This window comes from Pseudomonas sp. SJZ077 (assembly GCF_007993905.1).
GTDB lineage: Bacteria > Pseudomonadota > Gammaproteobacteria > Pseudomonadales > Pseudomonadaceae > Aquipseudomonas > Aquipseudomonas mandelii.
Genome location: NZ_VIUJ01000003.1, coordinates 173015 through 229925 on the forward strand (window position 1 = coordinate 173015; position 56911 = coordinate 229925).

General features: G+C 57.7%; 52 protein-coding genes and 3 pseudogenes (2 of these 55 cut by a window edge). 27 read left to right on the forward strand and 28 right to left on the reverse strand.

Annotation, left to right across the window (positions count from 1 at the left end; genetic code table 11):
- Together FBY01_RS07730 and FBY01_RS07735 are read left to right on the forward strand one after the other, a co-directional pair.
- Window positions 1-740: the 3' portion of a D-glycerate dehydrogenase gene (locus FBY01_RS07730; RefSeq protein ID WP_145306917.1), read on the forward strand. Its footprint begins 235 nt before the window's first position; the window shows 740 of its 975 coding nt (coding positions 236-975); the start codon falls outside the window, past its left edge; the stop codon is at window positions 738-740.
- Between the two features lie 142 nt (window positions 741-882).
- A complete protein-coding gene (locus tag FBY01_RS07735) occupies window positions 883-1392 on the forward strand; it encodes a DUF2165 family protein (protein ID WP_010463155.1) in 510 nt (169 codons plus the stop codon).
- Window positions 1393-1413: 21 nt separating this feature from the next.
- Here FBY01_RS07735 and FBY01_RS07740 read toward each other — a convergent pair whose 3' ends face one another.
- Window positions 1414-2316, reverse strand: a complete 903-nt coding sequence (locus tag FBY01_RS07740; RefSeq protein ID WP_010463157.1) for a DMT family transporter — start codon at window positions 2314-2316, stop codon at window positions 1414-1416.
- Between the two features lie 138 nt (window positions 2317-2454).
- Here FBY01_RS07740 and FBY01_RS07745 point away from each other — a divergent pair, with 138 nt between their 5' ends.
- A complete protein-coding gene (locus FBY01_RS07745; RefSeq protein ID WP_010463159.1) occupies window positions 2455-3330 on the forward strand; it encodes an AraC family transcriptional regulator in 876 nt (291 codons plus the stop codon).
- Window positions 3331-3448: 118 nt separating this feature from the next.
- Here the strand turns inward: FBY01_RS07745 and FBY01_RS07750 are convergent, their stop codons facing one another.
- The 8 genes from FBY01_RS07750 to FBY01_RS07785 form a co-directional block, all read right to left on the reverse strand.
- Window positions 3449-5878, reverse strand: coding sequence for a TonB-dependent receptor (locus FBY01_RS07750; protein ID WP_145306919.1), 2430 nt, complete (start codon window positions 5876-5878; stop codon window positions 3449-3451).
- 219 nt (window positions 5879-6097) lie between these two features.
- Complete coding sequence (locus FBY01_RS07755; RefSeq protein ID WP_145306921.1) at window positions 6098-7087, reverse strand: FecR family protein; 990 nt, start codon at window positions 7085-7087, stop codon at window positions 6098-6100.
- Entirely contained in the window at window positions 7084-7647 is a 564-nt protein-coding gene (locus FBY01_RS07760; RefSeq protein ID WP_010463165.1) for an RNA polymerase sigma factor, read from the reverse strand. The genes FBY01_RS07755 and FBY01_RS07760 overlap by 4 nt, the downstream gene beginning before the upstream one ends.
- Window positions 7647-7970 carry a DUF3325 domain-containing protein gene (locus FBY01_RS07765; protein ID WP_010463167.1) on the reverse strand — a complete coding sequence of 108 codons (324 nt, stop codon included), beginning with the start codon at window positions 7968-7970 and terminating at the stop codon, window positions 7647-7649. Before FBY01_RS07765 ends, FBY01_RS07760 begins: the two co-directional genes overlap by 1 nt.
- On the reverse strand, window positions 7971-9551 hold the full coding sequence (locus FBY01_RS07770; protein WP_145306923.1) for a PepSY domain-containing protein: 1581 nt from the start codon (window positions 9549-9551) through the stop codon (window positions 7971-7973).
- The gene (locus tag FBY01_RS07775; protein ID WP_010463172.1) at window positions 9548-9853 is read right to left on the reverse strand and encodes a DUF3649 domain-containing protein; all 306 of its coding nucleotides are present in this window, start codon (window positions 9851-9853) and stop codon (window positions 9548-9550) included. The genes FBY01_RS07770 and FBY01_RS07775 overlap by 4 nt, the downstream gene beginning before the upstream one ends.
- Window positions 9854-10118: 265 nt before the next feature.
- Entirely contained in the window at window positions 10119-10526 is a 408-nt protein-coding gene (locus FBY01_RS07780; RefSeq protein ID WP_010463173.1) for an HPF/RaiA family ribosome-associated protein, read from the reverse strand.
- Window positions 10527-10739: 213 nt separating this feature from the next.
- Window positions 10740-11687, reverse strand: a complete 948-nt coding sequence (locus FBY01_RS07785) for a LysR substrate-binding domain-containing protein (RefSeq protein ID WP_010463175.1) — start codon at window positions 11685-11687, stop codon at window positions 10740-10742.
- 135 nt (window positions 11688-11822) lie between these two features.
- Here FBY01_RS07785 and FBY01_RS07790 point away from each other — a divergent pair, with 135 nt between their 5' ends.
- From FBY01_RS07790 to FBY01_RS07800, 3 genes are all read left to right on the forward strand, one after another.
- Entirely contained in the window at window positions 11823-13199 is a 1377-nt protein-coding gene (locus FBY01_RS07790; RefSeq protein ID WP_077750196.1) for an L-serine ammonia-lyase, read from the forward strand.
- A 62-nt stretch (window positions 13200-13261) separates the two neighbouring features.
- Complete coding sequence (locus FBY01_RS07795) at window positions 13262-14563, forward strand: HAAAP family serine/threonine permease (RefSeq protein ID WP_010463179.1); 1302 nt, start codon at window positions 13262-13264, stop codon at window positions 14561-14563.
- Between the two features lie 216 nt (window positions 14564-14779).
- Window positions 14780-15097 carry a DUF3509 domain-containing protein gene (locus tag FBY01_RS07800; protein WP_010463182.1) on the forward strand — a complete coding sequence of 106 codons (318 nt, stop codon included), beginning with the start codon at window positions 14780-14782 and terminating at the stop codon, window positions 15095-15097.
- Here FBY01_RS07800 and FBY01_RS07805 read toward each other — a convergent pair.
- Window positions 15094-15357: pseudogene (locus FBY01_RS07805) on the reverse strand (phosphate-starvation-inducible PsiE family protein); the annotation flags it as partial. The gene FBY01_RS07800 and the pseudogene FBY01_RS07805 overlap by 4 nt on opposite strands.
- Before the next feature lie 177 nt (window positions 15358-15534).
- Here FBY01_RS07805 and FBY01_RS07810 point away from each other — a divergent pair.
- The gene (locus FBY01_RS07810) at window positions 15535-16653 is read left to right on the forward strand and encodes a hypothetical protein (protein WP_145306925.1); all 1119 of its coding nucleotides are present in this window, start codon (window positions 15535-15537) and stop codon (window positions 16651-16653) included.
- A gap of 239 nt (window positions 16654-16892) precedes the next feature.
- Here the strand turns inward: FBY01_RS07810 and FBY01_RS07815 are convergent, their stop codons facing one another.
- From FBY01_RS07815 to FBY01_RS07825, 3 genes and pseudogenes are all read right to left on the reverse strand, one after another.
- The gene (locus FBY01_RS07815) at window positions 16893-18617 is read right to left on the reverse strand and encodes a trypsin-like peptidase domain-containing protein (protein ID WP_145306927.1); all 1725 of its coding nucleotides are present in this window, start codon (window positions 18615-18617) and stop codon (window positions 16893-16895) included.
- A gap of 178 nt (window positions 18618-18795) precedes the next feature.
- Window positions 18796-19263 carry a phosphate-starvation-inducible protein PsiE gene (locus FBY01_RS07820; RefSeq protein ID WP_145306929.1) on the reverse strand — a complete coding sequence of 156 codons (468 nt, stop codon included), beginning with the start codon at window positions 19261-19263 and terminating at the stop codon, window positions 18796-18798.
- 88 nt (window positions 19264-19351) lie between these two features.
- Window positions 19352-19597: pseudogene (locus tag FBY01_RS07825) on the reverse strand (phosphate-starvation-inducible PsiE family protein); the annotation flags it as partial.
- 355 nt (window positions 19598-19952) lie between these two features.
- Here FBY01_RS07825 and FBY01_RS07830 point away from each other — a divergent pair.
- Window positions 19953-20192: pseudogene (locus tag FBY01_RS07830) on the forward strand (YebG family protein); the annotation flags it as partial.
- Window positions 20193-20367: 175 nt separating this feature from the next.
- Here the strand turns inward: FBY01_RS07830 and FBY01_RS07835 are convergent.
- Entirely contained in the window at window positions 20368-21387 is a 1020-nt protein-coding gene (locus FBY01_RS07835; RefSeq protein ID WP_010463187.1) for a Glu/Leu/Phe/Val dehydrogenase dimerization domain-containing protein, read from the reverse strand.
- 183 nt (window positions 21388-21570) lie between these two features.
- Here FBY01_RS07835 and FBY01_RS07840 point away from each other — a divergent pair, with 183 nt between their 5' ends.
- Window positions 21571-22374 (forward strand): SirB1 family protein, encoded by an 804-nt coding sequence (locus tag FBY01_RS07840; protein ID WP_010463189.1) that lies wholly within the window; start codon window positions 21571-21573, stop codon window positions 22372-22374.
- 56 nt (window positions 22375-22430) lie between these two features.
- Entirely contained in the window at window positions 22431-23255 is an 825-nt protein-coding gene (locus tag FBY01_RS07845; RefSeq protein WP_145306933.1) for a class I SAM-dependent methyltransferase, read from the forward strand.
- 22 nt (window positions 23256-23277) lie between these two features.
- On the opposite strand, the gene maiA is transcribed toward FBY01_RS07845, so the two are convergent.
- Genes maiA through hmgA form a run of 3 tightly spaced genes read right to left on the reverse strand, consistent with a single transcriptional unit; the run spans window position 23278 to window position 26538 of the window.
- Window positions 23278-23913: a maleylacetoacetate isomerase gene (gene maiA / locus FBY01_RS07850; RefSeq protein WP_145306935.1), complete on the reverse strand. Its 636-nt coding sequence runs from the start codon at window positions 23911-23913 to the stop codon at window positions 23278-23280.
- Window positions 23914-23925: 12 nt separating this feature from the next.
- Complete coding sequence (gene fahA, locus FBY01_RS07855) at window positions 23926-25230, reverse strand: fumarylacetoacetase (protein WP_010463193.1); 1305 nt, start codon at window positions 25228-25230, stop codon at window positions 23926-23928.
- 3 nt (window positions 25231-25233) lie between these two features.
- On the reverse strand, window positions 25234-26538 hold the full coding sequence (gene hmgA / locus FBY01_RS07860; protein WP_010463195.1) for a homogentisate 1,2-dioxygenase: 1305 nt from the start codon (window positions 26536-26538) through the stop codon (window positions 25234-25236).
- Between the two features lie 165 nt (window positions 26539-26703).
- Here hmgA and FBY01_RS07865 point away from each other — a divergent pair, with 165 nt between their 5' ends.
- Window positions 26704-27507 carry an IclR family transcriptional regulator gene (locus FBY01_RS07865; protein WP_010463197.1) on the forward strand — a complete coding sequence of 268 codons (804 nt, stop codon included), beginning with the start codon at window positions 26704-26706 and terminating at the stop codon, window positions 27505-27507.
- A gap of 52 nt (window positions 27508-27559) precedes the next feature.
- On the opposite strand, the gene FBY01_RS07870 is transcribed toward FBY01_RS07865, so the two are convergent.
- The 4 genes from FBY01_RS07870 to FBY01_RS07885 all read right to left on the reverse strand — a co-directional run bounded on the left by FBY01_RS07870 (window position 27560) and on the right by FBY01_RS07885 (window position 37327).
- Window positions 27560-31057 (reverse strand): dermonecrotic toxin domain-containing protein, encoded by a 3498-nt coding sequence (locus FBY01_RS07870; RefSeq protein WP_145306937.1) that lies wholly within the window; start codon window positions 31055-31057, stop codon window positions 27560-27562.
- 389 nt (window positions 31058-31446) lie between these two features.
- Window positions 31447-34002, reverse strand: a complete 2556-nt coding sequence (locus FBY01_RS07875) for a LuxR C-terminal-related transcriptional regulator (protein ID WP_145306939.1) — start codon at window positions 34000-34002, stop codon at window positions 31447-31449.
- A 140-nt stretch (window positions 34003-34142) separates the two neighbouring features.
- Window positions 34143-35510, reverse strand: a complete 1368-nt coding sequence (locus FBY01_RS07880; protein ID WP_102594599.1) for a DUF1329 domain-containing protein — start codon at window positions 35508-35510, stop codon at window positions 34143-34145.
- 23 nt (window positions 35511-35533) lie between these two features.
- Window positions 35534-37327, reverse strand: coding sequence for a DUF1302 domain-containing protein (locus FBY01_RS07885; protein WP_145306941.1), 1794 nt, complete (start codon window positions 37325-37327; stop codon window positions 35534-35536).
- A 716-nt stretch (window positions 37328-38043) separates the two neighbouring features.
- Between FBY01_RS07885 and FBY01_RS07890 the strand changes: the two genes are divergently transcribed.
- Entirely contained in the window at window positions 38044-40257 is a 2214-nt protein-coding gene (locus FBY01_RS07890) for an S-type pyocin domain-containing protein (protein ID WP_256664400.1), read from the forward strand.
- 1 nt (window position 40258) lies between these two features.
- Window positions 40259-40522 (forward strand): bacteriocin immunity protein, encoded by a 264-nt coding sequence (locus FBY01_RS07895; RefSeq protein WP_145306943.1) that lies wholly within the window; start codon window positions 40259-40261, stop codon window positions 40520-40522.
- Between the two features lie 41 nt (window positions 40523-40563).
- Here FBY01_RS07895 and FBY01_RS07900 read toward each other — a convergent pair whose 3' ends face one another.
- From FBY01_RS07900 to FBY01_RS07920, 5 genes are all read right to left on the reverse strand, one after another.
- Window positions 40564-41475: an SDR family oxidoreductase gene (locus FBY01_RS07900; protein WP_010463212.1), complete on the reverse strand. Its 912-nt coding sequence runs from the start codon at window positions 41473-41475 to the stop codon at window positions 40564-40566.
- 111 nt (window positions 41476-41586) lie between these two features.
- Window positions 41587-42489, reverse strand: coding sequence for an alpha/beta fold hydrolase (locus FBY01_RS07905; RefSeq protein WP_010463214.1), 903 nt, complete (start codon window positions 42487-42489; stop codon window positions 41587-41589).
- Window positions 42489-43271: a class II aldolase/adducin family protein gene (locus tag FBY01_RS07910; RefSeq protein ID WP_010463216.1), complete on the reverse strand. Its 783-nt coding sequence runs from the start codon at window positions 43269-43271 to the stop codon at window positions 42489-42491. The genes FBY01_RS07905 and FBY01_RS07910 overlap by 1 nt, the downstream gene beginning before the upstream one ends.
- Window positions 43272-43402: 131 nt before the next feature.
- A complete protein-coding gene (locus tag FBY01_RS07915; protein ID WP_010463218.1) occupies window positions 43403-44089 on the reverse strand; it encodes an LrgB family protein in 687 nt (228 codons plus the stop codon).
- Window positions 44079-44465: a CidA/LrgA family protein gene (locus FBY01_RS07920; RefSeq protein WP_145306945.1), complete on the reverse strand. Its 387-nt coding sequence runs from the start codon at window positions 44463-44465 to the stop codon at window positions 44079-44081. The genes FBY01_RS07915 and FBY01_RS07920 overlap by 11 nt, the downstream gene beginning before the upstream one ends.
- Before the next feature lie 96 nt (window positions 44466-44561).
- Between FBY01_RS07920 and FBY01_RS07925 the strand changes: the two genes are divergently transcribed.
- Window positions 44562-45458: a LysR family transcriptional regulator gene (locus FBY01_RS07925; protein ID WP_010463222.1), complete on the forward strand. Its 897-nt coding sequence runs from the start codon at window positions 44562-44564 to the stop codon at window positions 45456-45458.
- Here FBY01_RS07925 and FBY01_RS07930 read toward each other — a convergent pair.
- Window positions 45439-45894 carry a flavodoxin gene (locus tag FBY01_RS07930; RefSeq protein ID WP_083375008.1) on the reverse strand — a complete coding sequence of 152 codons (456 nt, stop codon included), beginning with the start codon at window positions 45892-45894 and terminating at the stop codon, window positions 45439-45441. The two genes, FBY01_RS07925 and FBY01_RS07930, sit on opposite strands and share 20 nt — an antisense overlap.
- Window positions 45895-45993: 99 nt before the next feature.
- Between FBY01_RS07930 and FBY01_RS07935 the strand changes: the two genes are divergently transcribed.
- Together FBY01_RS07935 and FBY01_RS07940 are read left to right on the forward strand one after the other, a co-directional pair.
- Window positions 45994-46473, forward strand: coding sequence for a PAS domain-containing protein (locus tag FBY01_RS07935; RefSeq protein WP_010463226.1), 480 nt, complete (start codon window positions 45994-45996; stop codon window positions 46471-46473).
- Window positions 46474-46527: 54 nt separating this feature from the next.
- Window positions 46528-47133, forward strand: a complete 606-nt coding sequence (locus tag FBY01_RS07940; RefSeq protein ID WP_010463228.1) for a hypothetical protein — start codon at window positions 46528-46530, stop codon at window positions 47131-47133.
- Between the two features lie 2 nt (window positions 47134-47135).
- Here the strand turns inward: FBY01_RS07940 and FBY01_RS07945 are convergent, their stop codons facing one another.
- Window positions 47136-48095, reverse strand: a complete 960-nt coding sequence (locus tag FBY01_RS07945; protein WP_102594611.1) for a MerR family transcriptional regulator — start codon at window positions 48093-48095, stop codon at window positions 47136-47138.
- 210 nt (window positions 48096-48305) lie between these two features.
- On the opposite strand from FBY01_RS07945, the gene FBY01_RS07950 reads away from it, so the two are divergent.
- From FBY01_RS07950 to FBY01_RS08005, 11 genes are all read left to right on the forward strand, one after another.
- On the forward strand, window positions 48306-48875 hold the full coding sequence (locus FBY01_RS07950) for an antibiotic biosynthesis monooxygenase (RefSeq protein WP_010463233.1): 570 nt from the start codon (window positions 48306-48308) through the stop codon (window positions 48873-48875).
- Window positions 48876-48956: 81 nt separating this feature from the next.
- On the forward strand, window positions 48957-49667 hold the full coding sequence (gene folM, locus FBY01_RS07955) for a dihydromonapterin reductase (RefSeq protein ID WP_010463235.1): 711 nt from the start codon (window positions 48957-48959) through the stop codon (window positions 49665-49667).
- Between the two features lie 22 nt (window positions 49668-49689).
- Window positions 49690-50265 (forward strand): GTP cyclohydrolase I FolE, encoded by a 576-nt coding sequence (folE, locus tag FBY01_RS07960; RefSeq protein ID WP_010463237.1) that lies wholly within the window; start codon window positions 49690-49692, stop codon window positions 50263-50265.
- A 2-nt stretch (window positions 50266-50267) separates the two neighbouring features.
- A complete protein-coding gene (folX, locus tag FBY01_RS07965; protein WP_007970304.1) occupies window positions 50268-50639 on the forward strand; it encodes a dihydroneopterin triphosphate 2'-epimerase in 372 nt (123 codons plus the stop codon).
- Window positions 50640-50736: 97 nt separating this feature from the next.
- Window positions 50737-51033 (forward strand): DUF1244 domain-containing protein, encoded by a 297-nt coding sequence (locus tag FBY01_RS07970; RefSeq protein ID WP_008150700.1) that lies wholly within the window; start codon window positions 50737-50739, stop codon window positions 51031-51033.
- A complete protein-coding gene (locus FBY01_RS07975; protein WP_077750181.1) occupies window positions 51026-51364 on the forward strand; it encodes a HopJ type III effector protein in 339 nt (112 codons plus the stop codon). The genes FBY01_RS07970 and FBY01_RS07975 overlap by 8 nt, the downstream gene beginning before the upstream one ends.
- Before the next feature lie 272 nt (window positions 51365-51636).
- Window positions 51637-52887, forward strand: coding sequence for an aspartate aminotransferase family protein (locus FBY01_RS07985; protein ID WP_145306947.1), 1251 nt, complete (start codon window positions 51637-51639; stop codon window positions 52885-52887).
- 128 nt (window positions 52888-53015) lie between these two features.
- Window positions 53016-53990 (forward strand): amino acid ABC transporter permease, encoded by a 975-nt coding sequence (locus FBY01_RS07990; RefSeq protein ID WP_077747437.1) that lies wholly within the window; start codon window positions 53016-53018, stop codon window positions 53988-53990.
- Between the two features lie 69 nt (window positions 53991-54059).
- Window positions 54060-54788 carry an amino acid ABC transporter ATP-binding protein gene (locus FBY01_RS07995; protein WP_145307016.1) on the forward strand — a complete coding sequence of 243 codons (729 nt, stop codon included), beginning with the start codon at window positions 54060-54062 and terminating at the stop codon, window positions 54786-54788.
- 46 nt (window positions 54789-54834) lie between these two features.
- Window positions 54835-55668 carry a transporter substrate-binding domain-containing protein gene (locus FBY01_RS08000; RefSeq protein WP_077747458.1) on the forward strand — a complete coding sequence of 278 codons (834 nt, stop codon included), beginning with the start codon at window positions 54835-54837 and terminating at the stop codon, window positions 55666-55668.
- Window positions 55669-55818: 150 nt separating this feature from the next.
- On the forward strand, window positions 55819-56911 hold the 5' portion of the coding sequence (locus FBY01_RS08005; protein WP_145306949.1) for an FAD-binding oxidoreductase. 191 nt of this gene lie beyond the right edge of the window; only the first 1093 of its 1284 coding nucleotides appear in the window; the start codon lies at window positions 55819-55821; its stop codon lies off the right edge, out of view.

Below are 56911 nucleotides of genomic sequence, written 5' to 3' on the forward strand. Positions count from 1 at the left end.
ACTACGACGTCGCCTACTTCAACGAACGCGGGATCATGCTGACCAACACGCCGGATGTCCTCACCGAAAGCACCGCCGACCTGGCCTTCGCCCTGCTCATGAGCAGCGCCCGCCGCGTCGCCGAGCTCGATGCCTGGACCAAGGCCGGACAATGGCAAGCCACCGTCGGCGCACCGCTGTTTGGCTGCGATGTACACGGCAAAACCCTGGGCATCGTCGGCATGGGCAACATCGGTGCGGCCATTGCCCGTCGCGGGCGACTGGGCTTCAACATGCCGATCCTCTACAGCGGCAACAGCCGCAAGACTCAGCTGGAGCAAGAACTCGGCGCGCAATTTCGCAGCCTTGACGAACTGCTGGCCGAAGCCGATTTCGTTTGCCTGGTGGTACCGCTCAGCGAGAAAACCCGGCACTTGATCAGCCACCGCGAACTGGCCCTGATGAAGCCGAGCGCCATCCTGGTCAACATCGCGCGCGGTCCGGTCGTGGATGAGCCCGCCCTGATCGAAGCGCTGCAAAACAACCGCATTCGCGGCGCCGGGCTGGACGTCTACGAGAAAGAACCATTGGCCGAGTCGCCGTTGTTCCAGCTGAAAAACGCGGTGACGTTGCCGCACATCGGCTCCGCCACCCATGAAACCCGCGAGGCCATGGCCAACCGTGCGTTGGCTAACCTGCGCAGCGCACTGCTGGGCGAGCGCCCGCAAGATCTGGTCAACCCGCAAGTGTGGAAAGGCTAACTAAAACGGGCAGAGACTTATAAAGTCTCTGCCCGCTCCTTACATAACTTGCAATTCAGTCAGCCCACTAAAATAGTTCAAGCGCTATACACTCACCATCACTTATCCGACCCACGGAAAACAGTGATGGAGCACTCTAGCCTTGAACAGTATTACTACCGACAAGATCATCAGATACAGCAAGCTGGCACTAATGACTTATATAAGCTTTTTTGGCCTGCTGGTGATGTACAGCAACTTCACCGACTACGCATCCAACTATGAGTACGTCAGTCATATTCTGAGCATGGACACCACCCGGGAAAACATCAACCTGAACTACCGGGCAATCACCTCACCCATGCTCCACCACCGGATCTATTGGTTCATCATTACACTTGAAGTGATCTATACGGCCTTCTGCCTGATTGGTGCCTATTATCTTTTCCATTACAGGAATGCGCCGGCCGAGGAATTCCATGAGGCCAAAAAGTTTTCAATCATCGGATTATTGATCGCCATATTTGTCTACTACGTTTGCCTGCAAGTGATCGGCGTTGAATGGTTCAACATGGACGAATCACAAACCTGGAATGCCAAGGACTGGGCCCGGCATATTGTCGACTTCATACTTCCGCTGCTGATATTCGTCGCACTCCGGACCGAGCGCTAAGCGCACTCGGCCCCGACGTATTCAGGCGAGTTTGCCATTGCCTTGCGCTATCGGCGCCTTGGGTTTGCGGAACACCAGTACGTTGCCAAGCATCACCAACACTAGCCCCACCAATGCCGGCGCGGTCCATTGATAGCCTTCAGCAAACGCCGAGACATTCAGCGCCACGACCGGGAACAGCACGGTGCAATAGGCCGCTCGCTCCGGGCCCATGCGCCCGACCAGCGTCAAGTACGCGGTGAAGCCGATGACCGAACCCGGAATCACCAGGTACAGCAGCGAGCCGATATAACGCGCGTTCCATTCCATGTCGAACGGAATGCCCCTGACCAGACACCACACCGACAACATCGCGGCGCCATACGCCATGCCCCAGGCGTTAGTGGTCAACGGCTTCAAACCGGCCTTCTGTTGCAGGCTCGAGAGCATGTTACCGGCCGAGAAACACAAAGTTCCGAGCAGTGCCAGGCCCAGGCCGAGCAAGGTTTCCGGGCTGGCGGTGTGGCCGGCCAACTCAGGCCAGAACAACAGGCCAAGCCCGGACAAGCCCAGCGCACCGCCCATCAAAACGTTGCGGGCGATTTTCTGGCCGAAGAACACCCGTGCATTGAGCGCGTTCCACAACGTGGCCGTGGAAAACACCACGGCGACCAGCCCGCTGGGAATCCACTGACTGGCCGTCAGGAAACACATGAAATTGATGCAGAACAGGCACAAGCCCTGTGCCAGACAGATCAAATGCCCGCGACGGTTCATCACTTGCAGGCGCCGGCTGAGCAGCAACAGGACGAACAGCACCAGTGCCGCGAGGCCGAAGCGATAAACGATCGACACGGGAATGGCCACCACACCCAACTGCCATTTCAAGGCAATCCAGGTGGTGCCCCAGATCAGCACGGTCAATAAATACAGCGAAAGGTTCATGACTAAGGCTCCTCAATAGGAACTCAGTGTCCTGCGCCCAGCGTGGGCGCACTTGCATAAACTTGCGCTTTTGTCGTGGCAGAGGCTGGCAGCGCATGGTCTACGGAGTAGGATGCAAGGCGTTGGAGAGAAGCCATCATGCCCACACTGGAAACCCTGCAAGTCTTTCAAGCCCTCAACCGCTCGCCCAATGCTCGTCTGGAGCAAAGCGCCGAGCTTGGTGACGGCATGGCTGCAGCCCTGTGGAGCAACCATCACGATGCCCAGGATTACGAAGCCCCAAGCCACCACACACTGTCGTGCTACATCGCTGGCGGCACCGGCACGTTCCGCCGCGATCAGCCCGGCACCAAGGGCGGCCCGGACAAGCTGTGCATCCTGCCGGCCGAGCATCAGTCGGGCTGGGTGATCAACGGCGACATTCGCCTCGCCCATGTGTATTTCAGCCCCGAACAATTTGCCCTCGGCTGCGTCACGCTGCTGGACCGCGAGCCTCGCGAACTGCAATTGCGCGAAGCCACTTTCCTTGACGATCCAGCGCAGGCCCGACGCTTTCGGCAGATGCTCACCCTCAGCTGGGACGAACCCGGCGAGCGCCTGCTCACCAGCAGCCTGGCTCACGAAATGCTCAGCCACGTGTTGCTCGGCCAAGTCGGGATGCGTGAGGGCTTGCGGTTAAAAGGCGGATTGGCGGCGCACCAGCGGCGGCAGTTGGTGGAGTTCATCGACAATCAATTGGCCGAGGCGATCAGCCTAGGGCAATTGGCGGCGTTGTGTACGCTGTCGGAATATCACTTTGCGAGGATGTTTCGGGAGAGCTTTGGCTTGCCGCCGCATCAGTATGTGTTGGCGCGCAGACTGGGCCGGGCGCGGGAGTTGTTGCGTTCGACATCGCAGCCTTTGGGAGAGATTGCATTGGCGTGCGGCTTTGCCAGTGCGAGCCATTTCACCAATCGGTTTCGGCAGGTTTTGGGTGGAACGCCCGGCGAGTATCGGCAGGCGTTTTTGCGTTAGTCCCGACATTTGCAGCGCCCGTCATGCCGTCTTCGCGGGCAAGCCTCGCTCCTACACGGACAACGTAAAACGTGTAGGAGCGAGGCTTGCCCGCGAAGAACGATTACGCGGTCTGCGATCAGAATTCCAGTGTGCTGGACAACGACACCTGCCGCGAATCCCCCATCGACACAAAGAACCGGCTCGCCGCCGAGGTGTAGTAGGTGCGGTCAAACAGGTTCTTCACGTTGAGCTGAAACTTGACCTTCTGCCCTTCGACTTTGGTGTCGTAGGTCGCGAACGCATCGGCCACGGTGTAGCTCGGCAGGTCGAAATCGTTGACCGCGTTACCCGCCCGCTCGCCAACATACCGCGCGCCCGCGCCGACCCGCAGTTGATCGCCGCCCACAATGGTGCCGAAGTCGTAGACCGCCGACAGCGAGCCGCTGTTCTTCGCGACGTTTTGCAGTTTTTTGCCCTTGTAGGTCGGGTCTTCGGTGACCTCGGCATCGGTGTAGGCATAGCTGCCGATCAGGCTCCAGCGGTCGCTGAGCTGGCCGCTCAAATCCACTTCAAGACCCCGGGAGCGTACCTCACCGGCGGCGCTGTAAATCGTCACCGGGCCTTCGGAGTTGGCCACCAGCACGTTGCGTTTCTTGATGTCGAACAGCGCGACGTTGCCGGTCACGCGCCCTGGCATGTCGAGCTTGGCGCCGATTTCCCACGACTTGGCTTCTTCCGGCGCGACGCTGCCGTCGAGCACGGTGCTGCTGCCGCTCAACGGCGCGATGGTTGAGTTGGGTTTGAACGATTCGGTGTAGCTGCCGTAGAACGACAGTTCATCGGTGAACCGATAGACCAGACCGGCGCGCGGCACCCATTTCTGACCGTTGCTGTCGGTGTTGGCCTGGAACGGCACGCCTTTGCCGGCGTATTGGTCGTATTCCTGGAAGCGTGCGCCTGCGACGAAAATCCATTGATCGGTGAGGTGGATCGAGTCCTGCAGGAAGATCGAATCGCTGCGCAGTTCATCGGTCTGCGCACTGTCCGCCGGGCTGACCGTGGTGCCGGCGACTTCGCGGCCATAGACCGGGTTGACGTAGCTGAAGGTGCTCAGGCTTTTCTGGCGGATCAGGTCTTCGCGGTAGATCTTGCGGTATTCGTCATCGATGCCGAACACCAGGTCGTGTTGCATACCCAACACGTTCACCTTGCCTTCGAGGCTGGCGGTGGTGAAACGGTCGGTGCTGATCGCGTTTTGAGTGCCGTCCATGCTACGGGTCAGCGTTCCGCGTCGGGTGTCGATGGCGGTGACGCGCACCTGGCTGGCGTCGTAGGTTTCACGGTTCCAGCTGTAGCCGAAATGAGCGTTCCAATTGTCGTTGAGCTCGTGATCGGCCTCGAAGTGGTACAGGTCCGAGCGGCCTTCCATGTTGTTGAAGGGCTCGTCCAGGCGTTCATTGCGCGAGATGTCCAACGGATGGTTGGTGCGCGGATCGATGACCGTGCCGCGGTCGAACGGGGTCAGGAACTCGCGGTGTTCGTAGGAAAACAACAGCGTGGTGCTTTCGCCGAACCACGCCAGCGACGGCGCCACCAACGTCTCGCGGTGGGTGCCGAAGTTGCGCCAGTAATCTTCGTCTTCGTGGTCCAGCACCATACGGTAAGCAAAGCCGGAATCACCCAGTGCGCCGGTGCTGTCGAGGCCACCGCCGCTGCCGTTTTTACCGTCGCCGTAGGTCGAACCGCGCAGTGTCAGGGCGTTGTATTGCTCAAGCTCGGGTTTCTTGCTGACCATGTTGACCACGCCGCCCGGGTCCTGGATGCCGTATAGCAGCGAGGCCGGTCCCTTGAGGACTTCGACCCGGTCCACGGTCGCATTCATGCCGCGGCCCTGCACGATCGGCATGCCGTCGCGCATGATCGAGCCGTTGCGGTTGTCGCCGAAACCGCGGGTCATCACCGAGTCCTGGGTGCTCGCCAGCGTGTTGCCCTGAGTGATGCCGCTGACGTTGGCCAGCGCATCATCCAGATTGCGCGGCGCCTGATCGCGAATGACCTGGGCCGGAATGACGTTGACGGTCTGCGGGATGTCCTGGAGCAAGGCCGACGAGCGCATCACCGAACTGGTGGGCGGCGGCTGATAGCTCATGGACTGATCGGCCACCGAGTTGATGGTGGTGGTGCCCAGATTCAACGTGCCGGCGCTGGGCAGCGGTTCAAGCACCAGGGTGTGAGCATCGCTACGGCGGAAGGTGAGGCCCGAACCGCTGAGTAAACGCTGCAGGGCCTGCTCGGCGCTCAACGGGCCATTGACCGCCGGGGCGGTGAGCCCGTAAGGCGCTTCATCGGTGTAGACCACGCTGATTCCGGTGACGCGGCTGAAGTCGCTCAAGGCCTGGGGCAGCGGTTTGGCAGCGATGGCGAAGCTGAACGGCGTAAGCGGCTGCGTATTGCCCGCCTCAGCGGCCGATGCGACGCTCGAAGGCAGCAAGGCCAACGCCGACATACTCAGTGCAGAAGCACCCAACCACTGTTTGACCGAACCCGGTTTTGCCCTGGACTTCATTGCTCATTGACCTGTGTAGAACCTACGGGATGCGAATGACTCGCAGTTTCAGTCACTACACGGATGGGGGTTGGGTTTACCTCATCATAATTTTGAAAAATAATTTTTTTGCGGGGTGATGTGGCGTTAAGCCTGACGCCTTCGCGGGCAAGCCTCGCTCCTACAAGGATCGCGCGAACCTGTAGGGGGGCGGGCTTGCCCGCGATGGGGCCGGCAGCCTCACCGCAAAATAATCAGATGCCCCATCACCTTGGTCTGCTCAAACCCCAAAACGCCCTGCAACGAACCCAACACCGCCTGCGGATCCTTGCTCGGAAAACTGCCACTGACCCGCCGCGCGGCCAGTTCATCGTTGAGCAGCACAATCCGCCCCGGGTAATAACGCCCCAGATCCTGCACCACATCGGCCAGGGTGACCTTGTAGTAATTGAGCCAACCCTGACGCCAGGCCAGTTGCGCTTCACTGTCAACCACACGCAGCTTTTGCGCCGAACCTTCGCCATACGCCACTTGCTGGCCAGCGGTCAGAATCTGCTGCTCGGCGTGCCTGTCCGCTGTCACGCCGACCCGTCCTGACAGGACCGTGACCTGCGCACCATGGGGCTGCAAACGTACTTCGAACTGAGTGCCGAGCACCCGGGCCTGGCCCTTTTCAGCGTCGACCACAAACGGATCGCCCGTGTGGGTCACGCTGAAGAATCCGGCACCGCGACGCAGCTGAACGTGGCGCTCGCCGCCACTGAAATCCACGGCAATGGCGCTGTCGGCGTCCAGCGTCACTTGCGACTGATCGGCCAGCGTCACGGTGCGAATTTCACCTGGCGCAGACACATAGTCCGCCCCCAGATCATCGACCCAGCGCATCGGCTGCCAACCCGCGCCGATGCCGATCATCAGCACCAGGCACGCGGCCATGGCCAGCGCGCCAGACCAGCGCCGCACGCCGGTGCGTCGGGATCGGTTCATCGCATTGAGGTAACCCCGCAAGGCGAAAGCGTCTTCATCGGCCAGGGTTCGTGCGGGCATTTCGCTCAACTCCCACAGCACTTGCGCCTGGGCGTAAGCCTCGGCGTGGGCGGGATCGGCCTGGAGCCAGCGGCTGAAAGTGAGTTGATCGCCGCTGCTCGGTTGGTCATGCAACAGGCTCAGCCAGGCGAGTGCAGCCTGCTCTTGAGCGGGCGTCGGGGTGACGCGGTCGAGTTGATTCACGGTGCTTTCCCTGGCGTGCGCGTTGGCGGTTCCCGCAAACTGGCCTTGCAGGCATCGAGGGCGCGCATCATGTGTTTTTCTACGGCGCTTTGGGACAGGCCCATGGCCTTGGCGATCTCCGCGTATTTGCGGCCATGGATGCGGTTGAGCAGAAAGATTTGCCGGGTACGTTCCGGCAATGCGCGCAACGCCGCTTCGACGTGACGCAGGTCGTTGCCCGCTTCCAGCGCCGCTTGTGGTTCGCTGCCCTGGCTGTCCGGTTGATCCGGCATCCAGCCTTCGTTGACCCGCACCCGCGTGCCTTCGCTGCGCAAATGGTCGATGGCGATGTTTCCGGCGCAACGCAGCAGGTAAGTGCTGAGTTCCTCGACCTGCACCAGCGGACGCCGCCAGAAACGCAGAAACAAGTCCTGCACCAGATCGGCGGCGGTAGCGCGGCAGCCGACACGCCGGCTCACCAGCGCTTCCATCTGCGAACGCTGGGAAAGGAACACCTGAAGGAAATGCGCACGGGCGCCGCGATATTCGTCGTCGCGGGATTCCGGGGGATCGCTGGTCATCACTGCGCCAACACGGCGACGGGACTGGCAAGCAGGCTCAACCCAGCCAACGCCAGGGCCAGTCGCGGGCGATAAGGCATCAACAACACCAGCAGCAAGGCGCTGAGCATCAACACCGCAAACCACTCCACCAACCCGAGCCCCCAACCGGTTTTCGCCACCGCCGCCCATAACGAAACTGCCAGCAGCAACCAGCCGCCCAGCTTGAACGTTTTGCGTCGCCGGGCAGACGGCTGGCGCCCCAGCAGTTCGCCGTGATGCCGATCCATTGATAAACACAGCGCGGTGAAACCGCCGTAGCAGAGCAGCAGGGCCAACAGCATTCAGTTCACCTTTTGCTCAAGCATGATCAATCGGGCGCGTTCTTTGGCGACGCGAACGGTCTGCCCGGTGTGCTGCATTTTCCAGGCAGCCCAGGCCAGGAACAGGCCACTGCCCAGGCAGGTCAGATCGAACCCGGCGAGCGTCCAGTCACCTTGAGCCAGCGTCACGCCCAAGTGATACGGCGTGGTCAGCGCGTTCAACAGCGGCACCCCGCAGAACAGCATCGCGGCCAACGCCAATTGCTCGATCCATGCCGCGCGACCACAACGGAACACTGCGTGAACCACGCTCAAGCCCCAGACGATGAAGAAGCTGTTCACTTCCCACTCCGCCCGGGTGGCCATCTCCACCGGCAGCAACCGATTGGCCCAGAAAAATGCCGCCACCGCGACCACCAGCCCGGACATGCTGGCAATGTTCAGCACTTCCACCAGCCGCAGTTCGAAGGGCATTACGCCGCTTTTCACATGTTTGAGCTGACGCTTGCCGAGCCAGATCACCAGACCGGTTCCGATCATCGCCGTGCTCGCCAACCCGCAGATGAAGTACAGCCAGCGCAGCACGGGGCTCGCGAAATGGCCCATGTGCAAGCCATAGAAACTGCCGGCGATGGCCATCGGCACCGGTTGCTGTGGCGTGGCGCTGAGTTGCTGGCCGGTCACGCCGTGGAAGGTCACCGCGCTGCTGGCGTCATAAATCACGCGGTCTGCATCATCCCTTGAGACGACAATCGAGGCATACGCATCCCCCGGATTGTTCACCGTCAGCCGTTCCGCCCGGCCGCCCGACCACTGCGCGCGCGCCCGCTCCAGCAACGGCGCCATCGGTGCCAGTTCCGCCGGTTTGCCGGCCAGTTCGGGCGTGCCGGAGGCCGGGAATACCTCCGCGTAAAACGCGCGGGGATCGCCTTTGTACGAAGCCAGGATGCTCGCCGGCATCACCATCGCCATGAAAATCACCAGGCTGCTGTAGGTGATCATCAGGTGAAACGGCAACACGAGAACGCCCACCGCGTTGTGCCCGTCCAGCCAGGAACGCTGGCCTTTGCGCGGGCGGAAGGTGAAGAAGTCCTTGAAGATTTTCTTGTGGGTGATGATCCCGGTGATCAGGCCGATGAACATCACCATGGCCGCGATGGTCGACAACCAGCGGCCCCACGGATAGGGCATTTGCAGCTGGAAGTGGAAGCGATAGAAGAAATCGCCGCCCATCGATTCGCGGCCCTGCACTTCGCTGCCGGTTTGCGCGTCGAGCAGTTTCTCGGTGAATTGCCCGCGCTCGCCGGGCTTGGCAGGGGTCTGTTGCCAGCGCACTGACAGACCCGGTTCCCGGGCACTCGGCAGGTCGATCAACCAGCGCGAGGCGCCGGCCGCGTGTTGCTGGAGGTAGTTTTGCGCCAGCGTCAGACTGGCTTCGGAGGTCACCGCACGCGCCGGTATCTCGGGCTGCATCCAGTGACTGATCTCGTCCTTGAAATAGGCGAGCGTGCCGGTCAGGAAAATCGCGAACAACAACCAGCCGAAGGTCAACCCGGCCCAGGTGTGCAACCAGGCCATCGCCTGACGAAATCCCTCTTTCATGCGTGGCCCATCCAATTAGCCAACCCCGACACCGCCGCCAGCAGCAGGCTCGCCACAATCAATCCGAACCAGGCTCGCCAGGCACTGCGACAGGCAAAACACCAGAGCACCGCGATCAGGTAGGCCAGAAAAGAGCTCATCATCCCGGTCACCACCGCTTCGGCCCGGGCCATCGGCAACCATGAACTCAAGCTGACACTGGCCAGCGCTGCGACGATATAGCCGCCCAACACCGCGGCCAGCACTCGAGAAGTGACGGCCAATCGATAAGGAACGGGGAGCGTGCGGGTTTTGCCTTTCATGGTTCGACCTTGAAACCAGGTGAGGCCGCATGAAAGTCATGGGGCCAACAAGACCGCAATATTAATGATAAATATTCTCATACGCAAAAGAGTTCCGATGAGATCGGTTGTTCCGGACAGTTCGATTGCGATGCGAGGGGTGCCGAGCCGCTGATCCGCGGGCTCGGGAACGATCAGTTGATTGATCGGCAAAACGAAAACGGGCCTGCATGTGCAGGCCCGTTTTTAAGGGTGGAGAGCGGAAAGGTTAAATGTGGATCAGGCTTCAGCCGTTTTGCGCAGCCTGTTCGTTCTCGAGAAATTCATCTTCCAGCAGCGCATCGGCAGTGGGTCTTTCGAACGGCACCAAAGCGGCACGTGGTTTGCCCCGCAGTTTGCCGAACAGATGCTCAAGCGCATGTTCGAGTTTTTCCGCCGCACCGTCGATTGCTTGCTCCAGGGTGTCGGCTTTATGAGTGACAGAAATCGGTTGGTGGCCTTTTGGCCGCGCTTCCAGTTGGCAGCGCATGTCATGGGGACCTGGCTTGTCGCCATTCTCGTCCCGCAGATGAACCTCGACGCGTGTCAGGTCCTCTTCATAACGTTCGAGCGTGCTCTCAATGGTAGTACGTACCCACTCCTCCAGTCGGATGCTGCTTTGAATATGGTTATCACTGTTGACTTGGATTTGCATAGTTCATCCCTTATTTCAGCTAGCTCGCGAGAGGCGCATCGGCTGGCCCTTGGGCGTCATCACCGTGACCTCTTACTTACACAATCGGTCTGCGCGAAGAACATTTCAACCCCTAAAAAAAGATAAATATGGATTCGCAAAAAAAGTCGGACAACCACCAAAAGCGCTGTTAAGGTCGGGAGTTGGGTCGCCTCTCTCCTCAGTCACAATTGCTCACATCTGTCGCTCCGCCAGGGGGTGCAGACTGCGGAAAATCCCCGCCTCTTCTACCAGCCAGTCATGCACCGCACGCACGCCCGGATGGCTCAGCGCCCCTGGCGCATAGAGCAGCACGTAGCGTTTGTGATTGGGCACCGCCAGCCCGAACGGCACAATCAACGTCCCCCGCTCCAGTTCATCGTTAAGCAACGTGCGCCGCGCAATTGCCACGCCCATGCCGGCAATCGCCGCTTCGATGGTCAGGTGATTGCGGTTGAAGGTATGCCCGCGCCGCACGTCCGCGCCTTCGAAGCCGATGGCATTGAGGTAGAACTCCCATTCCGCGTACTCGTAACTGCCGCGCCAGGCGGTGATGTCGTGCAGCAACGGAAAGTGCACCAGGCCCGCCGGACCGTGCAGCGGCGGTCGGCCACGTAGCAGGCTCGGGGCGCAGACCGGGAAGATCTGCTCGTCGAGCAGGGTTGTGGATAACAACCCGGGATAACTGCCGTCATTCAGGTCGATCGCCAGGTCGAAGTCCCCTTCATGCAACGGCACGCTGCTGTCCTCGGCCACCAGGCGCAATTGAATGTCCGGAAAGCGCTGCTGCAAGCGTGGCAGGCGCGGGGTCAGCCACTTGCTCAGGAACGATGGAATCGAACGCACCCGCAGAATTCCGCTGATCATTCCGGCGTCCAGTCGTCGCAATTCCGCATCGATGCTGCCGTAAGCCTCGTTGACGGTGATGGCCAGTCGCTGGCCCTCGGCGCTCAATTCCACGCCGCGCGCACGACGGTGAAACAAGCGAAAGCCCAGCCGCTCTTCCAGTTGGCGGATTTGCTGACTGACCGCACCCGGCGTGATGTGCAGCTCTTCGGCGCAGCGGGTGAACGACAAGTGCCGCGCGGCACAGGAAAACACGTGCAGCCAGACGTAAGTCTGGGCGTGCAATTGGCGACTCATTGTTTAGTCCTGATAAAGGCTGTCTTAGGAAGTTTCGTTGGTCATGTAGGACCGAGGTCGGCAGTATCGCCGACATTGCGCTTGTCCTACAAAAATGGCAGCGATTTCTCTTCCATTGCTTGTATAGGCTTTAGCATGGCTATCAGTGTTTTCGATCTCTTCAAAGTCGGCATCGGTCCGTCCAGTTCCCACACCGTCGGCCCGATGCGCGCCGCCGCGACCTTCGCCCAGGCACTGATTGACCAGAATTTGCTCGACGCCGTCCGTCGGGTAGAAATCCGCCTTTACGGCTCCCTTTCCGCCACCGGCGTCGGCCACGCGACCGACCGCGCCTGCGTGATGGGCCTGATGGGCGAATGGCCGGACAGCATCGATCCGACCACCATCGACAGCCGAATCCAGACCTTGCGCGAAACCGGCGAACTGACTCTGGCCGGCAACAAGACCATTGCCTTCAACTGGCAACGCGATCTCCTGTTGCTCGATGAGAGTCTGCCCTACCACCCCAACGCCATGTCGCTGACAGCCTTCGGCGAAACCGGTGAGCTGTCGGAGCAAACGTACTACTCGATCGGCGGCGGTTTCATCATCGAAGCGGCGGAAGCCGAGTCCGGCATTGCGCCGGCCAGCGATGTGGTGCTGCCCTACGATTTCTCCAGCGCCGCCGAATTGCTCAAGCTCTGCAACCAGCACGGCTTGCGGGTTTCCGAGTTGATGATGGCCAACGAACTGGCCTGGCGCAGCGAAGCCGAGATCCGTCAGGGCTTGCTGCACATCTGGTCGGTGATGCGTGAGTGCGTCGAGCAAGGCATGCGTCACGAAGGCATCCTGCCCGGTGGTCTGAATGTTCCGCGCCGCGCGGCGAAACTGCACCGCAGCCTGCTGGAAATCGGCAAACCGAATGTCATCACCTCCACGCTGTCGGCCATGGAGTGGGTGAACCTGTTCGCCCTCGCCGTGAACGAAGAAAACGCGGCGGGCGGGCGCATGGTCACGGCACCGACCAACGGCGCAGCAGGGATCATTCCGGCAGTGTTGCACTACTACATGAAATTCAACCCGGACGCGTCGGACGATGACGTGGTCGCCTTCTTTTTGGCCGCGGCGGCCGTAGGCATTCTCTGCAAGAAAAACGCGTCGATCTCCGGTGCCGAAGTCGGCTGCCAGGGTGAAGTCGGTTCCGCCTGCGCCATGGCCGCCGCCGGCCTGGCCGACGTGCTCGGCGCCACGCCCGAGCAACTGGAAAATGCCGCCGAAATCGGCCTGGAACACAACCTCGGCCTGACCTGCGATCCGGTCGGCGGCCTGGTGCAAGTGCCGTGCATCGAGCGCAACGCCATCGCGGCGGTGAAGGCCATCAATGCCACGCAAATGGCCCTGCGCGGCGACGGCAAACACTTCATTTCCCTGGACCGGGTGATCCGCACCATGCGCGATACCGGCGCCGACATGCATGACAAATACAAAGAGACTTCACGGGGCGGCCTGGCAGTGAGCTGGGTGGAGTGCTGAGGAGCATTCCCTGACCGCCTGCAACACGTGAGCCCGAGCAAGAACAATAACGAGGCCAAACGATGACCGATGTACGTACACCTGCTGCCGAAAATCCCGCTGTAGACCTGACACGCAATAGCGAAATAACCCACAAGGGCTGGAGCAAACACGACACCACCTGGATGCTCGGCCTCTATGGCACGGCGATTGGTGCCGGAACGCTGTTCCTGCCGATCAACGCCGGCGTGGGTGGCTTCTGGCCGCTGCTGATCCTGGCAGTGCTGGCATTCCCGATGACCTACTTCGCTCACCGGGGCCTGACCCGCTTCGTGCTGTCCGGCCGTTCCGGGGACATCACCGAAGTCGTTGAAGAACACTTCGGCATCGGTGCAGGCAAGCTGATCACGCTGCTGTATTTCTTCGCGATCTTCCCGATTCTGCTGGTGTACAGCGTGGCGCTGACCAACACCTTGAGCAGCTTCATGGAGCATCAGTTGCACATCGCCCCCCCACCACGAGCGATTCTGTCGCTGGTGTTGATTCTCGGTCTGATGGCGATCGTGCGCTGCGGCCAGGGCGTCATCGTCAAATGCATGAGCGTGTTGGTTTACCCGTTCGTCGCGGCGTTGCTGCTGCTCGGCGTCAGCCTGATCCCGAACTGGAACGGCGCGTTCTTCGCCACTGCCAGCGAAGGCATGCCGTTGCCGCTGTTCTTCAAAACCCTGTGGCTGGCGATTCCGGTGATGGTGTTCTCGTTCAACCATTCGCCGATCATTTCTGCGTTCGCCGTTGACCAGAAACAGCGTTACGGCGAACAGGCCGAACGCAAGAGCAGCGGCATCCTCGCCATCGCCCACGCGATGATGGTGGTGACGGTGATGTTCTTCTGCTTCAGCTGCGTGCTGGCACTGTCCCCGGCTGACCTGGCGGCGGCGAAGGCGCAGAACATCTCGATCCTGTCGTACCTGGCCAACCACTTCCAGACCCCGGTCATCGCTTATGCCGCGCCGCTGATTGCGCTGGTGGCGATCACCAAATCCTTTCTCGGCCACTACATCGGCGCCAGCGAAGGCTTTCAGGGCCTGATCGTAAAAAGCCTGCGCGGCCGTGGCCGGGTGATGTCGGCGAGCTGGCTGAACCGCATCACGGCGCTGTTCATGATCCTCAGTTGCTGGGCCGTGGCGACCTTCAATCCGAGCATCCTCGGCATGATCGAAACCCTCGGCGGGCCGATCATTGCGTGCCTGTTGTTCCTGATGCCGATGTACGCCATCCGCCGCGTGCCGGCCTTGCGCCAGTACTCCGGGCAAGTGTCGAACGTGTTCGTGGTGTTGATCGGTTTGATTGCACTGTCTGCGATCATCTACTCGTTCATGCCCTGAAACGGGCAGGCAAAAAGAAGGCGGGCCAAGGTGCCCGCCTTTTTTTGGCCGCGATCATTGTTCGACAATTTTTCCGGCATGGCCCTTGCTACATCACCTGCGAGGCAAAAGGACTTTTGAAAACCTCAGCGAGCGGCTTGCCGATGGTCCGGTAACGCAAACCAACCCGATCATGGCCGGTCAACAACTGCACGTTCAATCAGGCGGTGACGCATCATGGACAACCCTTTTCAGCTCATTACCGATGCCTTTGCAGCGGATTATCAGATCAACCTGAGCATTCAAGGTCTGGACGGCAGCATCATGCTGACCCTCTCCAACAGCGGCCATGTGGTTGCCAAGCGGATGATCAGCGCCGAACAGCGCAATGACCCCAAGCGCCTCAAGCGCCTGGTGCAAAGCATTCAGTTCGGCATCGCCATTGAACAGGGCCACAGCGCCGTGGCCATCCTCGAAGCCATGACCGATGGCGACAATCGCAACCTGCCGCCACCCTTGGCCAAAGCCCGGCCTCGCCCGACCATGGGCCTTTAAATCTCGCCCTTCTCGACGTCTGGATGCTCACCGGAACCCGTACCGATCTTGCGTTGCGGGTGCTCGATCTTCACAGAAGGGAATTGCGACGAAGCGTAACGCACCACTAGGATCGCGAACGCCAACAGCAGAATCCCGCCGCACAGGTAGATGATGCCGATGTCCGGCGGATTGTGGTGCGAGACGTTGGAGATCAGCAGCCGCGTCAGCGCCGTGATCGCCACGTAGATCAGGAAACGTACCGGCATGTGGTTGGTCTTGACCACGCGGTCTGACATTCGCCTTTATCTATGGCACAGCTGGAGGCCTTGGATGCTAATATTTTTGCCTCACAAAGCAGAGCGTCGACATTCCTACCGGTTGACAGAGAAAACTCTGACCCTATGATAGCAATTGGCCAAAAACTACAACCGCCAATATACTACATAAGGAAATACATGAAAGCTTTTGGGGTAGGATGTTTTCACTTTTCATTGAAAGACAACATAGACAAAGAAATCTCCGTACAAGAATATATCGATGAAATAACCAAAACCCTTAAAAATCTTACAAACGCATCAGACGTAACTATATCTTTCGATGAAGATATTAAAGATGAGAAAATAGACACATCACCCCCCAACCCTAAAATTAGAGAGGGGGACCATGGCTATCCACTTATTACATTCTTAAATTTAACTTTTAAAATCTATATACCATCTCGAATTCAAGCAGAGTTAATTAATCTACCAGAAAAATATTTAGATACGGGCACCGAGAACTTTAAAATCACTGTGCGACATGAGTGGCATGGCCCAGTGAGCTATATCGAGTGTCTATCCGCCACAGAAGACACCCTACCCTCTACAGCGGTTCAAGTAGTCAGGGAGTTCTTAACTAAAGAACTACAAAAGATCGAAACATTCCTAGAGTATGATTTTCTAGGCCCGTCGCCCTTTCACGCAAATTTCTACCTAAACGAAAGCGACACAACCATTGAAAGTTCGTCATTTACACTCAATGAAATAAAGAGCCGAGGATACAACACTCTTAAATTTAATTACAACCCACATAAATTTAAAAACGAGGACAAAGCTCTTGAAGAACTACAAGAAACCCTCGCGGACGAATTGTCATTTTTCTACCAATTAAACAAAGATGCACAATTCAGTTTGAAAAAATGGGGAGAGATTCAGGACACAACACATTCGATCCTTGAGCTTCAAGAAAAAACAAACAAGAAAAACATCATAAAAAGGACAATAGAAAAGCCAAAGCTCTTCCAAAAAGCATTCAAGGATATCGGCTTACTTAAGGGACATTTAATATTCAGAAAAGGGCAGATCGCTAGCAACTACGCGGCGATGTATAAAAGCGGAGAATCAGAGACATACCTGCAAGAATACATCGACCAAGAAATATCCGAGCACCCTCAATACCCCCTCAACGAAACAAGCGAACTTATAAAATACTTCGATCAAAAAAACAGCAAAGCAATCGAGCTTTTGACTATTCTTTCGGCAGGTATTCTCGGGGGAATAGTAGGATCTACAATCACAACAGCTTTTGGCAGTTAACAACCTCCCTAAAGCAATGGCACGTTAATACGTGCCAAAACTGCATGTTCAACTCGCACTATTAAAAATCCTGCCACAAAGACCCTTAATGCATTGAGGCCATAATTATGGAAAAAGAGAAAATATCGGTATCCGACGTTTCCAGCACAAAGAATCAGTGCCTAATACTTTGGGTCATTTTTACAGGCAGCATTATCACTGACCACAAGACACACTCAGCACGAATTCACTTAAAAATTCTAAGCAGTCTCAAGCTTAGAACCCTCAACTGAAGCAGTCTTAAATGCATCAAGAACCTTCACCAACTCAGAAACACAAATAAATCGGCTGTGGTCACAATACTCACCATCGTTACCAATACCAACAACACCTACTACTCGACTATCCTGATTAAGCACTGGCCCGCCGCTATTTCCGGCATACAACTCTTTATCTACCTCAACAAAACCAACCCCACTTATGGGGAATTTATTTCGAACAAGGGCAGTTTGATTCCCTGCACTCTGAGCACCGAGCTTGTCTTGCGGGAAGCCCAAGATAGAAACTTCATCACCGACATCAGCCAACACTGAAGCTTCCAAATCAAAATAGTCAAACTCAGACTTATCAACTAAAATCTTAAGCAAAGCTATATCTCTATGGTCGTCACGATAAAGCAAATTAGCTTTATAACTTCTTGACCTAGAGGATGCTTGATAAACTGTTGCTTCATCCAGCTTAACGCCTTTTAAATCCAACACATGGGAGCATGTCACAAGCACCTGATCAGAAATCATGAAACCAGAACCCTGACCACACTCAAACTCCCCGCGTATCTCACCCTCAACTTCCACAACCCAGCACTTAGAGTCGTACCACTTGGTGAATCTCCTAAAATCCTCGCTAAATTTATTTTTTGAAACCCCTAGAGGCACTCTGTACTTCAATCCAAGAAGGTTAAAACGTAACGCCAGCCTTCTGTAAACCTGCGACTCAAGCCCGACAACCTGCTTCAAAAACAACAGTCGCCCCTGTATATGAGCCTCAACCGGTGGAACCTTGATCTCTTCTTCCTTACGGCCTCCACTCGTTTTTTTTTGCTTAATAATTTTTTCCGAGTATATCCTCCTCGCTTCCTCCAGCCCCTTTGTTTCAATCGAGTGAATCATCGCACCCGTTTTTCTGACGTATTGCCGATTTACATTTGGCTTTTTGTTTACTACGAGACCAGTAACTATTTGTCTCTCGTTTCGCCCCTGCAACCTAACCTTTAAATAATTTACCTTGAAACCAGCGTCAACAATTAGCCTCTCCAAGCTCTGCCCACACTTTGCAAAGTAGTGATTAGGGAGCTCGTCGCCTTTCAACACCTCAACTATATCGCTCTCAATATAATCAAGATCATCATAGAAAGAAAAGGTTATATCATCAGCGTATCTTGTGTATTCAGCTCTATTTTTCGCCGCAAGAGTTTTTAGTTTCCTATCCAGCGAAGAGCAAATCATATTTGAAATTACAGGAGAACTGGGACCGCCTTGTGGCAATTTCCCATTCACCGTTACAAGGTGGGCTATCACAGTTGCTACAGATGAATCTAGAGAATAGGGTTTAGAAATTAATAAGCCGCGAATACGAGCAAATGTTATTGAAGGAAAGAAATCTTGCAAATCCAGATTAAAAACAAATTTCTTTCTGGTGTGAGGCTTTGCATTTGCGACAATAGATTTGCCATTAACAAAACCTGTCACATACTTTTTAGGCTCGTAAATCTCACTGAGCAAAACTTTCAATCGACCCTGAAGAGTTTTTAACTTATCAGAGGGAGCCGAGATCTCTCGCACACCACCACTTTTCTTCTTTATCTCAAATGTGGAGTAGCTTTCTGATGTGGGGTGCAAATAATAGAAATACCTGATTTTCCCATATGTAGTCCCAAGCAGAGCAGCCAGATCGTCGACAGATTTACATAACTTAAGCTTGCTCAAAAAACCCCCACCCGCATTTCACTCTATAGACTTAACGGTAGCCAAACGTTAACCATTGGGATTAGCGTAGAGCAGTTGGTTATAGCATTTTTGAATCAGGTCGCATTTGAACAACCTATTTAATTGGGGGTGGAGGTAACGGGTTTTTATCAAAAAATTACTGCCGCGTCAATTTTTTTCAACCGTTTTTATCTTCAACGAAGTCACCGGTCGCATCTATCGCCTTACTGGAGGGGAATTTATTTGAAGCAACCCTAACCGCCAAAACGGATAGCGATAGGAAAAAGATCCCGCCACACAGGTACAACAGTCCAATATCTGGAGCCCTATGATGCGATACATCGCCAATCAGATATCGGGTAAGTGCAGTTATTGCTATGTACAACAAAAAACGAATAGGCAGATGATTTGTTTTGAAATATATGCCTACCATCGCTCCCAGCTCTAAATAAATAAAGAGCAAGAGAATATCATCAATGCTGGCATTTCCTTTTTCGAACATCTGCATAAAGGCCATTACAGAGGCCCATGCCGTAGCAGCTCCAATAGCAAACAAACCCAAATAGTGGAAGCTCTCCACCAGCAAGTTGCCAATCGAGTTGGCACCGTCGTGTAAGCGTTTTCGGCTGACATCCGCCCACTTCATACTCAATTACTCCAAATTACGCCAGATAGAATGAGATCTAGGCTTGCCAACCAGCAGGCTGTAGAGAAAACTGTGTTAGATACGGTTGGTTGGTCTTGAAGTAAATCCCGACCATCGCCCCCAGTTCCAGATAGATGAACAGCAGCAAGATGTCATCGATCTTGATGTGTCCTTCTTCGATCATCCCCAGAAATTCCATCACCGCCGCCCACGCGGTCACTGCACCGATGGCGAACAGCGCCAGGTAATGGAAGGTCTCGACGAACAGGTTGCCCAAAGACTCTGCCAATTGATGCACGTTCTGCCGCAGGTTCTCGGCCCAGTTGATTTTCACGATGATTCTTCCTTAGCTCGGTTCGAGCGGATAATGCGGTTTTGACGTGACGGTTGTTCTGCATGCAGAAAAAAGGCCAGGGGCTGTTGGGTGAGATGGCGATGGGCTGCCACGGGGCACTTTTTTGGTGTCTCGTCGGGCCCTTCGCGGGCAAGCCTCGCTCCTACAGATCACATCAACCTGTAGGAGCGAGGCTTGCCCGCGAAGGGAGCAACACGGTTTAACTGACAAATGCTGATTTCGGTCTACATTAAAAAGCCACTACCCAAAGCGCAGGGATTCGCTTATCCTTTTCGCTGTATATAAATACAGTGGTCGAAACAGACAACTAATGTGAAGGCATGTGAGGTGGTGAATGGCCGTCGAAGTGGTATACCGCAGCAGCCGAGATCTGGAGCGCTTGTTCATGGATAAAGCCGAAGCTGACCGTCATGACAAAATGCTCGAACTGGCTGAATTGCTGGCTGAAGTGTTGCAGAAAGCCGTTCCGTCCCTGACCGAACAGCAAGTGGAAGAAGCCGGGATCTACATGGCGAAGAATCGCGATGTATTTGCCAAGGCATTCAAGAGCCAGCCGGACGCGTTGTCCGAACTGCTGAATGCGCCGGTTGAAGTGGTTGAAAAGGTTGAACCGGTCGAAGAGGGTGAAGCCGCTGCGCCGACCAAGCCAGCCAAAGCCGCCAAGACACCGAAGTAAACAATGCCCGAATTGAATAGGCCCTGAGTCCAATGGCTCAGGGCCTTTTTCATGTCTGCAGTAAAGGCATGGCTCAGCGGTACAGCACTTTTTCCGCCAACTCGTCCGCCACCCGCGCCGGAGAGCGTTTTTCCGCCTGGGCATGGGCGAAGACTTCGGTCAGCCGCGAGGCGATTTTCGACAGGTGGGCGGTAATGGTTGTGAGCTCTTCGCCACGGTGTTTGAGTGAAACGTAGATCAGCCCGCCGGAATTGATCACGTAATCCGGCGCATACAAAATGCCGCGCCGCTCCAGTTGATCGGCGACTTCCAGATGGGTCAGCTGATTGTTCGCAGAACCGGCCACTGCCGAGCAGCGCAGTTGCGTCACGCTGTGGCTGTTGAGCACACCGCCCAGGCCGCAGGGCGCGAGAATGTCGCACGGTGTACTGAGCAACGCGTCATTGGCGATCGGGTGAGCGCCCAATTGCTCCATCGCCAATTGCACCTTGCCATGATCAATGTCGCTGACCAGCAGTTCGGCACCGGCCGCATGCAGCTGTTCGGCCAAGGCATAACCGACGTTACCCAGCCCCTGGATGGCCACTCGCAGGCCTTCGAGGTTATCGCTGCCCAGACGGGCCATGGCGGTGGCACGGATGCCGGTGAACACCCCCATCGCTGCGTGTGGCGCGGGGTCGCCCGCCGAGGTGGTGCTGGTGACGTGTTGGGTCTGTTGGGCGATGCAATCCATGTCCGCCACCGAGGTGCCGCTGTCGATCGCCGTGATGTAGCGCCCGTCGAGCTGATTGATGCAGCGGCCGAAGGCTTCGAACAGCGCCGCGCGGTTTTCCACATGGACCGGTCGAACAATTACCGCCACCCCACCGCCCTGCGCCAGGCCGGCCAACGCAGCTTTGTAACTCATTCCCTGCGCCAGGCGAATGGCATCCTCGACCGCAGACTCGTCGCTGGGATAGGCAAGGTAACGACATCCCCCCAGGGCAGGCCCCAGGCGGCTGCTATGAATGGCAATGACCGCCTTCAACCCGGTGACCGGGTCGACGCTCAGATGCAGCGATTCAAGGCGAGTGCTTTGCATGAGAGCGAACATCGTCGGGCTCCCGAATCACTTCTTGTAGTCGCCAGTATAGGCTTGCGCCCAAAATTTGCAGAAGCGCACCGGAATAAGCGGCGCTGCATTGCAGGCTTTCGGGCATAACCTGCGACCTCATGTGTGCGGTACTGGACGAATGCCGGCGACGGGGCTAAAACGAGGCATTGCCCGGAGATTTCGATGACGCCGCGCCAACGTTTTTTTGACTGCCTGCAACGATCACCACCCGCGCTGTTCGAGGCCGCGCTGTGGATGGCGGCCGAACATGACAAAGAGGTGGATGCCGAGAAGGTGCTGGCAGACTTCCGAGACCTGCAACAGCGGGTCAGCCATGGCTTGCCGATGCTGCCGGTGAGCGAACTGGCCCAGCCGCTGCTGCGGCGCATGAATGACCTGGGGTTCGCCCAAGACGATTTCACCCCGCTGCGCCCGCAAGTGGCCCTGCTCAACAAAGTGCTGGAACTCAGGCGCGGCCAGCCGTTGTCCCTGGGGCTGATCGCACTGGAGTTGGCCAAGCGCCTGGAGATCCCTTTGGTCGGGGTCAATTTCCCCGGCCATTTCCTGCTGCGGGTGCCGGGCGCCGATCATCTGCTGGACCCCTGCGGTGGCCGCCGCTTGTACCCCAATGATTGCCGTGAACTGCTGCAACGCCAGTACGGCCCGAACATGCAACTCAACGCCGAGCACATGCTGACCGCCGACCCTGTGCAGATGCTGCAACGGCTGTCACGCAATCTGCGTCAGTTGCACCTTGCCCACGATGACTACATCGGCGCCTTGATCGACGCTGAACGCGTGCTGGCACTGGGCAACGCCAACGCCGCCGATTACCTGGCCCGGGCCAGCCTCTATCAACGGCTGGATTGCCCGAACGCCGAGCGTTTCGACCTGGAGCATGCGCTGCTGCTCAGTGATGACCCGATCCAGCGGATTCGCCTGACTGAACGACTGGGGCATTTGCCGCCCAACTCGATTGTGCATTGACGCCATGGGTGCTCCACTGGCGCTCTGCATTTTTTCGTCATCTGGATGAAGCCGCCATGTACTCCCCTTCCCCTGCGGAACGTTTCTTCGAGGACTTCCACCAACGCCGACCTGGCACCACCAGCGCAGCATTTGCCCATTTGCGCAGCGACCGGCATGAATCGTCTTACGCGGCACTGGCCGCAACACTCCTCCCCTCGTCTTCCCCCTTGACCGTACTGGATCTGGCTTGCGGCAACGGTTACTTGCTCAAGCTACTCGACGAACTTCGCCCCGGCCGCCTGCACCTGATCGGTGTGGACATGAGCCAAACTGAATTGGATGTGGCCCGTTCGAAGCTGCCGAACGATGTTCGCCTCCTCAAGGAGCGCGCCCAGGCGTTGTCAATCACTACCGCCAGTGTCGACGTCGTAGTCTCGCATCTCGCGCTGATGTTGATGGATGACATAGAAAGGGTGCTTGGCGAAATACACCGAGTGCTCCGCAAGGAAGGCACCGTTGTCGCCATCGTCGGTCGCGGTTTTCTCCTGGGGCCAGTGGGAGAAACCTATTCGCAGGTGTTTCGCGAAGTCGCCGCGCAAGATGCCCTGGCGCATTTGCCGATGGGTGATCCGCGCATGCGCACTGAAACCGGTTGGCTGGAGTTGTTCAACAAGGATTTTGAGGCCGTGACCTTTGAAGACATCGACGTGTCCTGGCAGCCAGACTTCGCCGAACTCTGGCAATCGCTCAGCGAGACTTACGACATCGACCGGTTGACCCCGGCCGCCAGAGTGCAATTGAAGGAACGCTTAAGCACGTCAATCAGCACACTGGAACAACCGGATGGGACCTATGTCACTGGTTGGGGGTTGCGCATGATCCAGGCTCGGGCTCGCTGACGAGAACACAGGCGCTTGCGACTCATGGCGTATCGGGCTGATTCGCCGGATGCGCCTTGATGAACGCCGGATGCGTAGCTGCCAACGCCGCCACTCGGCGAATCCGTGGATACGCCTCAAGCGAAATATTGAAACGTTCGGCGGCATAGAGCTGCGGAATCAGGTACACATCCGCCAAGCCCGGTTCGTTGCCAAAGCAGTAACCGTCATCACCGATCAACTGCTCCACCGTCGCCAGCCCCTGGCTGATCCAGTGCCCGATCCACTCCACCACCTGCGGTTCATCGTGGCCCAACTGCCGCAGCTTGTTGAGCACGCTGACGTTATGCAGCGGATGCACGTCGCAGCCGATTACCGCCGCAACACCACGCTCATGAGCGCGCGCGGCCAGGTCTTTGGACAGCAACGGCACCTGTGGATAACGTTCCTCCAGGTACTCGATGATCGCCGGTGACTGGATCAACAGTTCGCCTTCATCGGTTCGCAAGGCCGGCACGCGCCCTTGTGGGTTGATGGCCAGATACGGCGCTTGCCGATGCTCGCCACCTGGCGGTGCGATCAGGTTGACCGGCAGTGCCTGGTAATCCAGGCCCTTGAGCGCCAACGCGATACGCACCCGGTACGACGACGTCGAACGGTAGTAGGTATAAAGCTCCATGACCGGATCCTCTTAGCGCGCCGCGATCACTTTGCCACGGCATTCGCCGAAACCGATGGAGGCAAAACCGTCGCGGCTGCAACGGGCGCGCAGGATGATTTCGTCGCCGTCTTCGAGGAATTTGCGCACCTCGCCCGACGCCAGCTCGATCGGCTTTTTCCCGCCTTCGGTGATTTCCAGCAAGCTGCCGAATTGACCGCTTTCCGGCCCCGACAACGTGCCCGAGCCAAAGAGGTCACCGGCCTGCAACTGGCAGCCGTTGACGCTGTGGTGCGCGACCATTTGCGCCACGGTCCAGTACATATGTTTGGTGTTGCTGAGGGTCAGGCGATGGGCCGGGAGTTTTTGCTCGCGCAGGCCTTCGGTGAGCAACAGCACTTCCAGCTCGATATCGAACGCTCCTGCGGCTTGATCGCGCTTGTCGAACAGATACGGCAGCGGCTGTGGATCGCCTTCCGGACGTGCCGGTTGAGCACGGCGGAACGGCTCCAGCGCTTCGGCCGTCACTACCCACGGCGAGATGCTGGTGATAAAGCTTTTTGACAGGAACGGCCCCAGCGGCTGGTATTCCCAAGCCTGGATGTCGCGCGCCGACCAGTCGTTGAGCAGGCAGAAACCGGCAATGTGATCGGCCGCATCACCAATGGCGATCGAGTCGCCCATCTCGTTGCCCGGGCCGATCCAGATGCCCAGTTCCAGCTCGTAATCCAGACGTGCGCACGGGCCGAAGGTCGGCTCGGTCTGACCGGCCGGCAAGGTCTGGCCTTTCGGGCGGCGAACGTCGGTGCCGGAGGGGCGAATGGTCGAGGCACGACCGTGATAACCAATCGGTACGTACTTGTAGTTCGGCAGCAAAGGGTTGTCGGGACGGAACAGTTTGCCGACGTTCTGTGCGTGCTCGATGCCGACGTAGAAGTCGGTGTAATCGTTGATTTTCGCCGGCAGGTGCATCTCGCAATTCGCCGCCAGTGGCAGCAGTTTTGCGCCTTGGGCTTCGATCTTGCCATGCAGGGTGCTGCCTTCAGCGAACAGTTCCAGCAGACGTTCGCGCAGCGCCACGCGAGCCTCACGGCCCAATTCGAAAAACGCATTGAGCTGGCCGCCACGGGTGGCTTCTACGGCGGTTTTTGCCAGGCCGTCGAACAGGCCGGCGTCCAGTGCCGCTTCCAGATCAAAAATATGTTCGCCAATGGCCACACCGCTGCGCGGTGCCGAACCTTTTACGCTGAACACGCCCAGCGGCAGGTTTTGCAGTGGGAAATCAGCGTGGCCGTTGGCGGAAGAAACCCAGCTACGAGTGATGGAAGTCTGAGTCATGGGTTATCTCCGGGTCGGGTCGAAAGTGGCGGGCAGCGAGGCCCAGCAGGCGTCGTAATTGGTTTGCAGTTGCGGGCAATCCAGGGCGAAACGGCTCGGGCGCAGCACCTGGCTGGTCTCGAACATGAACGCCATGGTGTTGTCGATTTTCGCCGGCGCCAAGTCAGCGTTGATTGCCTTGGTGCAGGTTTCGCCATCCGGGCCATGAGCACTCATGCAACTGTGCAACGACGCGCCGCCGGGCAAGAAGCCTTCGGCCTTGGCGTCGTACTCGCCCTTGATCAGGCCCATGAATTCGTTCATCAGGTTGCGGTGGAACCACGGTGGCCGGAAGGTTTTCTCGGCCACCATCCAGCGTGGCGGGAAGATCACGAAGTCCAGATTGGCCAGGCCGTGGACACTGGTCGGCGAGGTCAGGACGGTGAAGATCGAGGGATCCGGGTGATCGAAACTGACCGTGCCGATGGTGTTGAAACGGCGCAGGTCGTATTTGTAAGGCACGTTATTGCCGTGCCAGGCGACCACGTTCAGTGGTGAATGATCGAGCTCGCAGCCCCACAACTGGCCGAGGAATTTCTGTACCAGGGTGGTCGGTTGCTTGAGGTTTTCGTAATGCGCGACGGGGGTCAGGAAGTCTCTCGCGTTGGCCAGACCATTGCTGCCGATCGGCCCCAGATCCGGCAGGCGCAGTGGTGCGCCGTGGTTTTCAGCGATGTAGCCGCGAGCGTACGGGTCAAGCAATTCGACGCGGAATTTCAGACCGCGCGGCAGCACGGCGATTTCCAGCGGCTCCAGGTCCAGCAGGCCCAGTTCGGTGGCGATGCGCAGGCGACCCTGCTCGGGCACCAGCAACAGTTCACCGTCGGCATTGAAGAACACGCGTTCCATGGAACGGTTGGCGCGGTAGCTGTAGATGCTGATCCCGGCGGGTTTGTCCGCGCCCGAGTTGGCGGCCATGCTCACCAGCCCGTCGATGAAGTCGGTCGGCTCGGTCGGGATGTCCAACGGGTTCCAGCGCAGGCGATTGGGAGTCACTTCACCCAACGGACCACCGGCCAGTTGCCGCTCCAGTTTGACGAACGCCGGGTGGTTGGCCGACGGCTGAATGCGGTACATCCAGGTGCGTCGCGCTTCGCTGCGGGCCATGGTGAACGCGGTGCCGGAGAACAGTTCAGTGTAGAGGCCGTAAGGGGCTTTTTGCGGGGAGTTCTGGCCGACGGGCAGTGCGCCGGGCAACGCTTCGCTGCTGAATTCGTTGCCGAAGCCTGACTGATAAGCCAGCGCTGGCGCCGTTGAATCGAGGTTCATGGAGCCTCCTGAACAGGGAGTAGGCAATGGCCTGTCGCTCTGCTGCAGAGGTCTCGGCACGCCAGGGTTATTTTTATCGTAATTCGATTACGCATAACGTAATTTGATTGGTATTGACCGTCAAGCTATAAAGACGCCCATTCGTCCCGGGATCACATCGCCTCCATGGAAACGCCGCGCAACAACGATAAGCAGAAAGTCCGCTCGGCCGAGGTCGGTACCGACATCCTCAAGGCCCTGGCCGAGTTGTCGCCCTCGACCTCATTGTCGCGCCTGGCCGAACACGTGCAGATGCCAGCGAGCAAGGTCCATCGTTATTTGCAGGCGCTGATCGCCAGCGGTTTTGCCGAACAAAACGCAGCAACCAACCACTACGGCCTGGGCCGTGAAGCCTTGCGCGTCGGCCTCGCCGCCCTCAACAGTATGGACGTGCTGAAAGTCGCCGCCCTGCCCTTGGCCGAGTTGCGCGATGAACTGAACGAAACCTGCTTTCTGGCGGTATGGGGCAATCAGGGCGCGACCGTGGTGCACATCGAACCGGCGGTGCGTGCGGTGACGGTGGTGACGCAATTGGGTTCGGTGCTGCCGTTGCTCAGCTCGTCCACCGGCCTGGTGTTTGGCGCGTTTCTACCCAAGCGCGAAACCGTGGACTTGCGCGACCAGGAACTGAAAGACACTGCCGACCACGCCTTGGCGAATGATCAGGCGTATGCGCAGTTGTGCGAACAGATCCGCGAACGTGGCCTGCATCATGTGCATGGGTTATTGATGCCGGGGGTGGACGCCTTGTCGGCACCGGTATTCAACGCGGTGGGGAACGTGGCGGCGGTCTTGACCATTGTCGGCCCGACCTCACTGTTTCACGCTGACGAAAACGGCCCGGCGGCGCAGCGATTGCTGGCGGCGACGCGGGCCGTGAGTTGGCGGATGGGGTATGAGACACCGCCGATGTCTGAAGATCGGAACTGATCAGCTCCGATCATTTATGCTCTGGATAACGCCTTGATGTGGGTCCCGACCATCAACCGATCACGCGGGTCGAACTCTCGGGGGTCCAGTGCGGCACAGCCACCGCAGTGACATAACTGATTCCAACCGGAACGCCCGTGACGGCCGAGAGCACGTCGGTCAGATCCCTGATTGTGGACAGCAGACCAAGTGCAGAGGCCGCCGATCCTACCGAAGCGACCTTACCCAGGTACATGAGGATTGCCCCACGCCATGCGGCAGCAAAATGCGCATTGGCGCCTGCAGAATCCCCATGGCTGGATGCAATGATGCCTTGCACGATCGAATGACTGATCTTCAACACACTGACGGCGAATCCCACCGGCGGGACAAAGATCGAGATCACATCCAATGCCACTTCGAGAAGAATCTTGGTCTCCTGCCAAAACGCTTCGACTGGCGTGGTGGTCAGGACATCCAGATCATCAAGTGCTCGATTAATCAGACTTTCGTACTCGGCCTTGAAGTTGTAGACCGGATGGGTTCCGCCCAACCCCGGTACTGGCAGCGAACCTTGCGGATCTCCGGACTTGCTGATGTAGGCGCCGACCCTGTCCTGCCCACGTAAACCGGCCAGACTCCGAAGATGCTCGCCCAAAAGTCGATCGTTCTGGATAGCCTTGGATAAATCACCGACCCAGATAAAGGACTTGCCAGGCGAATTCGGGATATAGGCAAACTTCACATGCCCCTCACCAAAAACGTAACCCCCCGCTATGCGGGCACCTTCAAGCCAGAATTCATAAACCCCTTCGCCAGGTTCACTGCCGGGTGAAACACCGTCTGGCGTCCTTGTGTCTCGATCCAGCCCCTTGATTGACTCGATCAGCCAATCATAATGCGCCGACGGCAACGTGCCATTGAGCTTTTGCGTCAGTGCCGCCCTGAACATCTCGTTTTTCTTGAGCTCCCGATACAGGTTTGCCCGCAGATCAATATCCGGCGTCCATAGAAAGTTTGATTTCAGATAATGGCTGTAATGCTTGCCTGGCATCAAGTCGATTAGCTGATTGAGCGTACTGGAATTCAGCTCAGTCATTGGCTCGCCCGTGTCCTTCCACCAGAACTCAGACACCCGGATACTGTCTCTAAGCGTATTCGATCCAGGCAGCAAGATTTTCTCGAACACATTCGTATCGCTGCGCCACAGATGCCAATTGATAAATAACTGTGTCAGCGTCATTGCGCCTTTATGAAACTTCACCATGACTCGATCAGGATCGATTCGGCGATCGCCCGCCCGGCCCAGATACTCATTCAAACGGTTCATGACCAATTCACGAGAAAACTTTTGAAAGCCCTCAATATGAAATATGTCTTTTGACGCGTTATAGATGGCCTTGAAGTCCGTGGTCAATCGATTGAACAGCCGGCGATCAGACGTAGGGGCGTTTCGGTACCAATGGGGCGTGACGGCCTTTTCTTCCGCGTCTTCCCAGTCAAGGACACTTTGAATACTGCCCTTTAACATTTCACTTTCAACCCAGGCAACAAGATTGACCTGGTCCCACCATGCTCTGCCCTGAATCCTCTCCCTCGGTTCACCACGCGGCCATTCCTTGCCGAACACTTCATGTTCCAGGTTATGCCGATCACTCACATGCACTTGGGTTCGAAGGTAGGTGCGTCCCTCTTCTTCAAGGGCCCACAACCCTATATACCGTTGCAGACTGTCCAGATCGGAGAATTCGTACCAGTCTTTATTCATCGGGGAGCCCGGTGCATAGAGCACGTACGTTTTGAGATTCGAGTCTCCTCCTTTCCTCCGGTAGACAATGAGATCCTTCAAGGGCTTAAAGTTATAGAAAGCGCTTAACGCAATCCCAGACGCTTCAATAGAGGGATCACCAAAGTTGTAACGCTGAACAATATCCTGCGCAGTCGAGGTGACGTGTTTTTGCAAGATGGCGCCGAACAGGGTCAAAGCCGTCTTTCGACCCAACACTTCCCGCATCGCTTCCTTGACGTTCTGCTGGCCATACACTCGCTGCCGTGCGGGGCTGTACGCCAGACGCAGATCCAGCGTTTCAATGGCTCGCATTATGTTTTCAGGCGTCAGTCTGGCGAGGTCATAGTTTTTCTCCAGCGTAATCGTGTAGCGCCCTGCCTGATCATGTGCCCCATACATGAACGCTTGGGTCAGTGTTTTCCGCTCAATGTGTTCTACCCGTTTGCCATTCGCCATCCTGACCGAGTGCTGAATATTCACGAACACCGTGTCAGGATCGATTCGCTCGTCGGTTCCCGGCGAGATAAACGCCTCCACGGCCTGTCGGGCATAAGCTGCAAGAGTCACCACGTCCTTGGTCAACTCATGAAGCTGAATCTGGCTTTCAAGCAAGTTCTTCTCCAGACCGACATATAGCTGCTGATTGGTGACATAGGCCTTCTTAAACCACTCGGGCCGAGCGTTCTCCAGCATCGCCTTGATCAAGAGCACATTTCGCGCATTTTCAGAGCGTACAAATGTATCCATGGACAGAACAGAATCCAGCGGTACCCACGCCGCCTCGGTATGCGCGCCGACGGTCACTAATTTTCGTACTTGATAGATGACATCACGACTTTGCCTCGCCAGCACGCCGTTATTGCAATGCTCAAACAGATCTTCAAGGATTCTCGCGTAGCGAATCGCTGGAACACTCGATACCAGAGCTCGCTCGTCCTCCGGCAGCCCCTGCAAAAGTTCGGTGCGGTTTGACGCATCGGATAACCGCTGTTGCAACGTTTTATGAAGGTCACTTACGGTGCCGAATTTTTCCAATCCACCGAATGGTGAATAAAGAACAACCTCTTGACTGACTGCTGGATTCAGTTCATTTGCAACAGCGCCAGAAAGAGAAATCACAAAGGTGGATGCCAGCGTCGAAAAAACCCCCTGTTGTTTTTCAACCGAGACGGCATAGCAGGTACTTGGCAGCCCCGAACCGATTAAACCATTGATGGTCGCGACGTCGCCTTTGGACACCAGATTCTCGCTAGCCGCCAGGTCCAGTTCGCGCCAGAAAAGTCGCGCCTGAAGAGTGCGCAACTCCTGTTTAGGCGACGGTAAAGGACGATTTTTACTATCAACCAGAGAGGATACGCGCCAATATTCACCTAATACGGAACTGCATTTCTCAGGCAGGTTTTGCATCAGTTCGGCGATCATTTTTCCGACGTTTGCCACATCCAGATATTTCAGCCTGAAGGTTTCTGCGCCGATATTATCCAGCTCATACATCCCATATATATCAGCAGTGTATTGGGGTGGCCTGCCGCGCTTTAAGCACTCAAAAAACACATCTAGCAGGTTGCCGGTGGGTTCCGCAGATGTTGGACTTGCACCCGAACGAAGATTTACAAAACGGCGTGCTATAGAGCCCTCTGAATCCATCTTCTGAAATTCGGTCGTCAGGACAACCTGAAGAACGGCCTTGAACGAAGGAATTTTCCTGAGTGCTTCGAGTAAATTGTTACGTGCTTCACGTACTTGTTCCAGCATTGCATTTGTTGCTTGCTCGTCTTGCATTAGAAATCTCGTTAGTTTGATCACAAAAAACGGCACGTTGCTGCCGATTAACTTGAGACCAAACTAAAACAGATCGCCTTATTATTAAAAACTCAAAAAATCTTTCAACATTTGTACAAGCAACTTAAACACAGAAGCGACACATAAAGAAAAAACGAAATAGATGAAACCGTACCCCTCACAACAAAGCGACGCACTCAGCCACCGCTGAGTTTTACACTGTGACAACCGCCTCCCCCCAACCTTCAATCAATCATTAAAACACCAGACCTTACATATAAGATGAAACATCTCCCAGTGCAATTTTTTCCCAACCTGAAAACAACGTAAAACAGAACCGACTATTCGCACTCTGTGGGCGCCCCCCTTAATAAAAAGTTTTGCGCTCTTCAATCCAATAAACCGACACTCTTGGCTTTCGCAACCGCCTGAGTCCGGCGTTCCACGCCCAACTTCCCGTGAATTCTCCGTGCATGTGTTTTCACCGTATGCAAGGAGATAAACAACTGCTCGGCTATTTGTTGATTCGAATTGCCCAGAGCAATCAGCTTGAGCACCTCCACTTCACGCTGACTGAGCGGATTGACTTCACTCACCTGCAGATTTTTTTCCGAACGATCCCAACCATCATCCAGTACTGGCAGAAGATCAGGCTTTCGCAATTGCAACTCAACAAGCGCTTGGCGAAGCCCATGGTGCTCAGAAAGATTCAACCCTTTGCGCAACCAATCTCGGGCACCGACGCTGTCACCGTTCTGCCACGCGACTTCGGCTGCGCCGAACAGCAATTCGACCTCCAGCGCCAGCATGCCTGCGAGCTGCGATTGTTCGAGTGCCTCGGCGAAATGGCTCAGCGGGTCTTTGGCCTGGTGCAGGTCGACCTTTGCCAACACCAACAGATAATCGATCCGTGCGATCAACATCAGGGTCGCGGGAGGCGCCTGCCGTGCATGCGGGCCACGATAGTGGCGCAGTACTCGACTGAGCGCCTCATGGGCCAGTTCCGGGCGCCCCTGCTGTAGCCATAATTGACTGCTGATCTGCAATAGCACACCGCGGTAAACGGTGTCGGGAATCTGCCGTTGCTGCATCAAGCGCTCGGCATCGCGAAGATAGACAAATGCTTGGGCATAGTCGCGCTGATTGGCCGCCACCTGCGCCAAACCGAGGAAACCGTAAAGCACCCGTTTATCGTGGTTGCGCATACAGATAGACAGCCCCGCTTCGAAACACGCAACAGCCTGCGTATCCAAGCCCTGGCACAAACTCAAGCGCCCACGGTGCAAGGCAATTCGCCCCAGCAGGGGTTCGGCAATCCGCTGCTGTTGAGTGAGCATGTTCTGAACGTTGGCGAGCAAATGGTCAGCTCGCTGAGGAGCACCACGTTGCTCCAGCAATTGCGCATGATCAAGTTCCAGCAGCCCTTCGAAAACCAGCGAGCCTTGCGCACGCGCCAGGCACAACGCATCGCGATTGATGGCTTGCGCCACTTCGAGCTCGCCCCTGAGCAGGGCCTGTTGCGTCAAACCCGACAGACACATCAAGCGCACGGGCCAGAGGTCAGGACCGAGCACGTTCAGCGCATCGAGAAAATGCGCGCTTGAACTGTCCATCCGCCCTTGAAGATGCAGCAGCCAACCCTGCTGCGCCTGCCACCGTGCGATCAGTTGCCGCTGCAGAATCGCCGAGGGCTGCGGGATGAATCGTGACAACTGCTCGATGCAATCGGCGGCTTGCTCAAACCGCCCGGCAAACAACGACGCCGCTGTGATCAACCCGACCAGTTGCGGCGAACCGTACATCAGCGCGTCACCTTGTTGCTCGTACAACCGCAACAACAGCACGACGGTCTGCTCCTCGAATAAATGCTCGAAACTGAAATGCTGCAACAGGCTGACCGCGACCTCGAACTCTTCGGCCAGCAAGGCCTGTTCGAACGCAGCTTTCCAGTCCTGCTCGGCGGCAAACCACTGACAGGCACGGCGATGCCAGGAGCGTCCGGCCGGCCATTGTTCATCGCGCATCAATTGCGTGAGTGGGGAGAAGATCTGCAGCCAGTCGGCGGAGTCCTGCCAGGGCTCGATAAAGCACCCCAGATCCTGCAACGTCTTCAGGCATTGCGCGCCCTCCCCTGCGCCAAACAGGTGATCGCACAGCCGTGCGTTGAAGCGTGGCAAATGCGCGAGTACCCGCCAGGCTTCCGTCAACTCGGGGGTCAGGCCGGAAAACAGTTCGTGTTCGAGGTAATCGAGCAATGTGTCAGGTCGGCTGTGATACGGGTCGTTGCGCGACCAGTCGCATTTTTGCAGCAGCGCAATGCGTACACCGGCGCACCAGCCGCCACTGCGCTGGATAATCTTGCTGGCAGCGGTGCTGGCATCGGCCGGTGTCAGGTGGCGCAACAGCGAGGCAATTTCCGTTTGATTGAAGGCCAGCGTGGCGCGCTCGCATTCGTACAATTCATCATCGAGCAGCAACCGCGGCCAGTTGCATTGCGGGCGACGGCGGGCACCCAGCCACCAGATCAGCGCCGGGCTGCTGACGGCCAGCATGCGATCCAGCAGTTGATCGAGTTCCGGGTTCGGAACGCGGCAATAGTCATCGAGAAACAGCCAGGTCGGCGCCTGCAATCGAGCCAGCGCACCGAGCATCGCCGGCTCTTCTGCCGAAGCCAGCCCCAGCGCTTCTGCCACTCGCTGACGAAAATCCACCGTGCTCATCGCTATGCCAGATAACGGCAACCAGCACACCCGGCATGGCGGCGGCGCCTGTAAAAGGCAGTCGGCGAGCAGCGCAGTCTTGCCACTGCCGGCGGGCGCGCAGAGTAATTTCACCCGGGACGTGGACGCTAACAAGGGACCGGTCAATCGATCACGCGACAGGTGATGAGAGGACAGACGGGGCAGGAATCCAGAACGGTCAAGACACGGGGTCATGGCGGTCATTGCGGCGTGCCTATTTATAATTGTCCGGCAACCCTAGCCCTCTCCAACCCGCTTGTTGAGAAGTATTCAGAACGCTGATTGGCAGCCATAAAAAAGGCGACCCACCGGTCGCCTTCTGCACTGCGAATGTATCAACGCCCTTACCGGACGCCCTCGGCACGCAACGCCGATGGGGTGTAGTCCGCCGCCTTGGCTTCGAAGCCGAATTCAAAGCTGTGCTTCTCTTCGTTCTTCATCCCCAGCGCAATGTATCGACCGGCAATGATGTCGTAGAGCGCTTCCAGTGTGTACGCCTGGGTCTGGTGATCGTAGTAATACTGGGCGTGACCCTCGGCCACTCGCCACAGTTGACCGCGACCGTCGTAGTGATCCACCAGCGCCACTTGCCAGCTGTCTTCGTCGATGTACATGTGGCGTTTGGCGTAAATGTGCCGCTCGTTCGGCTTGACCGTGCCGATCACTTCCCAGACCCGGTGCAGCTCATAGCGGGTCAGGTCCTGGTTGATGTGACCGGCCTTGATGATGTCGTCGTACTTGAGACTTGGCGAGTCGAGTTTGTAGCTGTTGTAGGGGATGTACATTTCCTTCTTGCCGACCAGTTTCCAGTCATAGCGATCCGGCGCGCCGGAGAACATGTCGAAGTTGTCGGATGTGCGCAGGCCGTCAGCGGCAGTGCCCGGCCCGTCGTAGGCGACTTGCGGGGCGCGGCGCACGCGACGTTGGCCGGCGTTGTAGATCCATGCCAGGCGCGGTTCTTTCACCTGATCGAGGGTTTCGTGCACCAGCAGCACGTTCCCCGCCAGACGCGCCGGTGCCGTTACCGACTGCTTGAAAAAGGTCAGCACGTTGGCGGCTTTTTCCGGGTCCAGGTCCTTCATCAATTGCGGAACGGCGATCTCTTCCTCAAAGCGGATCGGCGTGTAGCTGCCGTTGGTCTGCGGCGTCACCTGGGTAATGATGCGGCGCAGGTTACCGCCGTGATAACGGGTGATGTGGTTCCACAACACTTCCACGCCGTTCTTCGGAATCGGGAACGCGTAGTAGCGGTTGCCGGTGAAGTTGGCCAGGCCGTTACCGTCGTTGATGCTGTTCACGTTCAGCGCGCTGCGCTTGGCCGACTCGTAGATTTCCGGTGGCACGGCCACGGTGCGGTGACTCGGGTAGACCGGGATCTTGTACGTTTCCGGGTAGCGCTTGAACATCGCCACCTGGCCTTCCGAGAGTTTGTCCTTGTACTTGTCGACGTTGGCCGGGGTGATCACGAACAGCGGTTTTTCGCTGGCGAACGGGTCAGCCAGGAAGCCTTTGCTGTCCACCGCGCCGGCGTTTTTCGGGATGCCACCGGTCCACGCCGGGATCGAACCGTCGGCGTTACCGGCCTTCTCGGCGCCGAGCGGCGTGAGAGAGGTACCGAGTTTGTTCGCTTCGTCCGGCGACACCGCCGCCATCACGTTGGCCGCCAGCAAGCTCAAGGCCAGGGCACCGCATTGCAGAATCATCTTGCGCATCAAATTCATCCTTCTCAGCCAGATCAGAAGTTCACGCCGAAGCTCAGTGCCAGGAAATCGCGGTCTTCCAGGGTGTTGTAGTCACCACCGAAGAAATCGGTGTAACTCAGGCTCGCGGTATAGGTGTTGCGGTAGTCGGCATCGACACCGACGCTGACGGCCTTGGCGCCTTCGTTGAACAGCCCGTTGGGGCCATAACCCGCGACGTCATGGGACCAGGACAGGTTGGGCTTGAGGTTGATCCCGCCGATCACGTTGGCGTAATCGAGGATCGCCCGGGCACGGTAGCCCCAGGAGGTCGAGGTGACGAAACCGTCGGTATCGCCGCCGAAACCATACTGGCCGTACACCGAGTCGCGGCCGTAACGCAGGTTGCTGCGCGACTCCAGGCCACCGACGTGAACCACCGCCGCTTCGCCGACCAGGGTCAAGCGCTGGGCACCCCACACTTGATCGTAGAATTGCGTGAGGGTGCTCTGGATCTGCGTGATTTCCTTGCGGCGATAGCCTTTGTTGTCAGCGCCCGGGGTGGTGGCGATCGGTGATGCAGCGCCACCGGCAATCGGGTTGAGCAAGGCCAGGGTCAGGTCGTTGGTGCTGACCTGCACGGGTGCATTCGGCCGATAGCTGATCTCGCCGCTCCACGCGGTGCCGGTCGGCAAGGTAGTGGAGAAGCTCGCGCCGTAAAGGCGAATGTCTTCCGGGTATTCGAGGTAGTACTGACCGCGCCCCAGCATCACGCTTTGCGCCAGTCCCGCACCGCTGCCCGGCGCCAGACGGTTGGCCACACTCACCATCCCCGGCAGGCTGGCCAGTGTCGACAGTCCGGCCGTGGTGGTGCCGACCGTCGGCGTGCGGCTGTGGTAGTTCATGAAATACAGGCCGTACTCGGTGTCGTCACCGAGCCAGCGCAATGCTGTGCCCCACTGCCCGGAATCCCGTGCATCACGGTCGCCACCCCGGGGAACGACCACGCCCTCGCGGGTCACCTGGAGTGGCTGACCGAAAGCCGATGCCAAGGGCGCCAAGGGTGCAATCGCCGGACTGCCGACGGTGTAATTGCTGTTGCAACCATCCGCCACCACGTCGTTGCCGAAGAAGGTGCCGCAGTTGTCGACGACGGTCTGGTCCCACTCCAGTTGATAGAAACCTTCCACCGAGAGCTGATCAGTCAGGCCCTGGGAGGCGAACAGCATGTTCACCGGAATCAGCCCTTCCTTGATCTCGGCGCCCGGCCGACGGAACGCTGAGACGTCAATCGGGTTGATGCTGTTGATCGAGTTACCGATGAAGGTACTTTCACCCCAACTCACCACCTGCTTGCCGGCACGCACGGTGCCCGGCAGATCGGCGATGGAATAGTTGTGATAAACGAAGGCATCGAGAATCTGCGCACCGGAGGACTTGGCGCCTTCCTTGCGGCCACTGTCGCTGATCGGCTTGAACTCGCGGTCTTCGTCCTTCAGCTCGAAGTCGTACCAGTACTTGCCACGGACGAAGACGCCGGTGTCACCGTATTTCAATTCGAGGTCGTGCAGGCCCTTGAAGATCTTGGAGAAGGTTTCGCCTTTCTTGAAGTTCAGCCGGCCGTCATCACCGGTCGAAGACTGACCGGTCCCGCCGTTGACGGTGCCCACCAAAGATCTATCGGCATCGCGCATGCCCCAACTCGCGCCGACGGACAGCGAGGAGTCGAACGTACCCTCGATTTCGCCAATGTTGAACGCAACAGCCTGCGCCTGGGCACAGCAGCCCAAGGCAACCGCAGCGGCCAGCGCTTGCGGTGTGAAGATGGCGCGCATTGTTGTTTTTGTCATGCGTCTTCCCCGGTGAGTGACAGAAGGCCCCACCCTACTGCCGCACGTTGGGAGCGATAAGCGCACCAAGGAGGTATTCGTGGTGTACCTCTAAAGGATGAATGGCCGGATGGGACGGGGGTTTGCGCCGGGTATGGATGGGCTGGATGGGGGACTATCAGCAGAATGCATGGCAGCAGCTGCTACAGGGGACGTGGCGCGTCGGACTATTGCTCAGACTGCAACAGTGCATGTCGCGAATCGCTGTTTTTCCTTTCAGCTCAACGGCTTATTCTTGCCGGGCTTTCACGGCAAACCGCCAGAAAGCGCGAATCGATGGCGTGTGTTCAGTCCACGCCATTGGCGACAGAATCCAGATGAATCGACGCTTTTTCGATTGATCGCCCTGTGTTCACTGACGTTGATTTGTAGCTCCTTGATCCAACGTCTTGCTTTGGCCGCTGCGTTTGCAGCGGCCTTTTTTATGGGCGACATTCCTACAAGATATTTCCTATAACAACATAAGAAATATCTATTTACGCAAAAGACAATCCTGCCTTTATTCCTGCCTCATCGAAATTTCTCGCTGCTTTATATGTAAGGTCTGACGCAAGTCTCGGACCCGGATTTTCTACTTCTGTTGTAATTTTTAATGGCACGACGCAATAACCGACAACCATTTTTTAATGGCTGACTGGCAACACGTCATCCATATGCACATTCAAAAGGATATGAATATGCAAAAGCCTCCAAGGCCAGGTTCTCTTGATATTCGCACGCCCATCCATACGATAGGCGTTGCTCCGGACCACATGACACCCGCGCCTCTAACATCAAACATTGTCACAACGGGTCCACACGGGCACGGAATACCTGTTTATTACCAAAATCTCAATACCATTAAAGCCACCTCCCAAGCGCTGGAGCAAGAATATCAAACCAAGTCCAGCCAATTGCCGCAAACCATTGAAAATGAACTGGCCGCCACTCGGCTTGAGGGTCCAACTGATCCACTTCCACCTGCACAATCGATAATTCGCGAACTGGATGTACGAAACAGACTCACTGCTCGAAAAACAGCCGAGTTCCACAATAAAACAGCTATTGCCCATTCTTTTTATGGAGGAGATCCATTTAACAGGCACATCAACGAATTCATGAAGAAGGCTACAACTATCGAAAAGAGGCCTACACCGGACGGCGCTGCCATGCAGGCGTTGTTTCAGTCTCTTCGGGCGGCCCACGATGCAAGATTGTTGGCTCAAGGTCTCGAATTGCTCAGGCAGCAAAACGTCAATGTTCAGAACTTCCTCAGTGCTGTGCAGGCCAATGAGCAAGCCCAGCGAGCAGCTGCAGAGTTGCTACGCGTAAATGAGGAAGCAGCAATCCGGGCTCGAGAACAACAGAGACTTGCAGCATTGGAAAACGCGCAGCAGGTCGCTGCGGAACAGGCTCGTCTTGAAGCGAAAGCTCAGGCTCAGGCTCAAGAACAGGCACGTATTGCAGAATTGAATACAGCCCTGGCCGAGGCTGAGGCTAATGCGAAAGCAGCTGCTCACCATTTCGCAGCCGAACAGGCTCGTCTCCAAGCTGAAATGGAACAGCAAATCGAGCAGATACAAAGGCAGCTAGAGACGGAAAGACAGCGTCTGGAGACTCGCCTCAAAGTCATTGATTCAGCTACTGCCGTGGCTCAACGCCACGTTCAACGGGTGAATCTGATAGTTCAGCAGTTGAAGGAAAGGCAAGCGCAAGAGCGCGAGCGGCAACAGGGTCGTCTGACGGCAGAGGATGAGACTCGACGAAAACTTGAGCAAGCCCGCCTCTCGGGGTCAGAGGAAACGGAGGCCAGGTGGCAAAGCCCTACGTTTGCCAATGTCGGTTCGACCGCAGCATTCGGCCCAGCGTTTACCGGCACGACCGGAACTATCGGCAATAGCCCTGCGACCTCTCTGGCGTTAAAGACCGCGCTTCGCACAGCCGTATCCGCTGTCACCGCAACTCTTGCGACAGCAGCCGCTCCAGTTCTCGTAGGATTCGCCGCCCTTTTCGCTCCATCACGGCTTGGTAACGGTGATCTGTTTTCTGTCAGTGTTCCGCTGTCAGAACTTTCGCCAGTTCCAACTGCCCATCTGTACGAACAAGCAGTCGCCGGGGGAACAATCGACCTGCCGGTTACCCTCGGTTCGAAGTCAATAGGTCATAGGGTTGAGATCGTCGTTGTCACCACAGACGGCGTGACAGTTCCCGCCAGTGTGCCGGTGAATCTGGCCCACTTTGATGCTGGCAAGAATGTTTACGTATCGGGCAGCACTGTCGCCAACGGTCCAGTCATCACTTGGACACCGTTGGTGGAACCCATAAACCCCTCGACTGATCTTCCGCTGTCCGAAACAGATCTGCCGATCTATGAAGGCGCTACTGTCACTCCCAACACCGGACGAGTGAATCCATTTCCAGAGCTGGATCGCTACGGGTTTGGCGGATTCATCACCGTCTTTCCGATCGACTCAGGCCTTCCACCGATCTTCACCCTGCTCAGGGATCGACGGCAGGATCCTGGTATTGCCAGCGGCGCGGGTCAGTCGGTTTCAGGAAATTGGTTGGGTGCGGCCGCGACACTGGAAGGCGCGCCGATACCCAAGCAGCTTGCGGATAAACTTCGTGGGAGGGAGTTTTCGAGTTTCGATGCTTTTCGGAGAGTGTTTTGGAGGAAGGTGGCGAATGACGAGCTTCTGATGGACCAATTCTCCTTCTTCAACAAGATTGATATCAGGAGAGGGCTTTCTCCAAGCGCTCTGCCATCAGAGCAAGTGGGTGGACGGCAAAAGTTTGAAATTCACCACATCAAGCCAATCAGCGAAGGTGGTTCGGTCTACGATCTAGATAATCTTCGAGTACTAACACCAAAACAGCACATCAAAATCCACTCCAAAAAAGGAGATAAATGAGATGACCTTTCAAAAAAAATTCGAAGAATACACAGAATCCGAATATGTAAGCCTAATAAACCGATTAATTGAAGGTGACTACTCATCGGAGAAAGAACACGACGCAATTGTCGACCACATCGTAAGTACTTCAGAGCATCCAAACGGAACAGGCATTTTGTATTATCCCGACACGGGCGTTGAAGACAGCCCTGCCGGCGTACTAAAAGCCATCAAGGAATGGCGAGCCGCCAACGGCAAACCAGGCTTCAAACCCGAAGAATAAACATAAGGGAGCAAGCATTCATGCTTGCTCCCCTTACACTCTTAAATCGAATACCTCTGCAAATTCCCCATCATCTCTTTAAGCGCCTCAATATTGTCCTTCGGATGCGCCGCCCCTTCGAAATCACAAATCTGCTCCCACTGCGCCGCCACATCCTCCGGCGAGAAGCCCACCCGCGGATCAAACCCGGCGCCCAGGCTGCGTTCCCAGCGCACCTTGCCCATCCAGCCGCCGCCGACTTCAAACAACCCGGACGTTTCCTGGCAGTTTTCACTGGCCAGGTACACCACCAACGGGCTCACCAGTTCCGGCTTGAGTTGCTCGAACACTTGCGGCGGAATCAGGCCTTCAGTCATGCGGGTGCCACCCGTCGGTGCGATGGCATTGACCAGGATGTTGTTCTTGCGACCTTCGATGGCGAGTGTGCGGGTCAGGCCGTAGAGGCCAAGCTTGGCCATACCGTAGTTGGACTGACCGAAATTGCCGTAGATGCCCGAGGTCGATGCGGTGAAGATCACCCGGCCGTAGTTCTGCTCGCGCATGTGCGGCCAGGCGGCGCGGGTGACTTTGTAGGCGCCTTCGACGTGGACGCGGTAAACCAGGTCCCAGTCGGCGTCGTCCATTTTGTGGAAGGTCTTGTCGCGCAGGATCCCGGCGTTATTGACCACGACATCAATGCGGCCGAAGGCGTCGAGGGCATGCTGTACGATTTTGTCGCCATCGGTAACGGAGTCGTGGTTGGCTTCGGCGATGCCGCCCGCCTCACGAATTTCCGCCACTACGCGGTCGGCTGCCGAGGCGTTGGCGCCTTCCCCTTGCGCCGAGCCGCCGAGATCATTGACCAGCACTTTGGCGCCCTGTTTGGCGAACAGCAGCGCGTGAGCCCGGCCCAGGCCACCGCCGGCCCCCGTGACGATCACAACTTTATCTTCGAAGCGCACAGACTCATTCATGGGGGGAACTCCAGCAGACCAGGGACAATACGTCCGAGTGTCAGGCACCAGGCTGCTGGTCACAATAAACACAGGTAAAGCTGAATAGTGCTTGATAAGGCTGGGGGATAGTCAGGAACAGGCCGCCCTGCGCGGCGGAGAAATCAGCCGATCCCGAAACGCCTGATAATGCTTGAGCACCTGCGCCGGCGCTTCAGTCTGCGGGTAATGGCCAATATCAGGCAGCAGCACCGTGTCCGGGTTGGGGACCAGTTCCCGATAGCGCTTGACCATGTGCGCACCGGAAATCGGATCGACTTCACCATCGATGACCCGCAGCGGAACCTCGCCACGCTGCATGGCGCTGACCCAACGCTCGCGCTGAACACGCCGCTCAGGAATATAAGCGATGAGCTTATGCATGATTCGCGGGCCGTGATTGCTGTCGATCAGGCCCCAGAAATCGTCCATCTCGCTTTCGGTTGGTCGAGTGTGCGGACCAAATATCTGCCGGAAACTTTTCACCAGTCCGTCGCGGGTAAAAGCTCTCCCGATCATCCAGCCCAAGGGGCTGAGCAACAGTTTTTGCATCAACACCGGGCGATGGGTTTCAGGAAACAGGCCGCCGTTGAGGAAAACACAACTGGCGATATCGACGCGCGTCTCGTAATGCCGGGCCAACAGTTCCTGAGCCACGCTGTCGCCATAATCGTGGGCCAACACATGCACCGGCTGTTCGACGTTCAGGTGCGCGAGCAGCGCCTGTTGCAGATCGGCCTGCTCCAACAGGCTGTATTCATGGTTGACCGGTTTGGCCGAGTCGCCGAAGCCGAGCATGTCGCAGGCAATTACCCGATAGCGCTGCGCCAGCGGTTGCCACAAGTAATGCCAGTCCCAACTGGCGGTCGGGAAACCATGGATGAGCAGCAACGGCTCACCCTGCCCCGCCGTCCAGTAATGGATGGTCTGGCCACGGAATACGAACGTCTGGCCGCGCTTTCGCCAGACACACAGGGGGATCTCGGCAAGTGCCATTAGAATTTATAACCCGGGTCTAGTTGATCGAGTTTGCGCAGCAACGCCGGCCAGGCCAATGCGCCGCCCATCCCTTGAGCACTTTTGGTCACGCCGGCAATCATCGCCTTGGCGCCCGCCAGAATCTGCGGCTCGATAGCAATCAGCTCGGCGCCACCATTCTGCGCCAGCACCTGGATATCGCAGGCGCGCTGAAAGGTGAACATCATCAGGAACGTGTCGGCGATGGTGCTGCCACAGGTCAGCAGGCCGTGGTTGTGCAGCATCAGGAAATTGTTTTCACCCAAGTCGGCTTGCAGGCGCGCCTTCTCTTCATGGTTCAGGGCAACGCCTTCGTAGGCGTGATACGCAAGGCTGGACAGCACAAACAATGACTGCTGACTGATCGGCAGAATGCCCTGCTTCTGTGCCGACACCGCCACACCCGCAGCGGTGTGAGTGTGCAACACGCACACCACATCGTGACGCACTTCATGTACGGCGCTGTGAATGGTGTAACCCGCCGGGTTGATTTCGTAAGGGCTGTCCATCAGCTTGTTGCCGGCCTGATCGACCTTGACCAGACTCGACGCAGTGATCTCGTGAAACATCAGCCCGAACGGGTTGATCAGGAAGTCTTCGGTGCCCGGCACCTTGGCCGAGATATGCGTAAAGATCAGATCGTCCCAACCATGGGAGGCCACCAGACGATAACAGGCCGCCAGGTCGACGCGGGTCTGCCACTCGGCGGCACTGACCTGGTCTTTGACACTCTGGGGGGATTGGACGGGAGCAACTTTCACGGCAAGGACCTCCTGTTCTTATAGTTTTACTGTCGTTACCGCAGTCTAGTCGCCCCCGGATTTCGCGTAGTTGCATTGGCAGCCAGCTTGGTGGCCTAACGAGTCAGTTCAGGAAAAAGACTGGATCCATGTCAAAGGACCGCCGCCAACAAGGGGGCGGCAAACAGGTTCAAAAGCCCTGTCAGCACCATGACCAGCCCCGCGACCGAGCCTTCCTCACCGCCCACTTCATGGGCCCGACTGACACCGGCACCGTGCGCGCCGACGCCAAACAACGCACCGCGCGCAAGGGCGCTGCGCAACGGCAGCCACTTCAGCAGAATGCCGCCGAGCATCGCCCCGAACACGCCAGTGAACATCACGAACACCGCCGTCAGTTCCGGCACGCCACCGAGGTCGTGAGCCAGCGGCATGGCAAACGGCGTGGTGATGGAGCGTGGCACCAGCGACATCGTCACCGAACTGTCCAGCGCCAGCGCCTTGGCCAGACCGAACGAGGTGCCGATGGACGCCGCACTGCCCGCCAGCATTCCGAGCAACAACGCCGACCAATACCGCATCAGCATCTGCCGCTGTTGCCAGATCGGCACGGCGAACGCGACGGTCACCGGCCCCAGCACCCACATCAGCCAATGGGTGTTGCTCGAATACTCCGAGTACGCGGTATGCAGCGGCACAGCGAGGGCCAGCAGCAGCGCCGGAACCAGAATCAGCGGCGACAGCAGATAACGCCCGGTGCGCCGGTAGATCCAGCGACTGAATAAATAGGCCGACAGCGTGAAGGCCAGCCAGAACATCGGCATCAGCTCAAGCTTCATGGGACCTCCGCAACCGCACCACCCCTTCCACGGTAAACGCGGTGACCAGCATCACCATCAGCGTACTCACGCCGATCACCAGCAGAATCCGCCAACCGTCGTCGCGCATCAGGCTGCCGTAATCGAGCAGGCTCATCAGCGCAGGAATAAAAAACAGCAGCATCTCGGCCATCAACAGGCCGGCCCCCATTTGCAACGCCGCCGGTTTGATCCCGCCAACCGCGAAAGCCAGCAGCAACAGCGCTATGCCGATGACGCCACCCGGGATCGGCCAAGCCAACCCCGCGGCAATTTCGCAGCCGAGCAGGTAGATGCCGAGCAGCACGGCCAGTTCAGCGGTCAATCGAGCCAGGCGTTTGAAGATGGATGAATTCATGGTTTCGGTCCTCACAGATGCTCATTTTACGGAGCGGGCTGCTATCCCCGAAACGAATTGTTAGACTCGACTCTATTCCAATCTGGAATCAGGCGCATGGAATTCAAGCAGCTACGCAGCTTCGTCGAAGTGATGCACCAAGGGGGTTTTACCCAAGCCGCCAAGACTCTGCACATCAGCCAATCGGCGGTGAGCAAGCAAGTCGCCCAGCTGGAACAAAGTCTGGGCACACCGCTGCTCGAACGCCTGGGTTCGCAACTGCGCCTGACCGCCGCCGGCAGCGTGGTGCTGCAACGGGCCGAAGGCATGCTGCGGCTGCGCAACGAGTTGCTCAGCGAGCTGGACGATTTGAGCCAACTGGCTCGCGGGGAATTGCGTCTGGGACTGCCACTGTTGGGCAGTGATGCGCTGTTCGCCGGGCTGTTTGCCGAGTACCGGCGGCGCTACCCGAACATCAGCATTCAGTTACTGGAGGGCGGTAGCCTGAACATCGAACAGGCGGTGTTGAGTGGTGAGCTCGAACTCGGTGGCAGTCTGTTGCCGAAGGATCCGCAGTTCGCCTTTCAGCCTTTCTGCGATGAGCCGCTGGATGCGCTGCTGCCCGCCGATCATCCGTTGGCGACCAAGACAGTGATCGGACTGGAGGAATTGGCCGATACGCCGTTTCTGCTGTATCAGCGCAGCTTCGTGCTCAACGACCGGTTGCTGCAGGCTTGTCATCAGCTGGGGTTCACACCCAAGGAAGGTGGGCGCAGCGGCCAGGCGGATTTTCTTGCCGCACTGGTGGCCGCCGGCCAAGGCGTGGTGCTGCTGCCCAGCGTGGTGGCGCGTGGGCTGGTGAGGCCAGGCGTGGTGCGCCTGACCTTGAATGCCCCGGATTCGTTACGCTGGGACATTGCCTTTATCTGGCGGCAGGGGGCGTACTTGTCGAAGGCTGCACAAGCCTGGCTTGCCCTGCTGCGCGAGCGGCCGGTCAGCTCCGCAGCACCCTGATCAACTCGGCCAGCCAAGGCTCGGCATCGGTTTCCGGAGTCACACTTTCGCTGGCGTCCAGACGCAACATCGGCAGCACTTCACGCAGGCCCAGTTCGGCGAACAACTCACGCATCTGCTCGCCGCCGCCGCAGAACGTATCGCCGTAACTTGCATCGCCCAAGCCGATCACCACCCCCGGCAAACCGCGCCAGGCAGCAGGTAAATGGTCACGGATCATCGAATACAGGGGTTGCAGGTTATCCGGCAATTCACCCATGCCGGTGGTCGACGTCACCGCCAGAAATGCTTCCGGGCCGAAGGCCTGGACATCGGCCAGTGTCGCGCGCGGGTTGTGCCAGGTTTCGAAACCCGCGCCGTTTAAAAGAGAGGCGGCGTGGCGGGCAACTTCTTCTGCCGTGCCGTACACCGAGCCGGAAATGATGGCAACTTTCATCAATCGATCCTGAAGCTGTAAAAGACACAGATATTAACAGCACAGGCTCGTTTGATCTTTTAGAATGCAAATCCCTATCAATACGGAAAGGATTCTCCGATGATCAACGCTCAACTGTTGCAAATGGTAATCAACGCCTCCAACGACGGCATCGTGATTGCCGAAAAGGAAGGTGACCAGGACAACATCCTGATTTACGTAAACCCGGCGTTCGAGCGGCTGACGGGTTACACCAGCGAAGAAATTCTTTACCAGGATTGCCGTTTCCTGCAGGCCGGTGACCGGGATCAAAAAGAAGCCCTCACCGCGATTCGCAAAGCGTTGACCCTTGGCGGCTCCTGCCGGGAAATCCTGAGAAACTACCGAAAGGACGGCACCCCGTTCTGGAATGAACTGTCCCTTTCTACAGTGAAGAACGAAAGCGATGGGCAAACTTATTTTGTAGGCGTGCAGAAAGACGTTACGGTGCAGGTCAAGGCACAGCAGCGAGTTGCGCAACTGGAAGCACAATTGGCTGAGATGCAGGCCGAGCTTGCCGCGCTTAAAGCGACGAACGGTAAAAACAAAACAGCGAATTAATGGTCATTAACTACAATCACCGATGACTTTGTAACTATTCCTTTCGAGCAAGCCATGCAACGCGACGCACTCCTGACACAGGATGAGCTGGATTTCATCCAGACCATGCAACACAACCCCCAGCTCAATGTGCGGGATGCGACGTCGAGTCTGCTCGTCAACGGTGGATCGCAAATCCGTGATTTGCTCACGCGCCTGGCTGCCCATGAGCAAGTCACCATCCAGGCCAATTTCGAAAACCAGCAAATGACCTTTCCGCTGCATCTGGTGGAAGACGAATTTCATGCGCTGCATTTGCGTCTGGGCGTGCCGAGTATTTATGAAGACGGGCCAATGGTACGACCATGGCGCCTGACGCTTGAAGAGCCGGTGGCGCTGGAAAATGCCAAAGGCCAGCCCGGCACGATGTGGGTGCATGAAATATCGTTCAAAGGGGTTTTGCTGGAAGTTCGCAACAAGACCAAACCGCCCAAACACTTCGCGTTGTGGTTCAGTCCGTCAGGCTATGAGCGGATTGCATTGCGCGGCACCTTCGAGCGTGAAACCGAGCAAGGTTTCTACGCTTACGAATTAAGCCAGAGCGACAAGGATGAGACCGAACGTCTGCGTCAGTACATCCTTCAGCAACATCGTCTGACACATCCCGCCCTGCACATCTGATCTCAGGTATCCAGGTTTCCTGCCAGGAACTGTTTCAAACGCTGACGCATCACCATCCCCTCATTTCCCAGACAACCGATCGACGATCCGGCCAGGCTGTCCTGTGCCAGGTCCGACGCATCGCCAGCCAGCAGCAACTGACAATCCAGGCTCAAGGCCAGTCGATTCAGACGTCGAGGCAACTCGGGGGCCGGCGCGTGGTTGGACACCAGCACCAGTGCCGTGGGCTTGATACGCTCGCAAACCAGGGTCAACTCGTCGAAGGGCTGACCGATCGACAGCAGTTGAATAGCCGAGTCGACACTGCTCAGGTACAGCGCCGTGACCAGCACTTCGAGTTCATGAGCCTGATCGGCCAAGGCGCAGACAATCACGCGTCGAGGCTGCATGACGCGCACCAGCAACATGCGCTGCAACACGCGAGAACGCAGGAAACCATCCAGAAACAGCCATTCGCTGGTCTGACCGAACGCGTGATGGCGCTGCAGCATCAGCTTCCAGATCGGCATCAGGATGTCCTGGAACACCACGGTCAGGGGGTAACTGGAAAAAATCTGTCCATAGACTTGCTCCAGCTTAACCTCGTCAAACGCCGTCACCGCCACCTGAACCTCCTGCTGCCACTGGGCGTAGTCGGCTTGAACGAGTTCGTCGGGAATGATTTTCGCCAGGGCTTTGAGCGGCTCGGTCTTGGCCAGTATCTTGCCGACCTTGCTGACCGCGACGCCGCGATCAATCCAGCCGAGAATGCTGCGGACCTTTTCGATATCCGCCATCGAGTACAGCCGATGCCCGCTTTCGGTGCGTGTGGGCTGAATCAGGCCATATCGTCGCTCCCATGCCCGCAACGTAACGGGGTTGATACCCGTCAGGCGCGCTACTTCACGGATGGGAAACAGCTCTTCCTGTTCCAGTGCAGCTCCTCGCTGCAAATCTGGGACACCTTCAGTCAGGACAGGCATGTGGCAATTGAAGTCCGCGCGCAAAATTGGATCCCATTCTAACTCTTCCACCCCATGCTTGTTCAAGACTGATAAACGACGAATGTCGCTGGCGTATCCGTCAGAATCAGGAATAATCCTTGCTTGTCTCAAGACGCAGCCCATCACCCCGGCGCTGCGCCTGGCGAAACTCCTACCCGGAGTGACGCATCTGTTATACGGAGATTCACCATGTCTACCTCACCCGTCACGCTGATGGTTGCGCGCCGCGTCGCCGATGGGCGTTATCAGGACCTGATGGCCTGGTTGCGCGAAGGCGAACAACTGGCCACCGACTTCCCCGGTTATCTCGGCTCAGGTGTGCTCGCTCCGCCGCCCGGCGATAACGAATTCCAGATTATTTTCCGCTTTGCCAACGAGCAAACCATGCACGCCTGGGAGCATTCCGCTTCGCGTACCGCATGGCTGGCGCGCGGCAGCGATCTGTTTGCGCACAAGACGGAACATCGCGTGAGTGGCATTGAAGGCTGGTTCGGCGCGGTCGGCCAGCGCCCACCCCGCTGGAAGCAGGCGGTGGCAATCTGGCTGGCATTCTTTCCGGTTTCCCTGCTGTTCAACTTTGTATTGGGGCCGTTGCTCGACGACATGAGCCTGCTGCCCCGCGTGCTCATCAGCACCTTGTGCCTGACGCCGTTGATGGTCTACTTCTTCATTCCGCTATCGACCCGCCTGCTGGCCAGCTGGTTGAACAGCACGCCAGCACGCCCGTTGCCCGCCAAGCCCACTCCCCAAAACCACTGATCCCCCTTGTGGGAGCCCCGCAATAGGTGAATGCCGCTGCGCGCTGGTATAGTTTTGCTCTTACCGCGACGCGAGCCGTTCATGACCTCTTCCGCAGCTCCGATCCTCATCACCGGTGCCGGCCAGCGTGTCGGCCTGCACTGTGCGCAACGTTTGCTCGAAGACGGCCATCCGGTGATCTTCAGTTACCGCAGCGAACGCCCAGGCGTGCAGACATTGCGCGACCTGGGCGCCACCGCGGTATTTGCCGACTTCTCCACTGAAGCGGGGATCCTCGCGTTCATCACCCAACTGAAAACCCACACCGACAGCCTGCGAGCCATTGTCCACAACGCTTCCGAATGGCTGGCCGAAACCCCGGACACCGACGCCGAGGCCTTTACCCGCATGTTCAGCGTGCACATGCTGGCGCCCTACCTGATCAACCTGCACTGTGCCGACTTGCTCGAACGCTCAAGCCCCGCCGACATCGTGCACATCAGCGATGACGTGACCCGCAAGGGCAGCAGCAAACACATTGGCTACTGCGCCAGCAAAGCCGGGCTCGACAGCCTCACCCTGTCCTTCGCCGCGAAATACGCGCCGACAATCAAGGTCAACGGTATCGCGCCAGCCCTGCTAATGTTCAACCCCGACGACAACGCGGCATACCGCGCCAAGGCCCTGGCCAAGTCCGCGCTGGGCATCGAACCCGGCAGCGAAGTGATCTACCAGAGCCTGCGTTATTTGCTCGACAACCCTTATGTCACTGGCACGACCCTGACCGTCAATGGCGGACGGCACCTCAAATAAGCAGCCCCCGCGAGGATGTTCCATGACGTTATCCCTGCACCAGAACGCCCTGTCCGAGAGCTATCGCGAAATTCTCATCGGTCTCGGCGAAAACCCCGACCGCGAAGGACTGCAAGACACCCCGGTTCGCGCAGCCAAAGCCATGCAGTACCTCTGCCACGGCTACGACCAGAGTGTCGAGGAGATCGTCAACGGCGCACTGTTTGCGTCAGACACCGACGAGATGATCATCGTCGCCGACATCGAACTGTATTCGTTGTGCGAACATCACCTGCTGCCCTTCATTGGCAAGGCCCATGTGGCTTATATTCCGACGGGCAAGGTGCTGGGCCTGTCGAAGATCGCGCGGCTGGTGGACATGTTCGCCCGCCGCCTGCAGATACAGGAAAACCTCACCCGACAGATCGCCGATGCGGTGCAACAGGTGACTGACGCGGCCGGTGTCGCGGTGGTCATCGAAGCCAGGCACATGTGCATGATGATGCGCGGCGTCGAGAAACAGAATTCGACCATGAACACCTCGGTGATGCTCGGCGCCTTCCGCGAGTCGAGCACCACCCGCCAGGAGTTCCTGCAATTGATTGGACGGAGCAAGTAGCAATGCCACAACTTCAACCAGGAATGGCACGCATCCGGGTCAAGGACCTGTGCCTGCGGACCTTCATCGGAATCAACGAGGATGAAATCCTCAACAAGCAGGATGTACTGATCAACCTGACCATCCTGTATGCCGCTCAGGAAGCGGTGCGTGACAACGACATCGATCACGCGCTGAATTACCGGACCATCACCAAGGCGATCATCGCCCACGTGGAAGGCAATCGCTTCGCCCTGCTCGAACGCCTGACCCAGGAGATCCTCGATCTGGTCATGGCCAACGCGTCGGTGTTGTACGCCGAAGTTGAAGTCGACAAACCCCACGCCCTGCGATTCGCCGAGTCGGTGTCGATTACGCTCGCTGCAAGCCGCTAAGCTTCAAGCTTCAAGCTTCAGGCGTTAAGCTACAAGCCATCGCAACCCATCTTGCAGCTTGAAGCTTACCGCTCGAAGCTGCCTCGCAGAGGCCCACATGACCGATCAACAACGCCTGGAACTTGAAGCCGCCGCCTTTCGCCGGCTGGTCGCCCACCTGGACAGCCGCAAGGACGTGCAGAACATCGACCTGATGAACCTCTCGGGCTTCTGCCGCAACTGCCTGTCCAAGTGGTACAAGGCCGCCGCCGACGAACGCCAGATCGAGGTCAGCCTCGATGACGCCCGCGAAGTGGTTTACGGCATGCCTTACGCCGAGTGGAAAGCCCAATACCAGCAAGAAGCCAACGCCGAACAACAAGCGGCGTTCGCCAAAGGAAAACCCAATGAGTGATTTGAACACCCTGCGCGCCAGCCTCAAGAGTGGTGAGCATGTTTTCGCCGACACCCTGGCGTTCATCGCCACGGGTTACGACTACCAGCCTCAGGCTTTCAACAACGGCGGCGTGGAAAACGCCGCCGGGCAGAACGAAGGTTCGTGCAAGACCCTGGGCCTGGCGCTGCTGGAAGGCCTGACCGATGAAGAGGCGCTGTTGGCCTTTGGCGAGCATTACCGCTCGGTCGTGGCCACGCCTGAAGGCAACGACCACGGCAATATCCGCGCGTTGATTGCGCAGGGTCTGGCGGGCGTGAAATTCACCCAACAGCCGCTGACTCGCCGTTAATCAAAGTCCGCGAAACACTTCACGAGCGACACAGAACCTGTGGCGAGGGAGCTTGCTCCCGCTGGACTGCGTAGCGGTCCCTCTTTTTTGGGGCCGTTGCGCGACCCAGCGGGAGCAAGCTCCCTCGCCACAAGTTACGCTTTGCCTGCCCATCTCTTATTCGCACACATCCCGACTTTTAAGATTGACCCGTCCACTTTATTTCGTTTGCCCCCACCCACTGCTCACGGCTTAGATAAAAAGAAGCATCCCTTCTTCAGAGTCGGTCATCCATGAGCAGCGAAACCATCAGCCAGTCGATCAACGTCGTTCATCCCGTCACGCTCAGCCACGGCAAAAACGCCGAGGTCTGGGACACCGATGGCAAACGCTACATCGACTTCGTCGGCGGCATCGGCGTACTGAACCTCGGCCATTGCCATCCGCGCATCGTCGAGGCCATTCGCGAACAAGCCACGCGGCTGACGCACTACGCGTTCAACGCCGCACCGCATGTGCCCTACATCGAACTGATGGATCGCCTGACGGCGTTCATTCCGGTGGACTACGCTGTCAGTGGCATGCTCACCAACAGCGGCGCAGAAGCGGCGGAAAACGCCCTGAAGATCGTCCGCTGCTCGACCGGTCGCACGGCCGTCATTGCCTTCGACGGTGCCTTTCATGGCCGCACGCTCGCCACCCTCAACCTCAACGGCAAAGTCGCACCGTACAAACAGAAAGTCGGCGCGCTGCCGGGGCCTGTGTATCACCTGCCCTTTCCAAGCAAGGACAACGGCGTGACCTGCGCCGAAGCGCTGAAGGCGATGGATCGACTGTTCAGCGTCGAAATCGACGTCAATGACGTGGCCTGTTTTATCGTCGAACCGGTTCAAGGTGAAGCGGGATTTCTGGCGATGGATGTCGAGTTCGCACAGGCGCTGCGCAAGTTCTGCGATGAAAAAAATATTCTGCTGATCGCCGATGAAATCCAGTCCGGCTTTGGCCGCACCGGCGAGCGTTTTGCCTTTTCGCGCCTGGGCATCGAGCCGGACCTGATCCTGCTGGGCAAAAGCATCGCCGGCGGCGTACCACTGGGCGCGGTAGTCGGGCGCAAGTCGCTGCTCGACACCTTGCCCAAAGGTGGACTGGGCGGCACCTATTCGGGCAACCCCATCGCCTGCGCCGCCGCATTGGCAACGCTGGATGAAATGACGGATGCCAACCTGCAAGCCTGGGGGTCGCAACAGGAAGAAGCGATTGTCAGCCGTTACGAGTCCTGGCGCGCAAGCAAACTTTCACCGTATCTGGGTCGTTTGACCGGCGTCGGTGCGATGCGCGGTATCGAGTTGACCCATGCCGACGGCTCCCCCGCCTCGGCGCAGCTCACACAATTGCTGGCGTTGGCGCGTGACGCGGGTCTGCTGTTGATGCCGAGCGGCAAATCACGGCACATCATTCGGCTACTGGCGCCGTTGACCACCGAGTCGGCGGTGCTGGAGGAAGGGCTGGATATCCTCGAGGCGTGCCTGGCAAGACTGTCCTGACAGCGAAGTGCGTTCCGGGACTGACGTAGCGAATTAAGTTCGCTTGTGGTCCCGGAATCGACGTCGCAATACTGACCAAAGACCCTTTTACCTAGCGAGAACATCACCACCGACAAGCTGAGGCAGACATGTATCACGACAATATAATTTATAAGAAAAAGTCTAACGATCCTCACTTCCTGCTCGGCGTAGCCGTGGTGCTGTTCCTCGGCGCCTACCTGATGAACCTGGGCAACAGCGCCCTCAGTCATTTTCTGCATCCGCTGCTGGGCAATGCCCCGGACAGCCTGACGGCACGCAACGTCGCCATCGGGCTGGGCATTGCCGTACTGGGCACCTTGAACTTCCACGTCCTCGGGCGCCTGAAGTTCAAAGTGCAGACTACGGTGGTGTGGATCGAACTACTGATCCTGTTTCTGGCGTTCTTCGACACCTTCGACCTGTCTTACAGCTTCATCCTCGACAAGATCGGTTTCCTGATCATCCAGGGCGCTGCAACCACCTTGTACATCTCTGCAGTGGCCATCGTCCTGGCCTTTGTGCTGGCGCTGGTCGGCGCAGTGGCCAAGCTGTCGAACAACGGCCTGGCCAATGCCCTCGCCTCGTTCTACACCTCGTTCTTTCGCGGCGTGCCGTTGCTGATTCAGATCTACCTGATTTACCTGGGTCTGCCGCAACTGGGCTACGTGGTCGATGCGGTGCCTGCCGGTATCCTCGCGCTGTCCCTGTGTTACGGCGCCTACATGACCGAGATTTTCCGGGCCGGCATCCAGAGCATTCCGGTCGGCCAGTGGGAAGCCTCGCGGGCGCTGAACATCAGCCCGTTCAAGACCCTGAGCCGGGTCATCATGCCGCAGGCCTTGCGGGTGATCATTCCACCCACCGGCAACCAGTTCATCGCCATGCTCAAGGACAGTTCGCTGGTGTCGGTGATCGGTGTCTGGGAACTGATGTACCTGGCCAAGACCCAGGGGCGCGCAGACTTCCGCCACCTGGAAATGCTGATCACCGCCGCGATGATTTACTGGGCCCTGTCGTTCATTCTGGAACGGGTCCAGGCGCGAATCGAAAAACGGGTCAATCGATCCGTGGCAAGGGGTTGATGCGTGATGACTCGTACCGATACCGCCCAACAACGCGACCTGGCCCCTGCTGCGCAGACCAGTCCCTCGATGATTTCAATCACCGGCCTGAACAAGTGGTACGGCAACTTTCACGCCCTGCGCGACGTCGACCTGAACGTCGCCGCTGGCGAAATCCTGGTGGTGTGCGGCCCGTCGGGTTCGGGCAAATCGACAATGATTCGCTGCATCAACCACCTGGAAAATTTCCAGAAGGGCCACATTCAGGTCAACGGCATCACGCTCACCAGTGAAGCGGAAAGTGTCAGCGCCGTGCGCAGCGAAATCGGCATGGTGTTCCAAAGCTTCAACCTGTTCCCGCACTTGAGCGTGATGGACAACCTGACTCTGGCCCCGCAGCTGGTGCAAGGCGTGTCGGCCACCGAGGCGAAAAAACGCGCGCAGGTCTATCTGGAGCGGGTGCGGATTGCCGAGCATGCCCACAAATATCCGTCGCAACTGTCCGGCGGCCAGCAGCAGCGCGTGGCCATTGCCCGGGCGCTGTGCATGAACCCCAAAGTGATGCTGTTCGACGAACCAACCTCGGCGCTGGACCCGGAAATGGTCCACGAGGTGCTGGACGTGATGGGCGAGCTGGCCACCGACGGCATGACGATGATTTGCGTGACCCACGAAATGGGCTTTGCCAGCAAGGTCGCCGACCGAGTGCTGTTCATGGATCAGGGCCAGGTGATCGAACAAGCCACCCCGGCCGAGTTTTTCAAAAACCCGCAGACCGAACGCGCACAGAAATTCCTGTCGCAGATCATCGGGCACTGAGAAGCGCTTTACCCCCGCATAACAATAACGAAAAGTGGAGATGGACATGCTCAGTAAAAAACCCGCAATCACCCTTGCTGCCGCCTTGTCACTGTTGTTCGTCGGCGCCGCGAACGCCGGTGCCGTTCTGGACAAGATCGAAAGCAGCAAGACGTTGACCGTCGCCACCTCGGCGACCTGGCCCCCGCAGGGGTTCATCAACGACAAGAATGAAATCGACGGTTTTGATATCGACGTGTCCAAGGAGATCGCCAAGCGTCTCGGCGTCGAGGCCAAATTCATCACGCCCGACTGGGATGTGATTACCGCCGGCAAGTGGAATGGCCGCTGGGACGTGTCCGTCGGCTCGATGACCGCCACCAAGAGCCGTGCGCGGATTCTCGACTTTCCCGGCACCTACTACTACGTGCCCTACGTGTTTGCGGTGCACAACAAATCCACGGTCACCGACCACAAGGCGTTGAATGGCAAAACCATCGGCGTCGAAGGCGGCACGACGTCCGAGGACTATTTCAGCCAGGCACTGGCCATCGAAACCACTGACGTGCCACCCGTCGTCTACGACGTTAAAACCGAAAAAATGAAGACCTACGCCGGCTCCGTCGGACCGCTGGACGATCTGCGCCTGGGCGACGGTGCTCGACTCGACGCCATCCTCACCCAACGCAGCACGCTGGATGCGGCCGTCAAGAAGGGTTACCCATTACGCGCTGTCGACAACGGCGTGGTGTTCTACGAACCGCTGGCCGTTGCCACCGACAAGGGTGACCCGGAGCTGAAGGCGAAACTGAGTGAAATCATCGGCGCAATGCATAAGGACGGCACGCTGACCAAACTGTCGGACAAGTGGTACGGCGTCGACTACTCGACCATCAAGTAACACTGCCCTCCCCTGAGGGAGCGAGCCTGCTCGCGATGAGGCCATCAAATTCAGCATTAATGTTGAATGTTCGACCGCCATCGCGAGCAGGCTCGCTCCCACAAAGGCCAGCCCTCGCTTGAATGTCCGGCAACTTATCAAGGATCGACCATGTCCTTCCCCAACACCTGGTATTCCCAAACCTCGCTGCCCCGTGCGGCCAGGCCCGAATTGAACACCGACGAAACCTGCGACGTCTGCATCATCGGTGCCGGCATCGCCGGCCTCACCGCCGCCCTCGAACTGATCCGGCGCGGCAAGCGTGTGATCATCCTCGAAGCCCATCAGGTCGCGTGGGGAGCCTCCGGCCGCAATGGCGGCGTGGTCTCGCCGGGCTGGGCCGAAGGGTCTGGAGCGATCCGCAAAAAACTGGGACTGGAAAACGCCAGAACGCTGTTCCAGATGTCGGTTGAAGGGGTAGAGCTTGTCCGCCGCAACATCGCCGAACTGGCCCTCACCGGCTGCAATCCGTCCGCCGGCACAATCCGAGTCAAGCGCTACGACGACAGCGCCAGCGTGAAAAACCACATCGACACAATGCGCCGCGACTTCGCTTACGAACTCAACTTCCTCGACACCGCCCAGGTCCGCGAACGGGCGCATACCCAACGTTATTTCCAGGGTGTGGAGGATCCGAACGCTCTGCATTTCCACCCGTTGAATTATTGCCTGGGCCTGGCCCTTGCCATTGAAGCGGCGGGCAGTCGCATTTTCGAACACTCCAAAATGCTCACCTGGCGTCGCGAAGGGAACGACAAGATTGTCCAGACCGCTCACGGCAGCGTGCGCTGTCAGGACCTGGTGTTCTGCGCCGGCGGTTACGGCGGGCCGGAGCTGCAAAAGCTCAGCCGCGCCTACCTGCCGATTGCCACCTACGTGGTGCTCACCGAACACCTGGGCGATTCGATCAAAAGCGTTCTTGAGTCAGGCGCCGCGTTTTCCGATGACCGTCGCGCCTCGGACTATTACCGCATTGTCGAAGGCGATCGCCTGTTGTGGGGCGGACGTATCACGACCCGTCACGAACAGAATGAAAAAGCCCTGGCGGCCATGCTCAAGGCCGACATGGTGTCGGTGTATCCACAACTGGCGCCGGTCAGGATCGAATTGGCCTGGTCCGGTCTGATGGGGTATTCCACCAACAAAATGCCCAACCTGGGATGGCTGGAACCAGGTGTCTGGGCGTGCACTTCATTTGGCGGTC

What these genes read in the sequence shown, in the direction of transcription:
- FBY01_RS07870 (WP_145306937.1), bottom strand. Translation starts at nt 31,057, where the DNA reads ATGCAAGACGAGCAAGCAACAAATGCAATGCTGGAACAAGTACGTGAA.
- FBY01_RS07945 (WP_102594611.1), bottom strand. Translation starts at nt 48,095, where the DNA reads ATGCCTGTCCTGACTGAAGGTGTCCCAGATTTGCAGCGAGGAGCTGCA.
- FBY01_RS07975 (WP_077750181.1), top strand. Translation starts at nt 51,026, where the DNA reads ATGAGTGATTTGAACACCCTGCGCGCCAGCCTCAAGAGTGGTGAGCAT.
- FBY01_RS07905 (WP_010463214.1), bottom strand. Translation starts at nt 42,489, where the DNA reads ATGGCACTTGCCGAGATCCCCCTGTGTGTCTGGCGAAAGCGCGGCCAG.
- FBY01_RS07925 (WP_010463222.1), top strand. Translation starts at nt 44,562, where the DNA reads ATGGAATTCAAGCAGCTACGCAGCTTCGTCGAAGTGATGCACCAAGGG.
- FBY01_RS07780 (WP_010463173.1), bottom strand. Translation starts at nt 10,526, where the DNA reads ATGCAAATCCAAGTCAACAGTGATAACCATATTCAAAGCAGCATCCGA.
- FBY01_RS07915 (WP_010463218.1), bottom strand. Translation starts at nt 44,089, where the DNA reads ATGAAGCTTGAGCTGATGCCGATGTTCTGGCTGGCCTTCACGCTGTCG.
- FBY01_RS07940 (WP_010463228.1), top strand. Translation starts at nt 46,528, where the DNA reads ATGCAACGCGACGCACTCCTGACACAGGATGAGCTGGATTTCATCCAG.
- FBY01_RS07765 (WP_010463167.1), bottom strand. Translation starts at nt 7,970, where the DNA reads ATGCTGTTGGCCCTGCTGCTCTGCTACGGCGGTTTCACCGCGCTGTGT.
- FBY01_RS07880 (WP_102594599.1), bottom strand. Translation starts at nt 35,510, where the DNA reads ATGCGCAAGATGATTCTGCAATGCGGTGCCCTGGCCTTGAGCTTGCTG.
- FBY01_RS07740 (WP_010463157.1), bottom strand. Translation starts at nt 2,316, where the DNA reads ATGAACCTTTCGCTGTATTTATTGACCGTGCTGATCTGGGGCACCACC.
- FBY01_RS07930 (WP_083375008.1), bottom strand. Translation starts at nt 45,894, where the DNA reads ATGAAAGTTGCCATCATTTCCGGCTCGGTGTACGGCACGGCAGAAGAA.
- FBY01_RS07885 (WP_145306941.1), bottom strand. Translation starts at nt 37,327, where the DNA reads ATGACAAAAACAACAATGCGCGCCATCTTCACACCGCAAGCGCTGGCC.
- FBY01_RS07820 (WP_145306929.1), bottom strand. Translation starts at nt 19,263, where the DNA reads ATGAAGTGGGCGGATGTCAGCCGAAAACGCTTACACGACGGTGCCAAC.
- FBY01_RS07750 (WP_145306919.1), bottom strand. Translation starts at nt 5,878, where the DNA reads ATGAAGTCCAGGGCAAAACCGGGTTCGGTCAAACAGTGGTTGGGTGCT.
- maiA (WP_145306935.1), bottom strand. Translation starts at nt 23,913, where the DNA reads ATGGAGCTTTATACCTACTACCGTTCGACGTCGTCGTACCGGGTGCGT.
- folE (WP_010463237.1), top strand. Translation starts at nt 49,690, where the DNA reads ATGACGTTATCCCTGCACCAGAACGCCCTGTCCGAGAGCTATCGCGAA.
- FBY01_RS07990 (WP_077747437.1), top strand. Translation starts at nt 53,016, where the DNA reads ATGTATCACGACAATATAATTTATAAGAAAAAGTCTAACGATCCTCAC.
- FBY01_RS07840 (WP_010463189.1), top strand. Translation starts at nt 21,571, where the DNA reads ATGACGCCGCGCCAACGTTTTTTTGACTGCCTGCAACGATCACCACCC.
- FBY01_RS07865 (WP_010463197.1), top strand. Translation starts at nt 26,704, where the DNA reads ATGGAAACGCCGCGCAACAACGATAAGCAGAAAGTCCGCTCGGCCGAG.
- FBY01_RS07770 (WP_145306923.1), bottom strand. Translation starts at nt 9,551, where the DNA reads ATGAAAGAGGGATTTCGTCAGGCGATGGCCTGGTTGCACACCTGGGCC.
- folM (WP_010463235.1), top strand. Translation starts at nt 48,957, where the DNA reads ATGACCTCTTCCGCAGCTCCGATCCTCATCACCGGTGCCGGCCAGCGT.
- FBY01_RS07800 (WP_010463182.1), top strand. Translation starts at nt 14,780, where the DNA reads ATGGACAACCCTTTTCAGCTCATTACCGATGCCTTTGCAGCGGATTAT.
- FBY01_RS07970 (WP_008150700.1), top strand. Translation starts at nt 50,737, where the DNA reads ATGACCGATCAACAACGCCTGGAACTTGAAGCCGCCGCCTTTCGCCGG.
- FBY01_RS07995 (WP_145307016.1), top strand. Translation starts at nt 54,060, where the DNA reads ATGATTTCAATCACCGGCCTGAACAAGTGGTACGGCAACTTTCACGCC.
- FBY01_RS07920 (WP_145306945.1), bottom strand. Translation starts at nt 44,465, where the DNA reads ATGAATTCATCCATCTTCAAACGCCTGGCTCGATTGACCGCTGAACTG.
- FBY01_RS07745 (WP_010463159.1), top strand. Translation starts at nt 2,455, where the DNA reads ATGCCCACACTGGAAACCCTGCAAGTCTTTCAAGCCCTCAACCGCTCG.
- FBY01_RS07760 (WP_010463165.1), bottom strand. Translation starts at nt 7,647, where the DNA reads ATGACCAGCGATCCCCCGGAATCCCGCGACGACGAATATCGCGGCGCC.
- FBY01_RS07895 (WP_145306943.1), top strand. Translation starts at nt 40,259, where the DNA reads ATGACCTTTCAAAAAAAATTCGAAGAATACACAGAATCCGAATATGTA.
- FBY01_RS07790 (WP_077750196.1), top strand. Translation starts at nt 11,823, where the DNA reads ATGGCTATCAGTGTTTTCGATCTCTTCAAAGTCGGCATCGGTCCGTCC.
- FBY01_RS07950 (WP_010463233.1), top strand. Translation starts at nt 48,306, where the DNA reads ATGTCTACCTCACCCGTCACGCTGATGGTTGCGCGCCGCGTCGCCGAT.
- FBY01_RS08000 (WP_077747458.1), top strand. Translation starts at nt 54,835, where the DNA reads ATGCTCAGTAAAAAACCCGCAATCACCCTTGCTGCCGCCTTGTCACTG.
- fahA (WP_010463193.1), bottom strand. Translation starts at nt 25,230, where the DNA reads ATGACTCAGACTTCCATCACTCGTAGCTGGGTTTCTTCCGCCAACGGC.
- FBY01_RS07900 (WP_010463212.1), bottom strand. Translation starts at nt 41,475, where the DNA reads ATGAATGAGTCTGTGCGCTTCGAAGATAAAGTTGTGATCGTCACGGGG.
- FBY01_RS07985 (WP_145306947.1), top strand. Translation starts at nt 51,637, where the DNA reads ATGAGCAGCGAAACCATCAGCCAGTCGATCAACGTCGTTCATCCCGTC.
- FBY01_RS07845 (WP_145306933.1), top strand. Translation starts at nt 22,431, where the DNA reads ATGTACTCCCCTTCCCCTGCGGAACGTTTCTTCGAGGACTTCCACCAA.
- FBY01_RS07795 (WP_010463179.1), top strand. Translation starts at nt 13,262, where the DNA reads ATGACCGATGTACGTACACCTGCTGCCGAAAATCCCGCTGTAGACCTG.
- FBY01_RS07935 (WP_010463226.1), top strand. Translation starts at nt 45,994, where the DNA reads ATGATCAACGCTCAACTGTTGCAAATGGTAATCAACGCCTCCAACGAC.
- FBY01_RS07785 (WP_010463175.1), bottom strand. Translation starts at nt 11,687, where the DNA reads ATGAGTCGCCAATTGCACGCCCAGACTTACGTCTGGCTGCACGTGTTT.
- folX (WP_007970304.1), top strand. Translation starts at nt 50,268, where the DNA reads ATGCCACAACTTCAACCAGGAATGGCACGCATCCGGGTCAAGGACCTG.
- FBY01_RS07810 (WP_145306925.1), top strand. Translation starts at nt 15,535, where the DNA reads ATGAAAGCTTTTGGGGTAGGATGTTTTCACTTTTCATTGAAAGACAAC.
- hmgA (WP_010463195.1), bottom strand. Translation starts at nt 26,538, where the DNA reads ATGAACCTCGATTCAACGGCGCCAGCGCTGGCTTATCAGTCAGGCTTC.
- FBY01_RS07835 (WP_010463187.1), bottom strand. Translation starts at nt 21,387, where the DNA reads ATGTTCGCTCTCATGCAAAGCACTCGCCTTGAATCGCTGCATCTGAGC.
- FBY01_RS07890 (WP_256664400.1), top strand. Translation starts at nt 38,044, where the DNA reads ATGCAAAAGCCTCCAAGGCCAGGTTCTCTTGATATTCGCACGCCCATC.
- FBY01_RS07775 (WP_010463172.1), bottom strand. Translation starts at nt 9,853, where the DNA reads ATGAAAGGCAAAACCCGCACGCTCCCCGTTCCTTATCGATTGGCCGTC.
- FBY01_RS07875 (WP_145306939.1), bottom strand. Translation starts at nt 34,002, where the DNA reads ATGACCGCCATGACCCCGTGTCTTGACCGTTCTGGATTCCTGCCCCGT.